Origin of the sequence: Paraburkholderia sp. (assembly GCF_047605525.1) — a bacterium.
Lineage (GTDB): Bacteria > Pseudomonadota > Gammaproteobacteria > Burkholderiales > Burkholderiaceae > Paraburkholderia.
In genome coordinates this window covers 57,672-114,609 of sequence record NZ_JASGFN010000020.1, presented here as the reverse complement: position 1 = coordinate 114,609, position 56,938 = coordinate 57,672, and the positions used below count along the sequence as shown (strand labels likewise).

Below are 56,938 nucleotides of genomic sequence, written 5' to 3'. Positions count from 1 at the left end.
TATTATTGCCGGCCGAATCGGAGACCAGATAACCCTCGTACAGATCCTGCTCATGGCTGAACTCGACGCCGGCCGTCAGCGTGTGGCGCATCCCGTACAGGTCAAATTTGCCCGTGGCTTCGGTCTGGTTGGCGATGCTGTTGGTCGCGTACTTACCACTTTTGGCTTCAAGCAGGATGTTGTTGGACGTGGCACTCTGCAGCTGCGGATTCGTGGCAATGTAGTCGAGCGTCGAGCGGCCAAACGTCGTCGTGTTGCGTAGCGACCAGGTGTCGTTGAAACGGTGCTCCACCTTTACTTCGCCAGTATCGTTCTGACTTCGCCGGTAATCGCGCGTGTTCAGCCCGAAGAAGCGCCCACGATCGATACTGACCGGCGTGCCGCTTGAGCGAAACGGCACGCTGAAATCGGGCATGTCGTAGGTGTTGAGATGGTAATAACTGACGGTAACGGTGGTCGGAGTATTGAGGCCGAACACCACCGAAGGCGCGACGCCCCAACGCTTGCTGTAGACGTCGGTGCGGCCCGCCTGATCTGACCAGTGCCCCATCGCATTCAGGCGTACCGCCGTCGTATCGTTGAGCTTCTGGTTGGCGTCGATAGTCGCCCGACGGTAGCTGTCGGTGCCCAGACCGATACTGCCATTGATGAAGTTGTCGTTGACGGGCGTCTTGGTCGTGATGTCGATGCTGCCGCCAACAGATCCGCGCCCGGCATAGACCGAGTCAGGGCCTTTCACGACGCTGATGTTTTCGATGTCGAAAGTCTCGCGGTTCTGCAAACCCGAATCGCGCATCCCATCGACGAAGATCGAGTTGCGCGACTCGAACCCGCGGATGACCGGGCGATCGGCTGAAGGATTAGCCGCTGCGTCGCCACCGAGGAAGGTGATTCCAGGCACGGTACGCAGCGCATCGGTAAACGTCGTGATGTTCTGTTCCTTTAGCACTTCCTGTGGAATCACCGTCACGGAGCGCGGCGTATCGAGCAGCGGCGCCGTGAACTTGTACGACTGAAGTCGTCGTGTCTGCATGTCGGATTGAGCCGTCGATGTGACCTTGACGGGCGGCAGCATCGCTGCGTCCTGAGTAGACTGTGCTGCCGTCGCCGGCTGCGAACCGGACGCAGCATCCGCGCCAGCCGGCTCCGCTTGAACTTCGCCAAACGCCAGAACGCAAAATCCCGAGCAATAGAGGGCCACTACGGAGGCGAGCTTACGCTTCCGCATCGTGAGCGAAGTCATCATTGGTAGGTACGGTAGTGAGTACTGAGTCCCAAGCTGCCTTTGCATCGCACAGGCGCTCGGCGTTTATAACATCGCAAATGATACGCGTTCTCATTTGCGTTTAGAATGGTAATAAATCTGTTACTGTTTGTAAAGGATGGTCAGCAAAAATTCTGAAGTCCGGCTGAACTGTCCTGGGATGACGAGAATGGGTTGAGGAGTGCTTTGATGAAGCAACTCTGGATGGAGTCACATGGAATGAACGGCGCCATCCCCGGAGGTTAGGGCCCGCGACATGGAAAGCGGACTTTCACGGGGCCAACAGCGGCAAAGTGCCGAAATCGGAAGTTTACGATTTGACGGCGAGACGAAACGTCGGTCCATGCCAGTCGGCATCGACAGTCGGGCCACGCTGTTCACAGGGAAGAGACCCTAACGGAGCGGATGGCATGGACGGGTCGTGAATCCGCTACAGGGGACCAATACGCGGGCGCAATCTGGGGAAAAGGGTAATCCATAAAACATCGCCTTGGACGATTACGCGATGATCTCCATTGCTCCTTCGTGCTCGGTTGGCGATGTAATAGGAAGCGCTGACAGGCATGTTTCAAGGCATAACCTGTCCACCATTCACCTCGACAATCTGCCCCGTGATATAGCTGCTCATTTGTTCGCTGGCTAGAAACAGGAACGCTCCTACGCACTCATCTGCCGTGCCGATCCGCCCCATCGGTATCGCATTGGCAAAGTTCCGGAGAATCTCCGAGCTGGAATGCCCGGTATGAAATGCCGTGTCGATCACCCCAGGTGCGACCGCATTCACACGGATGTGATCCTTGACCAGTTCTTTCGCCATCGTGCGTGTGATCGTAGACACAAAGGCCTTACACGCGGCATAAATGGCCGCCCCCGGCGAGCGAAATGTGTTCTGTCCGTACGCCTCGCAATGCATCAAATTCGCTTCGCATCGCATGAAAATCGTCAAGCGTGCGCCGGACGTGCATGAGCAGCCGTTCTCCCGCCGGCGTCAGTTTCAGTCCGCCCGGAAGCCGTTCGAATAACTCGACCGACAGTTCGTCCTCCAGATTCCGGATCTGGCGGTTAATCGCACTGGGAGCTACGAAGAGGTACTGGGCCGCCTTGCGCATCGAACCGCATTTCGCAACCTCACAAAAATACTTCAGGACAGCGCGGTTGCCCATTCGCCACTGCGCATGCTGCTACGTCTATCCCGGAAATGCGCCACTCGCCGCGGCGTTACACTGGGATTTTCACTCCATTGTCGGGTAACGGGCGATGCGGCCGGCCGATCGTGCAGGTGCTGTTCTTTCGGTGAGCGCAACACATTTTTATGCGGATGCGACGATACGCGGCGAACTGCGGCCTGACGCACACGAGCAGTTTGTCGTGATCGAAATGTCGGATGGCGCGGGTACCACGGGTGTGGCACATCTGTCCGCTCCGGGAGAGGTGACGCTTGTTGTCGAAGCCTGGCGGACGTTGTCCCGAGAAGCGATGCCGGTTGGCCCCGGTTTCCCCACAGCGCATTGACAGTGCCAATGCGCGTGTCGCCAGAATGACTGGATCAGCATGTCCGCCTGAACGGTGATGTGATGGAAACTCGCAGGCGTCCGGCTCGTTGCAGAAAATGTTGCCTTGCGCGGACTGACGATCGATGCCGGACATCTAGCCATGTAGCGAGCCAGTGGACGCGGCATATGCAATGTTATATTGTTTCGAAATTGCATTTGCCACCCTCGGGAAAGGAAGAAAAATGAAAGGAATCGGTCTCACGTCCGCAGGCCTGTCGCCACGCGAAACAAGCAGAACTGCTGTCACCGGAGCGCGCAGCCGGATCCTGCCTGCGATGATCGCGATGCTGGCCCTGACCGTGCATGGGGTCAATGCGAGCGCCGCATCACCGGGCGTGATCAAGGCCATCGGCGTGGAGAACGAGTATGCCGACGTGATCTCGCAGATCGGTGGCAAGTATGTCCAGGTGACGGCGATCGAGACGGATCCGAACACCGATCCGCACACGTTCGAGGTCAATCCGAAGGTCGCTGGCGAGATTGCGGCGGCCGATCTCGTGGTCAAGAACGGCATCGGTTACGACGCGTGGGCGGACAAGATCATCGCGGCCGCACCGAACAGCAACCGCAAGGTAATTGACGTCCAGCACCTGCTCGGTCTGCCTGACAACACGCCAAACCCGCACCTGTGGTACGACCCGAAGACGATGCCGGCGGTCGCAAAACAGGTGGCAGCGGATCTTTCCGCATTGAATCCCGCGGAGGCGAGCTACTTCCAGGCAAACGAGAAGAAGTTCGATGCATCGCTCAAACCCTGGCTTGAGGCGATCGCCGCATTCAAGGCCCACCATCCGGGTACGCCTCTCGCGGTCACGGAGCCCGTCGCGGATTACATGCTGGAGGCGGCAGGCGCGGACATCCAGACACCGTACAGCATGCAGGCGGCGATCATGAACGGCACCGACCCGTCGCCGCAGGACGTGACGAAGCAGAATGCGCTGTTCACGGACCACAAGGTGAAGGTGTTCGTCTACAACCAGCAGGTCACTGACGCGCTCACGCAGTCGTTCCTTGCGCTGGCGAAGAAGAACGGCATCCCGGTGGTGGGCGTCTACGAGACCATGCCGACGCCGGGCTTCACGTACCAGTCGTGGATGGTGGCGGAAGTCAACGCGCTGGACAGGGCAGTGACAGGCAAGGTTTCGACCGAAGTGCTGCGCGCGGGGAAGTAGTGCAATGTGTCACGGGAGTGAGGTGCTGGGCGTCGAGGGGGTAAGTGTCTCGTTCCCGGGGCATACCGTTCTGCACGAGGTAGGCTTCACTGTGCAGGCGGGCCAGTTCTGCGGTCTGATCGGCTCGAACGGATCGGGCAAGACGACGCTGCTGCGTACGATCCTCGGATTCCAGAAGCCCGATGCGGGCCGTATCCGCGTCAACGGAGCAAGCGGCCCGGCCTCCATCGGCTATGTGCCGCAGAAGATCCTGCTGGATCCGTACCTGCCCCTGCGAGCCCGCGATCTGGTTTCGCTCGGACTGGACGGGTGCCGCCTCGGCCTGCCGTTTCCTTCGAGGAAGCGGTGGGCGGCGGTCGACGCCATGCTCAACGCAGTAGAGGCGGAGCCTTTCGCCGACCAGCGCATCGGTGACCTGTCGGGCGGCCAGCAGCAACGGGTGCTCATTGCGCACGCGCTGATCCGCAGGCCCAGCCTGCTGCTGCTCGATGAGCCGCTTGCGAATCTCGATGTGCGCAGCGTCGCCGGTATCGTCGCGCTGCTGCACCGGCTGTGCGTCGAGCAGGGGATTGCCGTACTGCTGTCGGCCCACGACATGAATCCGCTGCTGCCGGTGATGGACCGCATCGTGTATCTCGCCAACGGGCACGCCGCGAGCGGTTCGACGGAAGCGGTCGTGCGCAGCGAAGTGCTGGGCAGGCTGTACGGCTACCACATCGACGTCATCCGCGTGCACGGTCGCGTGCTGGTCATTGCCGCCGGCAGTCCGGATGACAGCAGGCCATTGCACTCGCACGACCCAATGCATGTCGCGCGGGTTCCGTGATGGTTATGAACATTCCACTCGAAGCGATCGTCGGGCCGGGTTTCCTGACCAGCGAGCCGGTGCATACGGCGATGGTGGTCGGAGGCGGCGCAGCACTCGTGTCCGCCGTCATCGGCGTCTTTACGGTGATGCGTGGACAGTCCTTCGCCGGACACGCGTTGGCCGACGTGAGCAGCGCGGGTGGCGCGGCATCGTTCCTCCTCGGCATCAATCCGCTGCTGGGTTTTCTGGTGATGGCGGTGCTTGCGGCCGTCGGCATGGAGATGATCCGCATCCGTCGTGCGCGGGAGCGCGACCTCGTGACCGGAGTCGTGCTCGGTGCGGGCCTGGGACTGGCCGCGCTCTTCCTCTATCTCGACGTCACGTCGCATAGCACGACGGGCGCCGCCATCACGGTCATGTTCGGCTCGATGTTCGCGATTCCCGCGTCGATCGTTCCGCCCGCGCTTGCTGTCGGCGCCGGTTCGCTCATCCTGATTGCCGCGCTCTACCGTCCGCTGCTGCTCAGCTCCCTTGACCCCGAGCTTGCAGCGGTCCAGGGGGTACGCGTTCGCCTCGTGGGACTGCTGCATCTGCTCGCGCTGGCGCTCGCGGTTTCGCTCTCCGCCATCACGGTGGGCGCCATCCTGTCGACGGCGCTCCTGATCGGGCCGGCCGCGATCGCGCTGCGCATCGCGAAGCGGCCAGCGCGGGCAGTCCTGCTGTCCGCGCTGATTGGCGTGCTCGTGACCTGGACCGGGATTCTTCTTGCCTGGGACAGCTACTACTGGACGCCGGGACATGGCTGGCCCGTGAGTTTCTTCGTGGTCACGCTCATCTTCGCGCTGTATGTCGCCGCGGGCTGGTGGCCGCGCAGCCCGGTACGCACACGCGACGTTGACGTTACGCTGGCCGCCCCCGAACGAGGGGGGCTTTGACGATGTTTGCAACTTTCATGGTCAACACCTGGCTCGTTGCGACGATCGTGGCCGTGATCGCGGGCCTGGTGGGTTTCTTTGTAGTGGTCCGGGGCGCCTCCTTCGCGGCTCATGCGTTGCCGCTCGGCACGTTTCCGGGAGCGGCCGCGGCGAGCCTGCTGGGCGTGAATCCGCTCGCCGGACTGGTCGTCGCCGCCGCCGCCGGGGTAGTCGGAATCAGTTGGCTCGGACGTCGTGGCCGTCATGAAGTGGCGACGGCGCTGTGTCTCGTGATGCTGCTAGGCCTGGGCGCGCTGTTTCTGAGCATGACGACGGAATATTCGCAGGCGGTCTACGCGCTGCTCTTCGGCGAAGTGCTCGGGGTGAGCGACAGCGATCTCGTGTCGGTCGCGATCATCAGCGCCGCGTGCATGCTGCTCATCGCGCTGCTGTTTCGCCCGCTGCTGCTCGGGTCCGTGTCCGCGGAACTGCTCGAGGCGCAGCGGGTGTCGAGCCGGCACGTGGAGTTCGCGTTTCTCGCCATCCTGGCACTTGCCACGGCCATGGTGTTGCCGGTAGTGGGCGCGCTGCTGGTTTTCAGCCTGATGGTCGGCCCCGCCTGTGCCGCACGTTCGCTGAGCAGTCGGCCTGGGCCGGCGGTGTTCCTCTCGGTCGTGTTTTCGCTCCTGACCGTATGGGCTGCCATTGCGCTGTCGTATGTCTCGGACTGGCCCGTCGGATTTTTTGTGGGCACTATCGGGGCACTGCTGTACAGCCTCGGCTGGGCGTGGAGGCGGCCGCGAAAGCAACGCCCGGCTGTCCATGCTGCTGTTCGATAGCAGTATTTTCTATGTTCCCCGAAGATGTCGCGCAGATTTACGGATCATGGGTTCAGCGCGACAGTGCATGCGAAGACTGATGGTCGCCATGACAGTCGTTCTCCATTGTCTGAAGGCGTGGATCGCCTGACCTATGGGACACGTGGTTGAAGAAACTCGTGGTCAGCAGGGCCTGGACCCTGCTCCTTACGTGGAGACGAGGCTTGCGCTGGCCCGGGTGCGCTGCGAACAGCGTGGAGTCCGGCTCACGCCGCTGCGCGCCGCGGTGCTGGAGGTTCTTCTGCGGCAGGAGAAGTTTGTCACGGCGTACGAACTGGTGGACAGGTTGCGCAAGCGCAACCAGGTCGTGCCTCCCATGACGGTCTACCGTGTACTCGACTTCCTGATTGCACAGGGCCTCGTCCACCGTCTCGATACCGTGAACGGATATATCCCGGTGCGTGACGTCCCGGACAGCGGGCGTTATATGGTCACCATCTGTACGCGGTGCGCAAAGGTCCGCGAGGTCGACACAACGGTCCTCGGTATCCAGTTGGACGAGGAACTGGCCCGCGCCGGTCTGACACGCGACAGCAGCGTCGTCGAGGTCCGGGTGATCTGCGACAGATGTCGCTCATGACGCGTTGCCCAATCATTCGACGTTGAAATGGACCCGGTGGCGTCCCGATCCAGATGCCGTTTGTACGCCTGAGCGCGTGATGCAGCTCTATGACGCTCACATTGAGTCGGTTTCATTCAGGACGTTCAGTGAGTCCAGAAGCAGGGTTGACCGCCTGATCCGCGTCGAGATTCCGCAAAAGGCTGCCGCCGTGAAGTGACGCAAGCGAGCTGCAGGTATATGAAGCTGCGGCTCATTAGAAGACTCGGTGGCCCTCCAGCCGTCATTTCCAGTACTGCAGAACCGCGTAGGCGGTACTCCTTTCCCCGTTATGAGATCGGGCCAGCCAGCAGAAGGTACTCGCACTGGTGGTCTGCATCAGGAAATCGGCGTTCCGTTGAGCACATTAAAGAGTTTGTGCCCGGTCACGCAACACGCGCTTAAGCCAGCGACAAAATTCGCGTGCGGCCTCCACATGCCTGCTTTGCGCATTCACATACGCGACATATGTAGCCCCTGATGCGACTTCTTCGTCATCGGCAAGGACTAGCGTACCGTTGTCGAGTTGATCCTGCACAATGATGCGCGGCACAATCAGCAGCCCCGCGCCTCCGATCGCTGCAGCTACTGCAAGAAAGAGATGGTCGTATACGGCGCCGACATGTAGCAGTTCCGTTGGGATGTCCTTCGCAACGGCCCATACAGGGATGGCGTCAGGCCTTGATCTGGCGGCAATCAGAGGCCAACGGTGCAAAGCGCGTGCACGATGAGTAGCCACCACCACGGGTGAGCCAACGCACACGAGTTGCTCCTGGATCAGTTCCCAGCTTTCTGTCCCGGGCAAGGTCAGATCCCGGGTGATCAATACATCAAATTCTTCCTGAGGCTGCGGAGGCGAGAGCGACGTGATCAGATCGACCTGCACTGGGTGGGTTGCACTGAATGCCCCTAGTGCCGGCACGACGACTGTCATGGCAAAGCTCGGCATTGATGTTCTGACCATAAGCCGATCGTGAGTATGTTGGCCTTGCACCAGTTGCTGGGTCGCCAGTTCGATGGTCGAAACCGCATCCCTCACTGCTTCGTAAAACTGAGATCCGGACGGAGTGAGCGAGACGTTTGGACCTTTGCGCTCGAACAGCGCTTGCGCAGCGACGGCCTCAAGCGTAGCGACATGCCTGCTGACGGCGCTTTGCGTAATCCCTAGCGCGGCCGCCGCGCGCGTGAAGTTTCCATACCTGCCCACCGTTGCGAAAACACGGATCGCCACCATTGGAATGCTGTTTTTCTTAACCATGAGTAAAAATCATTATAGACCGCAAGAAATCAGATAGTGAGGGGACACCGTCATGTTATCGTCATTTTTGAAAACATAGTATTAGCCGGTACTTTTTCCCAACGGCAAGGAGACAGCAAAATGTTGAAACGGGTGTTTTTAGTATGTGTGTTGCTCATGATACCGCTGGTTTGTGCGGAGGCCTTCGCGTCGGATGTGGTGCTCTATTCGTCCAATGATGTCCAGACAGTAAGTAGCGTTGTCGATCAGTTTGAGAAGCAGAACCCAGACATCCGGGTCTCGGTCGTGCGCGCAGGAACAGGCGCGCTCATGCAGCGCGTCAAGGCGGAAGCGGGCAACCCGTTGGGCGATATCTTCTGGTCCGGTGGTTTGTCAACGATCGGAGTTTTTGCTGACCAGTTGCAGCCGTACCACTCTCCGGAAGAAAGCGCCGTCCCCGCGCAGTACCGCGGCCCTAACGGACTGTGGTTGGGTACGAACACTCATGTGATCGTGTTAATGGCCAACACGCGGCAAGTCCCTGATGGTCAATTGCCGAAAGGCTGGGCCGATCTGGCCAGCTCGAAGTGGAAGGGCAAGATCGTTATTCCTGATCCGCAGTTCAGCAGCGCCTCCTATGTCGCTCTCTATGGCCTGAGGAAACTCCTTGGCGACGCAGTCTACGCACAGATTGTCCACAACTCGGTAATCGTGGGTACCACTTCTGCAGCGTACCAGGGCGTAGCCGACGGCGAATTTGCAGTGGCCGTGACTATGGAATATGCCGCCTACCAGTATGTGGCTGGCGGGCTCAAGGACGTCAAGCTGGTTTACCCAGTCGAAGGGACTTTCCTGTCACCCGAGGGGATGGCTCTGATCAAAGGTGGAAAGCACCCGACGGAAGCACGCAAACTCTATGACTTCCTCGCGTCGAAAGCCGTCCAGATTGAGATTTTCAAAAGCGCTTTTCGCCGCCCCCTGCGTACGGACATCGATGTAAGCACGCTGTCCAGTCTGCCCGCGCTCAAGAGCATCAAGGTTATCCCGTTGGACGACAACCAGATGGAAGCGGAACGTACTGCGTTCCTCACGCAATGGCGCCAGCTTGTGTCTTCCAATTAATACGACTGCGGGGCTAGAGATCAAAATGCAGGTTTCATTCGAAGGAATCGATCAAAGCTACGGCGGTCAAGCTCTGTTCCGCCAGCTCGATCTTGTTATCCCGAGTGGTCAGTTTTTTACGCTGCTCGGACCCTCGGGGTGCGGGAAAACGACTCTGCTGCGCATGCTTGCTGGATTCGTGCGGCCGGACCGCGGTCGCGTGCTGTTTGGTGAGAAGGACGTCACCGCTGTGCCGGTGCATCGTCGCAGTGTAGGCATCGTTTTCCAGGACTATGCACTGTTTCCCGACCGCTCCGTTCTTGCAAACGTTGCCTACGGCCTTCTGGCGCGTAGCGTTCCCAAAGCCGAGGCGGCTGATCGAGCCATTGCGATGCTCAAACGCGTGGGCCTTGAGGCATTCGTTGACCGTGCGCCTGCCGCGCTCTCCGGTGGCCAGCGTCAGCGTGTAGCAATGGCCCGCGCATTGGTCATCGAACCAAAACTACTTCTGCTCGACGAACCGCTCTCGGCACTGGATGTCAAGCTGCGGCTCGAATTGCGCGGCATGATTAGAGAACTGCAGATCGAAGCAGGAATTACCACCGTGTTCGTCACGCACGATCAGGAGGAAGCGCTGGCGATGTCCGATCAGATTGCGGTGATGGATCGAGGGCAAGTGGTGCAGATCGGTCCGCCACAGGAAATCTACACGAAACCCCGAACTGCCTTCGCAGCCGATTTCGTTGGCAACGCAAATCTTATTCCGATCGATCGAGAACTGTCAGCCAATGGAGACGGGTTGCGCCGGCTCGAAACGCCTGTCGGAATTTTGCTGACGAAAAGTGATGCACCCTGGACCTCAGGGGCATCGTTGGCCGTGCGCGGATCGGAGATTTCGGTGGCGGACCACGCTCCTCTCCAGGAGGGGGAACTGCCCGGCGTGATCGAGCACGTCGAATACCGGGGTAGCACGGTTGGCTACACGATACAAACCACCATTGGTCCGATCCGTGTGGACAGTTGGGCAGCCCAGCATGCACTCATACGCCGCCGCGGCGATGCCGTAGTGCTGAAACTGCCGCACACTGCGCATATCGTGGAGGGTCACGCATGTTAGGCACATTACGCCGCGACCCAATCTGGCTGGCGCTTGCAATCCTGTCCCTCGGAACGCTTGGCATTTTCCTCCTTTGGCCGCTGGGCACGATGCTCGGCAAATCGCTCATTGATTCCAACGGCTCTGTCAGTTTGAGGGGCTATATGCGATTTTTTTCGGACCACTCTTATCGCGAAGCTTTCTTCAATACGTTAATCTTGGGTTTCACCGTCACGGTTTGTTCGATGCTTGTCGGTGGGGGGCTCGCCGTTGTCGTGGCGCGGTGCAAATTCCCATTCGCCGGCATCGTCTCAGCGCTTCCGCTAATTACGCTGGTCGTTCCGGATGTGGTGGTCGCCGCGGCTTGGGTACTGGTCTTGGGTAGGCAGGGGTTCGTCAACGCACTACTTATGCCATTCGGCATCGAATTACCGTCCCTCTATTCCTGGTGGGGACTGGTGTTTGTGATGACGCTCAACAACTATGTCTACGCATTCGTGGCCGTACTCGTTGGGTTGAAATCCATGGACCGCAACCTCGAGGAAGCCGCACTAAGTCTGGGACGGCCTATGGGGCGCGTGATCCGAGGCATCACATTACCGATGTTACTGCCGTCGATTTTTGCTGGCGCGATGATCGTCTTCACTCATGTGATCGGTAGTTTTGGGGTGCCTGCCATTATCGGAGCTCGAACGCCGGTACTGGCAGTCAAGGCCTACAACGAATTTGTCAGCGAGATGGGCGGCAACGCCCAGATGCAGACAACGATGGCATCCCTTCTGGTTTTTTTGGGAGCGGGTGTCCTGTTGATCCAGAAGCTGGTCGTAGAACGTCGTCAATTCCAGATGGAGTCAGGGCGCGAGCCGATGGCTTTGCCGATCACGGGTTGGCGCGCGGGGGCAGCAACGTTTAGCGTGTTTCTCATCGTTGCACTATCGATGCTGCCCGCTGTCGTCGTGATCGTTACTGCCTTTACACCATCATTTGGACCCGTGTTGCGGTATGGCCATTTCACGCTGGACAACATGGAGCACGTACTATTTCGAGCTCCGGAGCCGCTGTACCACTCCCTGCTTCTCGCAACCGTTGCGACGATCGCAGGCACCTTGTTTGCGATCGCGACAGCCTATCTCATCGTCAAAAGGCGCTCGTCACTTACCCATACGCTGGATGTCCTGGTCACGTTGCCGCTGACCATCGCGGGCACGGTACTGGGCATTGCGTTGACGAACACCTTCGGTAGTGGATGGCTTGTCCTGACGGGAAGCTGGATCATCATGGCGCTTGCTTACTTTTTGCGTCGTGTACCCACCAGCGTACGTGCCGCAGTTGGTCCGCTTCACAATCTTAAAGATTCCATTGAAGAAGCATCAATGAGCCTTGGTGTGAGTCCGATCAGGAGTTTTTTCAAGGTTGTACTGCCAGTGATCGGTCCTTCGGTTGCTGCCGCGGCGGTATTGATGTGGGTTACCACCTTGTCGGAGTTGTCAGCCACTATCGTTCTGTACTTTGGCGGCATGAGCACAATGCCAATCGAAATCTTTCAACAGGTCGATAGCGACCGTCTGGCGCTCGCGTGCGCCTACAGTCTTCTTCTGCTACTGACCATCTTCATTCCTTTGGCCATCGCCAGATGGAAACTGCGCCTCAGAATAGGGACCATTGAATGACCACCACCGCACAAACGTTTCTGGCGCAGCGCGTACTAGGAGCCAAGCCCTCCGCAACGAAGGAGATGACCCGCCTTGCCAACCAGCTCAAGCGGCAAGGAAAAGATGTCATCGCGCTCAGCCAGGGCGAACCAGATTTTCCGACTCCGGAACACATACGCGAAGCTGCGAAGTCGGCCATCGATCGCAACGAGTCCCGCTATACCGATGTCGCGGGCACGCTCGGTCTGCGCGAAGCAGTCGTGCGCAAATTTCATCGCGACAACGGTTTAAATTACAGCCCTGACCAGATTCAAGTGGGTTGTGGGGCGAAACAGTTGCTCTATAACGCCTTGCAGGCGACGATCGATCCGGGCGACGAAGTCGTGATACCTACGCCGGCCTGGGTGTCATATCCTGAAATGGTGTTGCTCGCGGGAGGTCAACCAGTCATCGTGCGCTGTGGTGCATCCACCGGCTTCAAGATAACGCCTGCGCAGTTGGAAGAGGCTATTACGTCGAAAACGAAATGGTTGATGCTGAACTCGCCTTCCAATCCGAGTGGAGCGGTCTACAGCCGGGAGGAACTGAGGGCACTGGGCGAAGTGTTACTGCGGCATCCTCATGTATGGGTTATGGCCGATGATATCTATGAAAAAATTCGCTACGAGGAAGCGCCATTTGCAACGCCTGCCGCAGTTACTCCTGAATTGGCAACCCGAACACTCACGATTAACGGAGTGTCCAAAGCCTATGCAATGACGGGCTGGCGCGTAGGTTTTGGTGCAGGGCCACTGGAGTTGATCAAAGCGATGAATCTTGTGCAGTCACAGTCGACCTCCCACACCAGTTCGATCAGCCAGGCTGCCTCAATAGCGGCACTGGATGGCCCCATGGGTTTTCTCGATGACTTTGTCGGAAATTTTCGTCGGCGGCGCGACAACGTTGTTGGCACATTGCGGGCCATAGAAGGATTGACCTGTGACTTGCCTCCGGGTGCCTTCTACGCATTCCCCGGATGTCATGGTCTGCTGGGAAGCAGAGATCCGTCTGGAAGTCTGATCGCAACGGACACCGATCTTGCGATGTACATTCTGCGCACCGCAGGTGTCGCTGTCGTTCCGGGTACCGCGTTTGAACTTCCGGGTCATTTCCGCGTGTCTTATGCCGCCTCAGATGCAGATCTGCAAGAAGCCATGAATCGTATCGCGACTGCATGCTCGGAACTGCGATAGAAACCTCGAATGCCAATGCGGCACGTCACTTAAATACTGAGAATCTAAATGACCAAGAATCAAACTCTTCGTAGAGCCCTCGCTGATGGGAAGCTCTTTACCGCTATGGCAGCACACAACCCACTGGCCGCCAAGCTGGCCGAAGAGGCTGGCTTTGGCGGGATCTGGGGTAGCGGCTTTGAGTTATCAGCGAGTTATGCCGTGCCGGACGCCAACATTCTCTCTTCGGGGACTCATCTCGAGATGATGCGAGCCATAGCATCGGTCGTATCCATTCCCCTGATCGCCGATATCGATACAGGCTTCGGCAACGCAGTCAACGTCAGCTATGTCGTGCCGCAATACGAGGCTGCAGAGGCTTCCGCTATCGTCATCGAGGATAAGACGTTTCCGAAAGATACCAGCTTGCGGGCCGATGGGCGCCAGGAATTGGTACGTATCGAAGAATTCCAGGGGAAAGTCGCCGCAGCGGTCGACGTACGCCGCGATGAGGACTTCATGGTAATTGCCCGGACGGAAGCGCTCATAGCAGGCCAAGGGCAGGCGGAGGCAATCAAGCGTGCCCTGGCATATGAAGAGGCAGGAGCGGATGCGATCCTGATTCACTCCAAGCAGAAGACGCCTGACGAAGTCCTCTCATTTATCAAGGCCTGGACAGGCGCGGTGCCTCTGGTGCTGGTTCCCACCGCGTACCCGGAATTAACGGAAGCAGACATTGAAGCCTTGGGAAAGGTCGGCATTGTTATTTACGGCAATCATGCGGTGCGAGCTGCCGTAGGAGCGATGCGAAGTGTGTTCGCGCAGATTCGCAAGGAGGGCGGCATCCGCGAAGTTGACAAGACGCTGCCATCGGTAAAGGAAATTATCGATTTGCAGGATGATGAATACATGCGTGGTGTTGAGGCGAAGTTTCTGCGCTAGCCCTCGCCGCCGTCGTGATGTTGAGGGCAACTGGGACATCTAATACCACTAAGTCTGGGTGATCTAACTATGGCCGTTGACGTTTTTTCTTTCTTTGGGGCGGCGGTGTCGCCACGTTGATTTCGAGCGAAACGAACGTTCTTGACCCCTGCGAGAACCGATGTAAAGCGAACCAACAATGTTGGGCAGTGATTCCATGATTGTTGAAGCGCGGCTGGACAATTCGAATCTTCTCTGTTGCGAATGGGTCTTCCTTATGCATGTAGTCGACGGTGCGGTCACCGCCGGCGTTCGTACCCGGTACACGTGTCATTGGGCGTTTCGTATGTCGTTCGCAGCGTCCGTAGTCGAAGACATCGTGGAGGGGCGATGCAGTTCAAGCGAGCCTATGTCGAAGTGCTTGTGTGGACCATCTCACCTGTTCAAGGGTAGCGGGCTGTCTTATTCGGGGTGGCGCTCTGGCCGTGCGTCTCTGACCTGCAATTCCCATTTTGCTCCTGGTTTTGCCATATAGCAGCGACACGCAGGCGGTTTGCCGGAATAGCCATGAAATTCCGGCAGTTTTGCCACTGTCGCGCCATTTTCTGATCTCCTAGACTTGGATCCTGACACGATCGGGCGAGTCTCCACGCGGCAAACCAATTAAAGCATCGCAATCATCGGCCTGCCGCCTTGCGCGTCTAACCACATCACGGGCGCCGCGCTGAAGGTTGACGGCGACTCACATTGGGCTGAATCGCGAACAGGAGGCAATCAGAATGGTTCATCGTTTTCGCAGGACATCGACTATCAGATGCTGGCTCGCGGCGTGCGCGCTGGCCTTCGTCGGGTCGCCGACGTGGGCGGCACCGGATATGGGACTGATTGAGCCGGGACAGATCACGGTGGCATTCACCGCGTATTTCCCGCCGATTTCGTCGATCGATGCGAAGGGAAACTTTGTCGGCTTCGACGTGGACATCATGCGCGCGGTCGCCGAAGACCTCGGTCTCAAGATCAACTACGTGAACGTCAAGACCGATGGCCTGTTTCCGGGCATCAGCGCAAAGCGCTACGACGTCGGGATGGGCGCACTCGTCGATACAAAGAAGCGCGAACAGTCGGTCGATCTGGTCGACTATCTGCAGGTGGGATCAGGTTTCATCGTATCCACTGGCAATCCGAAGAAGGTGAAGACCCTCGACGATCTGTGCGGCCTCACCGTCGCGTCGACCACCGGTGACATTGGGACGATGTATGCGCATGACCAGACCGAAAAATGCGTCGCACAGGGCAAGCCCGGGGTGACGGTCCGCGAGTTCCCCGAAGGTGCGCAGGCAATGCTGCAGCTCTATAGTGGACGCGCCGACGTGATGATTCACGGCTACCCCCTGTCGGTGTATCTGGTGCAGCAGTCCGATGGCCGGCTCGAAGTCGCGGGAGAGCAGTTCAACGTCGCGCCAGAAGGCATGGCGATCTTCAAGGGCAATGTTGCGCTGCGCAATGCGCTGATGACTGGTCTCGATCACATCATCGCGAACGGCAAGTATGCGGCGATTCTCGCGAAGTATCACATCAGTGAAGCAGCGCTGCCGCATGCGAGCTACAACCAGCCGAGGAGATAGTGCGACAGGCGGGAGGATGCTTCAACTGGAGAGACGTGACCAGCGCGAAGAACTTCCGTTCAGCTAGATCTATAGGAGCAGGAACGATGACAAAGAGCAGAATTATTGTCGATATCGATCTCGACAAAGAAGGTAAACAATCCGGCTACGCACGTTTGCCGCATTCTGTAAATCGGTCGGCCTATGGATGGCTGCCCATTCCGCTGGTGAGCATTAAAAATGGAAGCGGTAGCCGTGTGCTTTTGTTGGCGGGAGCGCATGGTGACGAATACGAAGGTCAGGTCGCGCTTTCCCGAATAGCGCAGCAAATCGAAGCGCAGATGATAACGGGGCAGCTGATCATCATGCCGATGGCCAATTATCCAGCAGCCGCGGCTGGCACCAGAGTGTCTCCGATCGACGGCGGCAATCTCAACCGGCTATATCCGGGGCGCGCAGACGGGTCCCCGACTGAAAAGATCGCGGACTTCATCGAGACTGAATTGATGACAAGGGTAGATCTTGTGATCGATCTTCACAGCGGTGGGACATCCCTGAACTACCTGCCCTCTATTATGCTTCCCAGGAGGTTGTCGGTTGACGATGAACTGGAGGCGCTCGTACGCGCTTTCGGCGCACCGTACGGAATTCTGTTCGGCACCCCACCACGCAGTGGCAACGCGTCGGAGGCTGCCTCCCGCAATAAAATCGTGCGGATCAGCACCGAACTGGGTGGTGGCGGAGGCCTCAACCGGACATATCGGGAGCTTGGTGAGGACGGTGTCAAGAGGATGCTGGCGCAGTTGAACGTTATTTCCGGCGAAGGCCTACCCAAGCCCGGAGAGACCACAATACTGGAAGCTGAGCCCGCGGGATTTGTGTTCGCCTCGAAAAATGGCATATTTGAAAGCGCAATCCGTCTCGGCAATCGTGTAGAGAGAGGAGACGTCGCCGGTCACATTTATTTCCCGCACGAACCCTTACGGGAGCCCGAAGTGGTGTATTTCGACGCTTCGGGCACCGTGGTGTGCGAGCGATCAATCGCCATGTGCGAAGTGGGCGACTGCCTAATGCACTTGGGTCGCTGACTCCCATCAGAAGCAAGGCGTCTGGTTCGAACACGATGCTCTGCGCTCACGCGATCTTCGTGGTGAAGACGACGGTGGAAACCACGCAAGCATCCCCGGTCTCATTCGGTGACGCGGGCTCCAGCGCTCGGTGCATTGCTATCATCGGCTTACACACCGCGTCCCGACTCATCCCGCCTCGCCGCGACCGATCGGGAACGCATGACGCGCGGACTCGTCATCCTCGGTACGTCCGCGCCGGTCGAAGCGCGTGGCCAGTATCACCCAGCTGCGTATTTTCTCGATACCTGGAATCTCCGCGACTTCGTCGAGCAACGCGTCGAGATCTTCAACGCGCGGTACTTCGAGCTGGCATACGAGGTTGAAGTCGCCATCGATCGACTGGCACAGCTTGATTTCGGGCAGCGTGCGCAGCCGGTCGACCACATCTTTCATCTTGCTGTTCGATAGCGCGATCATCACCATCGCTTCGGTATAGCTGTCGAACGGATTGCGCGCGAGGATCGCCGAATAGCCGACGATCGTCCCATTGTTCTCGAGCCGCGCCATCCGCTCCTGGATCGTTGTGCGTGCCACACCCAGCATGCTGGCCAGCGCGGTGGTCGTCTCGCGGGCGTTCGCTTGCAGCAGCGCAATCAACTGCCGATCGATTGCGTCGTTTGCTCGGCTCATAGGATTCCTTGCTGGGTTCTAACACGACGGCTGGCCTGTTTATCAAGGCTGCTCGTCCGCGTGGCTCAAACTGAACAATCGAGCTCAGGCGACTCCCGGTCAAGATGGCAGGCCGCTCAATTGAACGAAACGACGGTTGAGGCTGGCAGTTCGCCGGATAACGCGGCGGTTCCGGCAAGTTTGCCACTTCAATCGGCCAGGCGATAGTCCTACAATTTTTTCCAGCCGATCGAGACTTTGTGTCGCGCTTCATTCGCCGGTCGAGCCAGCGGCAAGCCTTCAGGCGTGCCCGTTCAACCCGCCAAGGATGATCATCTATGTATAGTAGTGAAAACAAATTTCGCTGGGCCCGGCGTGCCGCCGAAATAGTCGCCACACCTCACCGGATACCCGGCGACATGATTCGTCTTGGTGGCGGGCTGGCGTTTCCCGGTGAATTGCCAAACATCGTCGAAGAGGCCGCGGCGGCGGCCGCGATGCGCAGTGAAGGGTTGCAATACGGGCCGCTGTACGGACTCGATGATCTGCGTGACGCTGTTGTCGATTATCTCGCGCATGATGGCGTGACGGCCGGGCGCGACAATATTCTAATCGTGAACGGCGCGAAGCATGGTCTCGATCTCGCGTGCCGTGTCTTCATCGAACCGGGCGATGCGATCATCGTATCAGGTCCGACCTATATGACTGCGCTGGCGATCATGAAGACCCACGAGGTCGAGTTCATCGTCGTCGCGCAGGATGCGCAGGGGATGAAAGTCGACGAGCTGGAGTCGATGCTGGACGCGCGCCGGCGTCGTGGCGCCGCGCCGCCGAAGCTGTTGTTCGACGTACCTGACTTCCACAATCCGACAGGTATCACGTTGAGTGAAGCACGCCGTCGCCGCATCGTCGAACTGGCAGTCGAATATGGCTTCCGCATTCTCGAAGACGATCCATACCGGCGCGTGCGTTTCGAAGGTACACCGGTCGCACCGATCAAAACGTTCGACACTGGCGATTATGTGATCGGGCTCGGCACGGTATCGAAGATACTCGCTCCCGGGCTGCGGATTGGCTGGGTCAATGCGAGCCCCGAGATCGTGGGCCGCATGGCCGCGCAGAAATGCGATCACGGCACTAACCCGTTCGTGCAGCGCATCGTCGCGCAGCTCTTCATGAACGGCAAGGTCGACGAGCATATCGATCGCGTGAAGCAAACGCTGCGCGTGCATCGCGACACAATGGTCGCCGCAGTGCGCGAGCATCTGCCGGGCAGCATGGTCGAGGTGCCGCAGGGAGGCTATTTTCTGTGGGTCCGATTGCCGGATGACGTTGATGCTGATGCACTGGTGCGGCGTGCGGGCGAATTGAACGTCGAGGTGAATCCGGGCGGGCTCAGCTTTGCGGGTCCGACGCCCGGACAGTTCATCCGTCTCGCGTACAGCTTCTGCAACCCGGAGGAGATCCGTACCGGTATCGCGCGTCTCGGCGAGGCCTATCGTTCGATGCGCGCCGCGCAGCACGCGGCTTGAAGCGGAGAACTACACGATGAACGTACTGATCGATCTGGGCAGTGATACAGCCACGCGTCCGTCGCGCGAGATGCTTGCCTATATGGTGGCCGCGCCAGTGGGCGACGAGCAGCGGGGCGAGGATCCGACCGTCAACGCGCTGCAGGAGCGCGTCGCGGATCTGCTCGGCCAGGAGGCGGCGCTTTTCTTGCCGTCCGCGACTATGGCCAATGAAATTGCATTGAAAGTGCAGACGCAGCCGGGCGACGAAGTGATCGTGGATCACGAGTCACACTATGTGACGTCGGAGGCGGGTGGGCCAGCCTTCCTGTCGTCGGTGATGCTCCATCATGTGAACGGCGAGCGTGGAATTTTCACTGCACAGCAGTTCATCGCGGGCGTGCGCCGCCATGCGATTCATGCGCCGCGTACGCGGCTGGTGTGTGTCGAGCAGACCACTAATCGAGGCGGCGGCGCGGTGTGGTCGTTAGCGCAGTTGCAGGCGATCGTGGATAAAGCACGGGAGCGCGATATCCGCACGCACATGGACGGCTCGCGTCTGCTGAATGCGGTGGTCGCGTCCGGTGTCGATGCCGCCGCGCAAGCGGGTCCGTTCGATTCGGTCACGCTGTGTCTGTCGAAAGGACTCGGCTGTCCCGTCGGCGCGCTGCTCGCAGGTAGTCGCGATTTTATCGAAGAAGCGCGGCGCTACAAGCATATCTTTGGCGGCGCAATGCGTCAGGCAGGAGTGCTTGCAGCCGCGGGTCTGTATGCGCTCGATCACCACGTCGAGCCCCTCGCGGAAGATCACGATCTCGCGAAGTCGCTTGCACGACGGCTTGACGGCATTGCCGGTATCGACGTCGATCTGCGTGCGATCGAAACCAACATTGTGTATTTCGATGTCGCACGCAGCGGCATGAGCGGCACGGAACTGGTCGAGCGTCTCGGCGCGCGCGGCGTACGAATGGGCGCGTGGCCCGGCGAGACCCGCGTGCGTGCGGTCACGCATCGTGACGTGTCGGCGCAGCAGATTGTCGAAGTGGCGGCGACGGTCGCTGACGTGATCTCGGCATATCGCTGCGAAGGCGTGGTAGATCCGACCACGCTACGGATCTGAACGCGCTCACGCGATTAAGTGTGTTTAGGCTCAATTGGTTTCATCAAAAGCTCATTGCTGATTTCTTCACGGAAACCCGATATGAAAGTGCGCTTCATCGATTGCGGCCCAAACATTCGCGACCATTGGCTCGCGATCAAGCCGTCGTACCCCGTGCCAGTGGACGTCAACACCGAGCAGTCGCCTACGGATCTCGCTGGGCTGCTCACCGGCTACGATGTGTGCATTACCGATCACACTCGCCTCGATGCGGCATTGCTCGAAGGGTGCAGCCCCACACTTAAGCACATCGTCTACTTCGGCACCGGCGCGGCGAGCGTCGTCGATCTGCCGGTCGCGGAGCGGCTCGGCATCCAGGTGCACACGATCCGCAATTACGGAGATCGCACCGTCGCTGAACATACGATCGCGCTCCTGATGGCAGCGGCGCGACAGATTGGTGCACAGCATGCGTCGTTGCGTGCGGGGCGCTGGCTGAAGCTGCCCGGCATCGAATTGAAGGGCAAGACGCTTGGCATCGTCGGCTTGGGCGCTATTGGGCGTGAGGTCGCGTCGATCGGGTCCGCGCTGGGGCTCGACGTGCTCGGATGGAGTCGCAAGGGTCAGGAAGGGCCGCACTGGCGCAGCGTACCCCTCGACACGCTGCTGGCCGAAGCAGACATCGTTACACTGCACCTCGCGTTGAACGAGCACACGCATCACTTCTTGAACACCGCCCGGTTCGCGCAGATGAAGCCCGGCGCGATGCTCGTCAATACCGCTCGCGGCGCACTCGTCGACGAACACGCATTGCTTGCCGCGTTGCGCAGTGGCGCGGTCGGCCATGCGGCGCTCGACGTGTTCGAGCACGAACCGCTTGCCGCCGACAGCGTCTGGGTCGATGCGCCGAACGTAACGCTTACTGCGCATTGCGGCTATTGGACCACCAGCGCAACGCGCAACCAGGTGCGCATGGTGCTCGACATCGTGTCGAAGATAAACGCGTGAACGCGCGCTTCGTCCCATCTCATTCGTGACGCGCGGAGAACTCATGCGGGTGATTGTCGTCGGAGGCGGTATTATCGGCCTCGCCACCGCGTTCTATCTGAACGCGCATGGCGTGTCAGTACAGTTGATCGAGCGGGAAGCCGATGTAGCCCGCATGACGAGCAAAGGCAATGCCGGCGTGATTTCTCCAGGCTGCGTGACACCGTGGGCCGCGCCCGGAATGCCGTTCAAGATCGTAAAGTATCTGTGGAAGCCACATTCGCCGCTGATCTATCGTCCACAATGGAATGGTCGACAGTGGATCTGGGTGCGCCGCTGGTTGCGAGAGTGCGCGGTTGAGCGATTCAATGTCAACAAGCAGCGGATGCAGCGCATCGCGTACTACAGCCAGCGGTGCCTCGCAGAGTTTCGCGGCCAGCATGAGGTTGGCTATTGGCGCAACCAGGGCTTTCTGCAAGTCTATCGCAGTGAGTTTGATGTCGAGATGGCGCAACCTGGCATCCGCGTACTGCAGGAAGCGGGCATCGCGCACCGCGTGCTGACCGGTGATGCGATCTTCGAGGTCGAGCCGTCACTGCGCTGGTCGACGGTGCGGCCGGCCGCGGCATTGCATTTACCGGATGACGAAACCGGTGACTGCGCGGTATTCGCGAGCCGGTTACGAGCAATCTGCGCGACCGCGGGCGTCGAGTTTCTGTTTGACACCGAGGTGTGCGTGCTCGATCGCGCCGGCGATGAGGTGAACGGCATTGTGGCGCGCCGCGCCAACGGCGTGGTCGAAACGCTCCACGGGGATGCGGTGATCGTTGCCGGCGGGGTCGACAGCGTAACCTTGCTCGCGCCGCTTGGCGTCGACGTGCCGCTGTATCCGGTGAAGGGCTATTCAGCGACCTTACCCGTCAAGGACGAAGCGAAGACGCTGCGTGCGGCGGTGATGGACGAGGCGCTGAAGGTTGGCATGACCCGGATGGGGCCTGTGGTGCGTGTGGCGGGCACGGCCGAACTCGGCGACTGCGCGCGCGCGTTGCGTGCAAAAGCGACTGCGACCCTCATCAAGACCGCGCGCGACTGGTTTCCTGAAGGTGTCGACTTTGATACGGATCCGCGCTTCTGGGTCGGCTTGCGGCCGATGACACCCGATGGTCCACCTATCCTCGGCGCAACGCCGTTCCGGCGGCTTTACGTGAACGTCGGCCATGGGTCGACTGGCTGGGCGATGGCGATGGGCTCCGGCCGCGTTGTCGCGGACGTCGTGACGGGTAGAACTCCCGCGATCGATTTGTCAGGCTTGACGCTGGAGCGCTACGCATGACGGATTTGTCCCGTTGCGCTGGTACTCTTGTCGGGCCTGTTCGATAAGCAAGCCGGTAATCGGCTACGGTAGCGGATCCGCTTCTGTAACAGGCGGTGTTTTCGGCAGAGCGCCGGATCGGTCCGGCAGAACAGCAGGAATTCCCCGCCATCCGGCAGTTCTCACGCTTTCGGCGCTTTTATCAGCGACCTACAATTTTTTCAATAAATGACGGCGAGGCCCTTTACGTCAAGGCGAGAAGCAAGGCAGATCACGAGTGCCACTGCTGAAGGTTGAAGGCGGACTCACATTGGGCTGAATCGCGAACAGGAGGCAATCAGAATGGTTCATCGTTTTCGCAGGACATCGACTATCAGATGCTGGCTCGCGGCGTGCGCGCTGGCCTTCGTCGGGTCGCCGACGTGGGCGGCACCGGATATGGGACTGATTGAGCCGGGACAGATCACGGTGGCATTCACCGCGTATTTCCCGCCGATTTCGTCGATCGATGCGAAGGGAAACTTTGTCGGCTTCGACGTGGACATCATGCGCGCGGTCGCCGAAGACCTCGGTCTCAAGATCAACTACGTGAACGTCAAGACCGATGGCCTGTTTCCGGGCATCAGCGCAAAGCGCTACGACGTCGGGATGGGCGCACTCGTCGATACAAAGAAGCGCGAACAGTCGGTCGATCTGGTCGACTATCTGCAGGTGGGATCAGGTTTCATCGTATCCACTGGCAATCCGAAGAAGGTGAAGACCCTCGACGATCTGTGCGGCCTCACCGTCGCGTCGACCACCGGTGACATTGGGACGATGTATGCGCATGACCAGACCGAAAAATGCGTCGCACAGGGCAAGCCCGGGGTGACGGTCCGCGAGTTCCCCGAAGGTGCGCAGGCAATGCTGCAGCTCTATAGTGGACGCGCCGACGTGATGATTCACGGCTACCCCCTGTCGGTGTATCTGGTGCAGCAGTCCGATGGCCGGCTCGAAGTCGCGGGAGAGCAGTTCAACGTCGCGCCAGAAGGCATGGCGATCTTCAAGGGCAATGTTGCGCTGCGCAATGCGCTGATGACTGGTCTCGATCACATCATCGCGAACGGCAAGTATGCGGCGATTCTCGCGAAGTATCACATCAGTGAAGCAGCGCTGCCGCATGCCACTTACAACCAGCCTTTGAGATAGCACGACACGCATCGGGGTGTTTCAACCGCGGACTTGATTCGGGAGTGCCATGAGTACCAAGCCCCATTTCGACATCGTGCTCCGGCGCAATCCGGGCCGATGGGTGTCGAGTGTCATTCTGCTATTGATCGCGCTTGCGCTGATCAACGAGGTTAGCCAGAACCGCGTCTTCCATTTCAGCACGGTTGCGCAATACATCATCGATCCGCGCATTCTCGCTGGAGTGTGTCTGACCATCTACATCACGTTCGCGTCGATGATCATCGGACTGTTTCTCGGCGCGATTGTTGCTGTGATGCGGCTGTCGAGCAACCCAGTGATGCGGGTGACGTCCGGTGGCTTTATCTGGGTGTTTCGCGGCACGCCGACGCTTGTCCAGCTGATTTTCTGGTTCAATATAGCGATCATCTTTCCCACCATTACGCTGAAGGTACCGGGCTTCGCGCCGTTCTTCAGTGTGCCGACCAATCACGTGATGACAGGCGTGCTCGCGGCATTGCTCGGCCTCGGTCTCAACGAGGGGGCATATATGGCGGAGATCGTGCGAGCCGGTATTCTAAGCGTCGACAGTGGGCAGCGCGAAGCAGCGAAGGCGCTTGGTCTCACGCCGCGACTGACTCTAATGCGCGTGATCTTGCCGCAAGCGCTTCGCGTGATCATTCCACCAACCGGCAATCAGTTTGTGTCGCTGCTGAAGGCTTCGTCGCTCGTGTCGGTGATCGCGGCGGGAGATCTGCTCACCGAAGCGACACGTATCTATAACGACAACTTTCGCATTCTCGAGCTGTTGGTGGTCGCGAGCTTCTGGTATCTGGTGCTGACGACACTCGCAACTGTCGCGCAACATTTCATCGAGAAGCGCGTATCGCGCGGTTTTGCCGCGTCGGCGCGCAAACGTCCGGGTAATCCGCCGAGGACGGATGCACTGGCGATGCCGCAGAGCAATCTTCCGCCATCAACTGAGGAAATCTGAATGAAGGCTTCTCCGCTCATCGACGCACAGGCGATCGACAAATTCTACGGTGCGGTGCAGGTGCTCAAAAACGTCAACCTGCAGGTCAGCGATGGGGAGGTCGCTTGTCTCATTGGTCCGTCGGGTGCGGGAAAGTCGACGCTACTTCGCTGCATCAATCGCCTCGAAGCGCCGGACGCTGGCATGGTGTTCATCGATGGAGAACCAGTCGGCTACCGGATGAAGGGCGGCCGCTATCACGAGTGCGATGAGAAGACGCTTGCACGACAACGCGCTCGGATGGGCATGGTATTTCAGCGCTTCAACCTCTTTCCCCATATGACGGCGATCGGGAACATCATCGAAGCGCCTGTTGCTTTGAAGCTGAAGAGTCGCAAGAAGGCGACCGAAGAGGCGTGCGAGCTACTGCGCATGGTTGGCCTCGAAGACAAGGGGCATCACTATCCATCGCAATTGTCGGGTGGACAGCAGCAACGCGTCGCAATCACGCGCGCGCTGGCGATGCAGCCGAAGGTGCTGCTGTTCGACGAGCCGACGTCCGCGCTCGATCCCGAGATGGTCGGCGAGGTGCTGGCGGTGATGAAGCGGCTCGCATCGCGCGGCATGACGATGATCGTCGTTACGCACGAAATGGGCTTTGCGCGGGAGGTGGCGGACAGCGTCCACTTCATGGTGGCGGGCGAGATCGTCGAAACGGGCAACGCGCGGGATGTGCTGTGCTCGCCGCAGGAGGCGCGTACACGCACTTTTTTAAGCCGCGTGACGGCGTCGACGGATTGACAAAGGTTTGTCGGGTAACCGTCAAATCTTGCCCTCGCGCTCGCGAAGCCCCGTTATGTCTTCATTGCGAGACGGAGTGCGTTTCGACGCATATATCCTTTCCCGGTCGAAACGATGCGGCTTTAACCAAGATCCTGGAACATAGTGTCATAGGCGGTACGGGAATGCGAAGGTCTGATCGGGGTTCGTACGACGCTATCCGGGCAGAGCCATGATGAAGTCTCCTGGAGAGAAGACGCGGGCATACGAAATCCGCGTCGCCGCGACACCCGAGACAGTAAGGAAATTCGTGTAGCAGGGCCACCGGGTAACGGTTCAGAGCGGCGCAGGCGCGAGCCAGCTATCTGGGATGCCTATACCGCCGCGGGGGCGGAATTGGTCGATGCGCCGACCGCGTTCGGCGCCGAAATTGTTCTGAAGGTTCAGTCACCGAGCGATCCGGAACTGCCGCTGCTCAATCGCGGCTCCGTACTGATCGGCATGCTCGATCCTTTCAATGCCGACAACGCTGATGACGGTATTCGCGCTCGAAGCCGCGCCGCGCACGAAACTGCCTGCCATCGACGGTATCGATCTGTTCGACAGCAAAGGTGCTGTGGTCGCAATCATTGAGAACAAGCCTGTTACGCAGGGGCTCATTGGCGGTGTATCACTATTTGCGGCAGCAGTTCAGCAAACTCGACGCAAAGGCTGCGGAAGATGGCCTCGCCATGTTTGCCTAGCATACGGTCGACGCATGCAATCGGCCCGGTGCGCATCCGAACGTCGATCGCCTGTGAGGCCTCACAGGGGGTGATGAAGCGTTGCGTATCGAAGTCGTTCCCGCCGTTGAAGGTGCAGCGACAAGCGGCAGCACCTGGTCTGTTGAATCGGAGGGTATTGTCCGGCAGGCGCTTGCGTTCCGTGCGCCGTTCGATCCACACGCAATGCGATCCGCATGTCCTCGATATTCTCCCGCGTGGTCAAGGCAAGGACCGAAGCGCGGCTCAAACCGCCGTGGGAGTGAGCGCGGATCTGCATCGCAAGTTGTCGAAGTCGGCGTATAGACGTATTGCTGATGCATTTTGCCGGATTGATGGCGGAAAACGGCGATTTTCTCTCTATCGTCCCAATTTCTGACGCAATAGACTTAATTGTAATTCAAGGAATACAAGAGTTTACAGGAATATGAAGAGGTTACGGAAAACACCAATTTAGATAATAAGGATACCAAAAGTGAATTGAATTTAGAAATTGGCATTTCATGCCAGAATTAAATACATGCGGAGGAGTTAAAAAATGAAGAGTGTCAAACTGGTTGGAGCTATAGTGCCGTTCATTGTGGCAGGTCTATCGGCCGTGGCGAACGCGCAGAATAGCATCACGCTCTACGGTCGCATTGACAATGGCATCGCCTTTGTAAACAACGCTAGCGGCACGAATGACCTCGTAACTCTGAGACACGGTTTGTCGAATTCGCGCTTCGGATTCAAAGGAGCGGAACAACTAGGCGGTGGCCTGACAGCGATATTCCAGCTTGAAAACGGTTTTAACGAGAGTACAGGTGCGCTCGGTAATGGAGGGCGTATATTCGGTCGCCAGGCATTCGTCGGATTGGCGGACCAGACTTGGGGCACAGTTACGATGGGACGACAGTACGACCCACTCGTCGATCTCATCCAGCCGATTACGGCGGACAACTTCTTCAGCAGCGTAACTGCAACTCCTGGTGACGTTGACAACTGGGACAACAGCTTGCGCGTCAATAATGCGGTTAAATATCTTTCTCCGACTTGGTCGGGCTTCACCGTAGAGGCAGTATACGGCTTGGGAGGGGTTTCTGGATCACTCGGACAGGGTGCCACCTACAGCGGCGCGGTTTCATACTCGCTCGGTAATATGTCACTCGCTGGTGGTTACTTTAGAGCGACCAACCCGAGTCCCAACACCGGAGCTAAGCGCAATATCAGCAGTGCGACCAACGCCTGGACGGGGTCGAGTGATCCTCTTTTCGATAGCGTCATAAATAACGGATATATTTCCGCTGCTTCAGTGTCAATTGCACGTGTCGGTGCACAATACGTGATCGGGCAGTTCATTCTGGCCGGTACTTATAGCAATTCGCAATACCGTAGCGACGGATTTTCCACTTTCACCGGTTCAGGGCGCTTCAATACTGGAGCCGGATCAATCACCTATCAGTGGTCGCCCGCGCTTTCGATCGGGGCCGGATACACCTATCTAAGTGCGAGTGGGAATGCATCGGCGACCTATAACCAGTACTTCGCAGGCGCAGTGTATTCGCTGTCGAAGCGCACATCGGTGTACGCCGTTGCCGGATACCAGCACGCCGGCGGTGAGCAGCTTGTGCAGAACAGCAACGGCAAAACTACGGTGCAACCGGCGCAGGCGTCGGTGGGCTCGTTCGGTTACGCTGGAACAAACAATCAGGCCATCGCAATCGTGGGCCTACGGACTGGTTTCTAACATTGACGCGCGGGCGGGTGGAGCCGCGCGTAATTCCTTCCGCACCGTGTCGCATCTGGAACGCCTGGGATGCGAATCGCGTCGCGTCCAGTGTCGGCATCCTCGCGAACCCGATCGCCCGCGACGCAGTTTAAGTGGGCAAGGAGTGAGACGAGTCAAAACGATAGGAGACACCTTCGCTTTGCCGAATATCCGCGACATTTTCGGCAGATTAGCCGCTACAAACGCTTCGACGGTAGCCCTACAATTTCTAGGCGAAGTGATGCTTTACCAGTGGGTGTGCGTTTGAAGGGAATCTGCTCCTGTCCGCATCTCCAGGGTCCATTTTGTTCAAGGACTGATAGCTATGAATAGCAGTACAGGTAAACATGGATGGGCACGGCGTGCGGGGGATGTGATTGCCGTTCCACATAAAGTGCCGAAAGATATGATTCGCCTGGGAGGGGGACTGGCGTTTCCGGGAGAGCCGCCCAATATCGTTGAGGAGGCAGCGGCCGCAGCTGCAATGCGCACAGAGGGTTTGCAGTACGGTCCTCTTTACGGGCTGAACGACTTGCGCGATGCGGTGGTCGGATATCTGGCACGGGACGGCGTTAGGGCCGAACGAGACAACATCCTGATCGTGAATGGCGCCAAGCATGGGCTAGATCTTGCGTGCTGTGTCTTCATCGAACCCGGCATGAAAGTCGAAGAACTGGAGAAAGCGTTGGCGCTGCGTCCAAGTCGACTCGAGCGAACTCGTTCAGCGCGCAGGTGACTTGAACGTCGAAGTAAATCCTGGACGTCTCAGCTTCGCCGGCCCTGTGCCTGGACGGTTTATACGCCTCGCGTACAGTTTTTGCGGTCCCGAAGAAATCCGTGCGGGCATTGCTCGCTTGGGTGAGGCCTATCGCGAGTTACACACGGCACACCACGGGGCCTGACAGGAGACGAAAACCATGAGTCGATTGATTGATCTGGGTAGTGATACTGCGACGCGCCCATCGGCTGAAATGCTGTCATTCATGGTCAATGCGCCTGTCGGTGACGATCAGCGCCAGGAGGATCCGACCGTCAACGCCTTGCAGGATCGCGTGGCAGATCTGCTAGGCCATGAAAAATCGCTCTTTCTGCCTTCAGCGACGATGGCCAATGAAATAGCGCTGAAAGTGCAGACGCAGCCGGGCGACGAGGTGATAGTCGAGCATCAGTCGCACTACGTGACTTCGGAGGCGGGTAGCCCGGGATTTCTCTCGTCGGTGATGCTGCACACGGTGGTGGGGCAGCGCGGCATTTTCACGGCAGAGCAGTTCATCGCGGGTGTGCGCCGTAAGGCGATCCATGCACCCAGAACACGTGCTGTATGTGTGGAACAGACCACCAACCGAGGTGGCGGTGCCGTCTGGTCTGTTGAGCAGTTGCAGGGCGTCGTAAATGCGGCCCGATCGCGGGACATTTACACGCATATGGACGGCTCACGATTGTTGAATGCGGTTGTCGCTTCGGGAATCGATGCAGCGACTCACGCACGCGAATTCGATTCGGTGACACTCTGTCTTTCCAAAGGGCTCGGCTGTCCGGTTGGCGCGCTGCTTGCCGGTAGCAGTGAGTTTATCCAAGAAGCGCAGCGCTACAAGCACATCTTTGGGGGCGCCATGCGTCAGGCAGGATTCGTCGCGGCAGCGGGCTTATACGCGCTCGAGCACAACGTCCTGCGACTTGCGCAGGACCACGACAATGCCCGGAGGCTGGCACAACTGCTCGACGAGATCCCTGGTGTTTCGGTCGATCTCGAAGCGGTCGAGACAAATATAGTGTTCTTCGACGTCAGACGCACCGGCATGGGCGGTAGTGAACTAATCAACCGACTCGCCCGGCGGGGCGTGAGAATGGGGGCGTGGCCCGGCGAAACGCAGGTGCGGGCGGTAACACACATGGATGTGTCGGGCGAGGAAATCGCTGAAGCGGCAGCGATTGTCGCGGAAGTTGTCCTGGCATACCGCAGAGAATGCATGGTTGATCCAAGCGCAGTGACGATGTAGTGCTATTTGGCCCAGTTTACTCGCGCAGATCGGCTGCCGCGCGATCTCTACTGAACATTGGACACCGTTCGACCTGTTGGGCGATGTCGATGAGCTTGGGTCGCATCCGTGGCCGATCTCGTAACAGACCACCGCTCGGAGATCGATCACAACGGTTTAATACTGGAGCGATACATATGAACCACCCTCTCAATGCTGATTTGCCCGACGGTCGGCAGTCCGAGAGTTCATCGCGCGGCGCGCGAGGCGTTGGTCTTGCGACGCTAACGCGCGATGGACGGGTATTGGATACCTGGTACCCCCTTCTCACTTTGACTTCTTCGGAGCGCAGCTCCGCGACGCGTGTACTGGACACTTCCGAGGCGCTGCGACTACTGGGTAACTATTGCGGCTTCGCAGGCGGTAACGACACAATCCGGCAAACAGAGGTTGTTGCAGTCGAAACCATCATAGATTCTTTGACGGCGCCCCCGCGTGACGCGCACGATGCTTATTTGCGGTTACATCTGTTGAGCCATCGTCTGGTGCTGCCGAACACGATAAATCTCGACGGACTTTTCGGCCTGCTCTCCAATGTCGGATGGACTTCGCTCGGCCCATGCTCCGTGGAGAGGCTCGACGATGCTCGTGGCGCGGCTCGCCGTGCAGGGCACTGGCTCTGCGTTACCAGTGTGGACAAAATTCCACGCATGACCGACTATGTGGTTCCGTCAGGAGTGCGCATCGCGGATGCTGACCGTGTCAGGCTTGGTGCCTACCTGGGCAGTGGGACTACAGTTATGCATGAGGGCTTTTGCAATTTTAATGCGGGTACTCTTGGCGCCTCAATGGTTGAAGGTCGAATCAGTGCTGGTGTCGTAGTGGGCGAGAACAGCGATATCGGTGGCGGGGCTTCTATCATGGGTACGTTGTCGGGCGGAGGGAAGGAGCGCATTACCGTGGGGCGTGACTGTCTGCTTGGTGCCAATTCCGGGATTGGCATCTCCCTTGGCGATCGGTGTGTTGTCGAGGCAGGTTGCTATGTGACGGCAGGCACGGTGCTCACTCTGAAAGACGGGACAAGCCTGAAGGCGGCGGCGTTGTCGGGTCAGGCAGACTGGCTCTTTCGCAGAAATTCGAGCACGGGGCGCGTTGAAGCGCTTGCACGCACAGGGAATTGGAGTGGCTTGAATGCTGCGTTACACCAGAACATCTAGTGTAGCAGCGAAGGCTAAGCGAACCCGGCTTGAGTTCGCATTTCGCCGGGACGTGTAACACGATGGAGGGCCAATCAGAGTGAAGAAGAGCGAGTCACTTGTGATCCGGGAGAACGTGCTGCTAGCGTTGGGCGACGCTTTGCCATTGGACGGTAAAAGTGCTGGCTTTATTAAAATCCCTTACTCATCCAATACATCGGCATACGGATTCATTCCTGTGCCGTTCGTAGTTGCCGGGCCATCCCGTGGCCCGCGCGTGCTGGTGATGGCGGGAACCTATGGTGACGAAACGGAATGCCAGATCGCGTTGGCGCGCCTGGCACGATCGCTGGATCCTGCAAAAATGCACGGGCAGGTAGTCATTCTCCCGATGGCCAACGAGCCCGCGGCTCAGGCCGGCCTGCGCAACTCTCCTATCGACAACGTGAGCTTGGGGCGCAGTTATCCTGGAGACGTATTCGGCAGCCCGACGGCGGTAATTGCACAGTACATTGAACGCTTCCTGATGCCGCAATGCGACCTTGTGGTTGATGCGCACAGCGGTGGTGACTCCTTGACCTACCTGCCTTGTGTATTGACCGTCGCACACAACGATATCGCCGAAATGAACAAGCGACTTGCGTTTGCTTTGGCGTTCCACGCCCCGTTGGTGCTCATCTCTTACAGCTTTGAAGAGCGCAACTCTTCGGGCGCTGCCAAGCGCGCCGGTACGGTCCGAACAGGCATCGAGATTAGCGGCCCAAAAACGATCGCAATGACCATCCAGTGCGTCGAAGAAGTATTGCGTTGGTCTGGAATTTTCGCATCAGATAGCCAACACATTGAAGACCGGTTGATTGATAGCGAAATTCTGGAGGTACATCCAGAGAGCGACTATATATATGCGCTATCGTCAGGAATGTTCGAACCAGCGATACAGTTGGGTGCGAGCGTCAAGGCTGGTGACTGTGCGGGCTTCATTCATGACGTTTCATGTCCGCTCGCTCCTCCGGACGAACTCAGCTTTACGTCATCCGGCAAGGTGGTCTGTTTACGCCCTCCAGGTCATGCCCGGCGCGGCGATTGTCTCATGCATCTGGCGACTGCGCTAAAACCTGAGACTGCCGAGCAGATTGCGGCATTGCCGCGCCCGTTTTGGGGCTTGGACGGAACCAATCCAGGCAAACAGAAGATCCGGCGGCGGTGATAGATCGTTCATATTCCGCATGCGTCGCTTTCGGGAGCGATGCGATGTGGAAAACGTAATTTTAAATTTTCATTACCTGGAATTGCTATGGATAATAGATTGCGTGTGGCGGTGGCGGGTGGTGCCGGTCGAATGAGCAGGATGCTAACAGGCGCCGTAAATAATGCGGGTGACATGGTTCTCGCGGGTGTGCTTTCCCGTCGGCCTTCACGGCCCGGTCTATCAACCGATATTGGGGAGGTACGCGACTCCGGTGGTTACGTTGAAAGTGATGTAGACGACATTCTAAAAGACGCTGACGTGCTGATTGATTTCACTCGACCAGAGGCTGTCAGTGCGCACCTGGCCGCGGCAGCGCGGCACAGAGTGGCTCTTGTGATCGGTACCACCGGGCTGTCCGATGCGCAGGTGGAAGAAATCCGGCGAACCGCCGCGGTCACTCCGATAGTGTTTGCCCCCTGCATGAGTGAAAGTGTGACCCACCTACTGTCGCTGTTGGAGCGAGCCGCTAGCATGTTCGGCGAGGGATATGATATTGAGATTGTGGAAGCGCATCATCGGAACAAGACAGACGCCCCGTCCGGTACCGCACTCGCCATGGGCGAGGCGATAGCCGCGGCGCAAGGCCGTTCTTTGGCGGAATGCGCGATATATGGACGTCAGGGAGAAACAGGGCCACGAGCGCGAGGAGCGATCGGCTTCGCTGCGGTGCGTGGTGGCGATATCGTTGGAGAACACACCGTGATGTTTCTCGGCCACGGTCATCGGATCGAGATTACGCATCGCGCGATGAGCCGGCAGGCGTATGTCGATGGTGCGCTGGAGGCGGCCCGTTTTTTGCGCGGTGGTCAGCATGGTCTCTTCGATATGAAGGACGTCGTTGGAATCCACTAAGGTGGTGGCAATTCGATGATGTGGTTCGGCAATCCACCGGGCAATGCACGATATTGGGCAGTCTGTTCGCTTCCCTCTTTCATATGCGCGATTTAGTATTTCCTATACTCCCGCCGCTAAAGCATTAAGTCAGTGGATTGGAAGAGAGATAACATGGAGACGCAATTGACCGGTCAGATAGAAAGAACTGTATTGATTTCAGGTGCTGCGTCGGGCATCGGTGCAGCAACCGCATTGCGAATTGCGCATCCGGGCACCCGTTTGTTGTTGCATACGGGTGGCCGCGGCAAGGCGCAACTAGCAGATGTGAAGGCGCGTTGTACAGCGGCCGGCGCCGAGTGCGTGACATTTGTGGGCGACTTTGGGGTGGCAGGCCAAGGGCAAGCGTGCGTCGAGTTGGCATTGTCCTCCTTCGGATCACTCGATCAGATTGTGCATGCTGCTGGGATCGTCAGGAAATCCCCGTTCGGTGAACTGACGACCGCTGAATTCAACCTCTGCATGTCCGTTATGCCGGGTGCCTTCCTGGAGATGATCACAGCAGCGCTACCCAGCCTGAGGACGTCGCCGATTGGGCGTGTGGTGGTGGTGAGTTCATTCATCGCCCACCGGATCGATGAATTTTCCTTGGCTCCCGCATCTGCTTCGGCTAAAGCCGCGATGGAGACTCTCGCACGTTGCCTCGCGCTGCAGCTAGCAAGTGACGGTACCACGGTTAATTGCGTCATTCCTGGCTACACCCAGAAGGACCCGGGCAAACTGGGTTCGCTTGATGAGGCTGGATGGAGGCGTGCGGCTGAGCGCACTCCAACCGGACGCTTGGGGGCTTCAACGGACGTTGCGGCGGCGATCGAGTTTCTTCTATCAGAAGAGGCCAGGCAGATTACAGGCACCTCGCTCACCGTTGACGGCGGTATCACACTGGGCTGACCTGTGATTGGAGCAAGACATTGAATCCGCGTCGAGTTCGAGACGTTCACCGGTTTAAGCGTATGCCCGTTGTGCCCTGGATCCGGCCATTACAGCATTGCTATTTGGATAGGAGGAGAGGAGTGCTGGCCCTGACAGATTGGTACACTCCTGTCTCGGTTTGGCTTCGGGTGTAACGGTTGTTGGAACGCCAGTACGTATGTGTCGCCATCAACAGTTGCTATTCGATCTTTGAATGATCGGCAACGTCCAGCCAATTGCTTTGAAAATGAGTATGACCTGCCAGTATCGATGACGGTATCTTTCTCCATAGGATATTGCGAGGCGACCAGCTTTGACGATTTCATGCAGTCAATGAAAGAAAATCTCGATGTCAGCCCCACCGAGGCACCGGGTGATCAAAAGTTTCGTTCGATGTTCGACAATGGCGCTAACATCCCTTGTCGCGGTATGTCATAGTGCGGGCATTGTTACCAGGATCGGAGGGTTAATGGCCACGCTAGAGAACATTCAAGCAAAGTGCTCGACTGGAGGCAGAAGCCGAAGCAATGCCCCCAAGTCGTACTACTTCCCGAATACGTCGATAACTACATTGATATCCCCGCACAGGCTACCTGAACGATAGAGCAAGTTCCACAAACAACGTGACACGGGCATTTGCGTCTCCATATCGATGTGCAATGGAAAGTGTCGTTGTGGTGTCCTCGTCGTCAAGCATACGGAACACAACGCCCGGTATCGAAATGGCACGTAGAGACGCCGGCACCAGGGCTACGCCCAGACCCGTCGCAATCAGGCCAATAAGAGTCGAAGCCTGCTGTGCTTCCTGCACGACCTTCGGTTGGAAGCCGCGTTGTGAGCACAACGATAGGGTTTGCTCGTGGATGACAACGCCGGCCTTCTGTGGATAGGCGATGAATGGCTCAGCGCGCAAATCGGCGAGGTGGACTTTCCGCGCCTTCGCGAAGCGATTATTTGATTGCACGGCCAGGAGCAACGGCTCCGTGTAGAGCGGCGCAATGGCGATGTTGGACGGGAGCGGCGCTTCGGGCGCGCGCAGTAATCCGACGTCCAGTTCGCGTTGTTCGAGCGCTTCCAGTTGTCGGGCAGACGAAAGCTCGATCAATGTGATCTTCACATTGGGCCGCTGCGTGCGGTAGGCGTGGATGAGTTTGGGGAACATGGGAGAGAGTGACGATGCGTTTGTAAACCCCACGCGCAACCGGCCGACATCTCCACTCACTGTTTCCCAAACTGACTCTTTGGCATGTTCGACGCGCGCCAGGATCGCTCGCGCGTCGTCGACGAGCGCGATACCCGCTTCGGTCAATGACACTTCCCGCCTCGTGCGATGAAACAGGCGCGCGCCGAGCTCCGCCTCGAGCGCCTGTATTCCGAGACTGAGGGGCGCTTGCGTGATGCCGAGGCGCTCGGCGCAACGCCGAAAGTGAAGCTCTTCCGCCAGGGCGACAAAGTATTCAAGATGACGGAAGTTCATTGATATGTTTTGTAAATCAATAAAATCGATTTAAAGAATAATACAAAACGCCGGCATGGACCATACTTTCGTCGACCGATAGAACTACCGGAGACGACATGAATGGAGCGGAACTGCTCGAACGCCTGCGTGGGGGCCACAACGTCGTGGCGCTAGGGATTCGAGCCTCGCGTACGCCCGAGATCGTGCGTTGGGCGAAAGCTGCTGGTTACGACACGATCTGGATCGACATGGAGCACAGCACCATGCCCGTCGATGCCGTGGCACAGATGTGTCTGTGTGCGCAGGATCTCGGACTGATGCCGTGGGTGCGCGTGCCTGAGCGCGACTACGGGACGATTAACCGCGTGCTCGACGGCGGGGCGCTTGGGATCATCGTCGCACGCATCGAAAGCGCTGAAGAGGCGCGGGTCGCCGTCACGGCTACGCGCTTTGCGCCGCTCGGCCAGCGCTCACAGATTCTCACGCTGCCGCACGTCGGCTATGCCCCGCTGCCTGTGCGTGAAATGAATGCCAAGGTGAATGCAGCGAGTGCGCTCAAGGTGCTCATCGAGAGCCGCGCGGGTGTGCAGGCCGCCGACGAAATCGCGGCGGTGGAAGGCGTGGATATCGTTGCGCTCGGCTGCAACGATCTTTCGGCAGATCTCGGCCACGCCGGCGAACCCACGCATCCCGAAGTCGTCGAGGCGTGCCGTCATGTACTCGCGGCCGCGCGTCGCCACGACAAGGTCGCGATCGTCGGTGGTATGCCCGAAGGGGAAACGCTTGCCGCGCTGCGCCGCGAAGGCGCAAAGTCGTTCCTCTTCGCGGGCATCGACACCGATCTATTTTTGGCCGCATTGCGGCAACGGGCTACACAGGCCCGTGCAATCAACTAATTCATCGAAGCAAAGAAAGTCATGGTTGCCACTACCGAAACTCCGCTTATCTCCACGCCGATGCGCGATTGCCAAACGCTCGAGCGCCCCGCGTTTGTCGTGCCCGACCTTGCCTGCGACGCGCACATGCACGTGTTCGGCCCGCTCGACCGCTACCCGTGCGTTGAGCGCCCGCATTACACGCTGCCCGACGGCAAGCTTGCTCACTATCTGCGGCTCATGGAGGTTCTGAAGCTCAAGCGCTTCGTGATCGTACAGCCGAGTTTTTACGGCACCGACAATCGCTGCATGATCGACGCGCTCGAAATGGCCGGTTCGAGCGCGCGCGGCGTCGTGATGATCGAGGAGGACACCGATGCGGCGACGCTGGATCGTTTCCACAAATCCGGCGTGCGCGCAGTGCGGCTCGACCTGTTCGCACGCTCGGCTCTGCCGACAGTCGAGATTCAGCAGTACATCGCGCGTATGGCGAAGCGCTGCGCTTCGCTCGGTTGGCATCTACAGTTCTACGCGCCGGGCTGGGTCGTGCGCAACCTGATTCCGTTTCTCGCGGATGTGCAGACCGATTTCGTGATCGACCATATGGGGTACATGCTCGAAGAGGATGGCCTCACGCAGGACGACTTCGCGCGTCTGCTCGACCTGCTGCGCAATGGCAACTGCTGGCTCAAGCTCAGCGCGCCGTATCGCATCGCGAAGCACCGCGGCTATGAAGCCGTCGCGCCGATGGCGAAGGGCATTATCGCGGCGGCTCCGCACAAGGTGATCTGGGGATCCGACTGGCCGCATATTCCCGATGGCTCACGCGATACGGGCGAACTGCTCAACCTGCTTGCGCAGTGGACCGATGATGCGGCCGTGCACCAGGCGATCCTCGCGGACAACCCGGCGCGCCTGTTCGACTTCTGAGGTGGCGGGAGAGAGGCAATCATGAACTATCAGCCAGATTCCGCCTTCGCGGGCCTGTTTCGCGCATTCACGTCGGACCCGGAGAGCATTGGTGCTCATTTGAGCGTGCAGATGGCCGAACTGGCTGCGCGCGACCCGCTCATCGTTTCGACTGGCTCCGACATCGCGCTGTTCCCGGGCGATGGCGCTCCACCGCAGATTGAGAGCTTCCGCAAATCCACGCGCGGTTTCATCGAATTGACCGCAGTCTCGCATCTGCCGCTCGCGCTTGCGTATCTGGCGCGTATGCGCGAGCTGGCGGACGACGATGGCAACGAGGCGCAGTGGCGTACCGATGCACGCCGATTGCTAGCTCACGTGCAAAAGACGCGCGAAGCCAACTCGCTGGCTCTTTGGCGCGACTACGTGAACGTTGCGAGCTTTGCGGGCTATGAGCAGAAGATTGTCGATCTCGTTGACTATACGTGCGGCGCCTCGCTGGACATGCTCGAGCGCGTGCTGAAGGACCCGGCGCAACTGAGCTTCGACACACTCAATGCGCAGTTCTTTGCGCCGCGTAAGGGCGAAGGCGTGAGCGTGCCGATGAATGACGTCATGTTCGCGACGTTCGGGCTTGCCTACCTCGATATCGTCTACCGCATCGACAACTGGCTGCGTGAACAGCAACTGGACTGGAGCCGGGCGATGGCACTGGTGAGTGGACAGTCTGGACGGCCGACTGCCGGTGTGACGTGGGCCTCGAACAATATGTGTTATCTGCTGTGGCGCGCGTCAGAGCAAGCGTTGCTGCCGGAGCGCGTACTTGTCGCGCCCCATGCGCCTTCGTTTTCGGTCGCGCAGTTGCCCGACGAGGCCGGGCTCGCGAAGCTCGAGCATGATTATCGGCTGCTATGGCTCAACACCCGCGCGAGTATCGACGTCGCCCGTAAGCTGTTTCCGAACCAGGCCGGCTATCGCTTCGAACCGCAGACGGCCGGCGCAATGCCGCCAATCACGGATCTGCGCGATCGCACGGCGACAACCGCGCGGCTGCGTCGCATCATGGAAGATCCGGCGCAACTGCTCTCCAATTGCGTGGCCGACTATATCGTCGACCAGTTGCATGCGAACGGCAACGCCCCCTCGCGAGTGCCAATACCGGGTTTCACCGATGTCGAATATCCCGCGGTCGGCAGCATGTGACTCGTCGCGTTTCGTCGCGGCAAGAAACTTCTCGATAACGATAGGGCGACGCCATGATCGTCGCCCGCAGGAGACGCAAACATGAACGCCCGTTCCACCGAGCACGCCGCGCTAATCACGCTCGTCTGTTTCGCCGTATCGATGATAGACGGCTTCGATACGTTGATGCTGTCATTCGTTGCCCCGCTGATTTCGCACGCGCTACAGATCGACCACGCGTCGCTTGGCCGTATTTTCGGCGCGGGCTTCATTGGCACGGTGGTCGGTTCGATTGCGGCGGGACCCGCCGCCGATCGCTTCGGTCGCAAGCCGATGTTGATTCTGGCGCTCGCCCTGACCGGGTTGCTCACGCTCGCTTGCGCGTTCGCGACCTCGGCGCCGCAACTCGCATTTCTGCGCTTTATCGGCGGCCTTGGGATGGGTGGCGCAATTCCGCCGGTCGCCGCAATCACCGCGGAATGCGCCACGCCGAGACAGCGTTCATCGCTCGTCATCCTTATGTTTATAGGATTCCCTCTCGGCGCGGTAGTGGGTGGCGCAATTTCGGCAGCGTTGATGACCAGTTTCGGCTGGCAGATCGTGTTCTGGATGGGTGGCGCGTTTGCACTTGCGATGCTTATTCCGGTGATCTGGCTGGTCCCAGCGCGTGAAGTCGCATCCGCGCCTCAGAGTGAGAGCCATGCGAAGTTGGGCGCAATTCTCGCGGAGGGTCGGGCGGCACCTGCATTCGCGCTTTGGTGCGGGGTCCTGGCGAGCATGATCGTCTCGGGATTCCTGGTCAGTTTCATTCCGACCATCCTGAACATCAACGGTGTGCCGCCTGCTCGAGCCGCGCTCGGCGCGGTCGTTCTCAATGTTGGAGCGATCGTGGGGGCACTGGCGCTGTCATGGGTTGTACGCCGACGAGAGCCGTTCCGCCCTGTCGCAGGATCATTCGTCGGCGGCGCGCTGTTGATCTGCGCACTCGGCCTGTTCATCGGTGTTGGAGACGCGCTGTTTGGCATGCTGTTCCTCGTCGGGGCTTTCCTTGTCGGTGGCCAATTGACATTCCCCGCGATTGCCAGTCGTCTGTTTCCGTCTGCGGTGCGCGCCTCCGGTGTGGGTTGGACGATGGCGATCGGTCGGTCTGGCTCGATCATCGGACCGGTGATTGGCGGTCTGATGCTTGCGCATCAGGTCGAGTTCAATAGATTGTTTATTTTCGCGGGGGTGCTGGCGTTGTTCGCGTCCGGCGGCGTTGCACTTGCGAGCTTCTGGGGGCGTGACGCGGAGCTGGGCGGCGAAGGTGAACATGACGCTGGCACTCCGCTCGCCGTTGCCGACGGGAAGAATTAGGCCGTAACACGATCCCAGGATGGCGGAAGTAGTAATTTCAGAATGGAGAAGACTTCAATGAGCGAACGCATCCTGACACCGATCCAGGGGCTCGAAACGACAGGTGCTCGTGCGCTGGCAACCTGGAAACTGGACGACGTCCGCTACCTTGCAGTGGTACAACTCGCGCGCGATATGCCCGGCGAACCGGCGTATATGAATGGTGGCGACAGCGATATCGAGGCACCACTCTTTCGCATGGAGGGTGAACGCTTTGTTCAATGTGGTGCGTTGCCGGTAAGTGGCGGCGAGGATGTCGAGTACTTCGAGATTGGTGCCCGGCGTTTCCTCGCCACTGCGGGGATCCGTAAAGGACGGGGCCCGTATGACCTCAACACGCAGGCCACACTGTACGAATGGCGCAATGGTGCATGGGAAGCACAGCAGCGCTTCGCCGTGTTCGCAGCCAAGCAGTGGCGCGCATTCGCGATCGGCGAAAGGCACTTTCTCGCGCTGGCGCAAGGGGTGACTGTGGATGGCGTAGACGCGACACACCCTCGCACTTCGAGGATCTTCGAGTGGAACGGCGAGCGCTTCGAACTCTTTCACACGATAGAAGGCCTGTGGGGTTACGACTGGAATTACTTCCAACATGGCGACATGCACCTTCTTGCGTATTCGGATCATGTGAGCGGCTCGTCGGTATTGCAGTGGAATGTCGAACAGTTTGTCACATTGCAACGCTTCGATGAAAAAGGCGGCCGCACTTTCCGCTTCTTCGAAGCGGACGGCGACTTATGGATGATCCATGTAAATCTGCTTACCCATACCACGCTTTACCGATTCGACGGCGCACGCTTTGTCGAAACGCAACGGTTGGGCGGGGCCGGTGGGCGCGAGCTTTGCCTCATTGAAAGCACGGGCGGACTTTATCTCGTGCGGGTCTGCTTTATCACTGGTACGCCTCAGGCGCCCGTCGTCGAACGCGAATCACAAGTGTTTCAATGGACAGGGAATGCCTTCTCGCTCGTTGAGACCTTCGAAACGAGTGGAGCAACGGCGGCCATCAGCTTTATGGAAGGTAATGCGCGCTATTTAGCTGTGGCTAACAGTTTGAGCGCTGAACAGCGCTTTGATGTGCCATCGACGTTGTATCGTTTCGACGTTTAGCGCGACGTATCGTGTCTTTGTACCGGGCCGCCTACGCTGGACCATTCCTGACCGAAAGCAGGACTTCCAGATCGAACCACGGGGCGCCTCGCTATCTGTCGTTCGTCGGAACGGAAATGTAGGTAATTACAAGGTTGCTCCGCCGCTTACCGGGAAGCTGAATACGTGAAACTGGCTGGCACTGTGCTTGCAGCCTATGCGTTCGTGCCCAGCACAATCGTGCTATCCCCAGTTGGCAAATCATTCGAATCGGACGTCACACGTTTATGTGATTTATGAAGGTTGAGAGGATTCACATAATGGTTGCTGAGGGACCGCTATTCGGAACGGATTCACACACCAACTGGAAGCTCACGATGAACTTTGGTATTGCTACGGTCATGAAGCCCTACCCAATGGCTGCGCTTGAAATAGAAGGTCGATACTGGCCATTTGACGTCTTGAAGCAGCACGGAATCGACCTGCCCGCGCTTGAGGTCAAGGCGCTTTTCTCCGACTGGTTTTCACATATCAGCTACCTCGCGCATATCGTTGAGCATTGCATCGGAGATCCGGTGCTTAACTCGCTCGGCCTGCCCGCGGAGGAAGTTACGCTCGGCGTGGCAATACAGTTTCCGAATAAGGTTATCGCGGTGGGCGCGAATTACGCCAGTCATCTGGCCGAGATGGGCTTGCCGGTTGCTCGCTGGGAACCGCTGCCGTTCTTTTTTAAACCTCCCACAACCACGATGGTGGGGCCAGGCAATACTGTCGTCATGCCGGCGAGAACGCGTCAGCTTGATTGGGAGATAGAACTCGCTGTTGTGATTGGCCGCCGTTTGAGCGATGCGAGCCGCGAGGATGCCATGCGAGCAATTGCGGGATATGCGGTGGGACTCGACATGACAGCGCGCGACTGGGTCCAGCAGCCCGATTCGCCGATCAAGGTGGACCTGATGCGCGGAAAATGTCAGGACACAATGTGCCCTTTCGGTCCGGTGATCCGGCCTGCACAGTTCATCAAGGATCCGCACCAGTTGCGCCTTCAGTTGTGGATTAATGAAACGCCCCGGCAGGATGCCAACACCAGCGAAATGCTCTACCGGATCGACGAGCAACTTAGCCTTATCAGTCAGTTCGTGACGCTCGAGCCCGGCGATGTCTTACTGACAGGCGCACCAGCTGGTTCGGGTGTTTCGTATGGAGCGTTCCTGCAGCCGGGTGACCGGATAAGAGCTTCCATCGAGCAGGTTGGCGTCCTGGACGTGGGGGTCACCTCGCCATCCGTAAAGGCATTTAATTAGACACAAAAACCGTTGTCGCAGGAGAGAAAAACTAAAAGACTCCCCGAGTGATGGTGGTATCGAAGATCTGTCAGTACGTCATAAAAATAATCTTGTTTGGAGACATTCGTGAAAAGACACCTCTCGCCAGCGCTCGTCTTGCCGGCGCTCCTCGTCGTATCGTCATTAGCCAAGGCGCAAGGCTCGGTCACGCTTTATGGTTTGATTGATACAGGGATTACCTACGTTTCAAATGCCGGCGGGAAGAGCGAAGTAGTGGCAAATGACGGGATCATTCAACCTAGTCGCTTCGGTTTTCGTGGAAGCGAGGATCTCGGAGGCGGTACACAGGCGATCTTCACCCTGGAGAACGGATTCTCCCTGAATACCGGTGCCTTTTCTCAAAGCGGCCTGATATTTGGGCGGCAGGCGTTTGTCGGCGTGACCAATTCCCGGTGGGGATCGCTTACGCTGGGTCGTCAGTATGACTTTGTGTGGGACTACATCACCTTGTTCTCGATGGGTTCGCGAATTGGCGCATACGGCTTTCATCCTGGCGACTACGATCACCTTGGTGGTTCACTGCGGATCAATAACGCCGTGAAGTACTCGGTGCAGCCGATTGGCGGGTTGAGTCTGGGTGTGTTGTATGCCTTCGGCGGGCAGCCTGCTAGCGCGAGCAACGGCCGCGCGGTTGCCGCGGGTGCGAGATACACGGGAGGGATATTCAGCATTGCGGCGGCATATAACAATGTACATGACATGCCGCTTAACCCTTCCGCGCAGATCGCAACATCGCTTGGACCGTCATTTCCACAAGGGCTGTTCGTCGCGAACAATCTGCAGAATATCGAACTGGCTGCCAGTGTGACGGTTGGCCCGTCTTCCACACGAGCGCTGTTCACCGATACCACAATAGACACCCCCAGTACCTCGGCGACAATGCGTTCCTACGAAGTAAGCGAGGTTTACCAGTTCACGCCGGCAATCGCGTTCAGCGCCGGCTACGCTTTCACGAGAATGTCCCCTGCAATATGGCGCAATGTGAGTGCGGTGCTTGACTATTCGTTGTCGAAACGCACCGATGTCTATCTCAGTGCGGCCTACCAGAACGCCAGTGGCGGTGCGCATGCTGCGTTCCTCACACTGCCGCCGTCGAGCAACGGTCACGACACCGCCGTGCGAATTGGCATGCGAACGTTTTTCTAGCATTCCGGCACGGAATATTACAAACCCTCAGGAAAAGTATGAGCTACTTTAGCAAGAGCAAGATATCACTCGGTATATTTATTGTTATGGTAACTTTCGGGGCCGTTGCTGACGTCGCTAGCGACGTAATGGCGTCCGCAACAACTACCGAAGTACGCTCGAAAACGGTGAAGGCAGCGGACCGTACATTACAGCGCAATGTACGGCGTGCGCTTGCGAGAACGAAGGGGCTAAATATCGCCAACCTGACGGTTCGTGCACGCGACGGCTGGGTAACGTTGGAGGGATCAGTTCCAGAACAATCCCAAAGCGACCTCGCCGCACAGGTCGCGGGCGGGATGGTTGGCGTGAAATCGTTGAAGAACGCCTTGATCGTACATCCGCTTCAATAGGATGTGAGGGATAGCGTATGGGGCGCGACACGTCGGCGTTGAGAACGTGCGGTCCGACGTCCGTCGGCGCTGGATCCGGGGCGTGACAATGGGCGCCTACTGTGCGAATTCCGAATTGTTGATCGCCTCTGCAATCGTGGATTCTTGCCACAAACCTGTTCACGATGACATCGCATTCCGCCCGGCATCGACTGTACGAGGACGCATTCGCCTTACTTGTGGGTACGCTGCTCGTCTCGACAGGCATCAATTTATACAGCCGGGTAGGGCTGCTCACGGGAGGCACCGCGGGACTAAGCTTTCTGATTCACTATCTGAGCGGACTGCCATTCGGACTGGTGTTCTTCATCGTCAATCTTCCGTTTTGCTACTTTTCCATGCGCCGAATGGATGTTCGTTTTAGACGTAAATCTCTGATTGCGTCGGCGCTGGTCGCGGGATTTTCGATGGCTCATCCGTACATGGTCCAGTACGAGAGGCTCAATCTTTTCTATTCTGCCATGCTAGGGGGCGTCCTCATGGGCACGGGTTTCGTCGTACTATTTCGCCATGACGCGAGTCTGGGAGGGGTCAACGTGGTCGCACTATTTCTGCAGGACCGGTATGGCATTCGTGCCGGTAAGTTGCAGATGGCCGTCGATAGTGCCGTTGTACTGGCCTCGCTATTTATCGTGAAGCCAATCGTGCTGCTAGCGTCTCTCGCAGGTGCCGTGACTCTGAATATGGTGATTGCGCTTAACCACCGGCCGGGCAGATATACCGGAGCATAAGCAAGCGGCTTTCCCACCGTGAGACGGAAGCAATTTTCCATGTTGGTTTCGATCTACGGTCGGCATTGTCAGTCGTATTGTCACAACATTGTGTGATCCGTAGTGCGCTTGCCCGTTAATCCGGTTCTCAACCAAAAGGAGTTCCCATGACGCGACCGTCCATTGGTGGTATTCATCACCTTAAATTTACGGTTTCCGACCTTGACAGTAGTCTGAAATTTTACGAGAGAGCGCTGGGCGCGCGGCGTTTGAGAGAACTAGACCACCGCCGACCCGACGGGGAGTTGTTCGCATACATTCTGGAAATCGATGGTCTAGGCGCCTACCTGGAAATCAGGCTGTTGCCCACATCTGCGAAAGCCGAAGCGGGACGGGACCATCTCACATTGACCGTCGATACACGCGATGAACTCGAAGCGTGGCGTCAGCACTTTGAGGATGTCTCTGTGCCGCATTCGCCTCTGCTGACGGGGATCGTCGGGTGGTTGCTGGTTGTCGAAGATCCCGACCACCGGCGGATTCGTTTTTATACTCGCGAAACCCACGCGTTTGGCGAGGGGGTGTCCTCCGATCCTTATTGGCTCGGCACCGAGCACGAGTCTCAAAAGGCATCGTGACCACGGACTCGTGCAGCATGCAGACGGTGCATTAAACGCTCTCTGGACATTTGCAGTTCAGCGCGATGAATTTTTCAGGCGGTTCTTATAATGGAAATTCGGCAACCGAATCGTATCGCCCATTTCTAACGGCGCGACCGGCGATCTGACATCGGTGTTCAGGACGCGTCGCCGGTGCCGACAAGGTTCGGAAGGACCGTCCGCATTGCAAACAGGGGAATCGCTGGCACCAACCTTATCACCGAAAGCCGGATACTCCGCTCGCAGTCGTTCTGACGGCCGCTAGCCGCGACGACACGACCTGGCTTCATGCATCTGTTCGATGTCATCCCATCGGTATTGCAACCGAAATTGCATGGCACGGCCAACCCCTGCCGTGCGGGTTGATGCGGGGTCGAACGTTCCAAAAGATAGTATGCTTGCATTGGTTCAGATCCCGCCGACCCACGTTCCGAGACCCATATTCCATCGCATGACAAAAAGAGACCCACTAATCAAGCACGGGCAATATGCACTTCCGCCGTCCTGGACTAAGCGTTATCACGAGACCTATCCGGACTTGCCTGTCGTGATTTTCGATGCCATTTACGCGTTGCGTCGGACGGCGCAACGCATGGACAACGCATTCGCTGCCTGGCTCGCGGACACGGGGTTGTCGCCGGCGAAGATGGGTGTGTTGATGTTGATCTGGGCGGCGGGTGACGAAGCGGTGAGTTTTTCGCAGCTCGGCAGCCAATTATCGGTGACACGCGCCACCGTCTCCGGCCTGATCGACGGTCTCGTGAAAGACGACTTCGTCGAACGTGTAGAGGATCCAGTTGATCGGCGAAATCTGCGCGTCCAGCTTAGCAAAAAGGGACGCGTACGTCTGAAGCGGATCATGGACGATCATTGCCGACGACTGTCTCATGCTTTTGGAAACATTGACGGTAGTGAACTCACCACGTTGACGGATTTGCTCAATCATCTCGCCGATCGCGCCGAGGCGACTACCGATACCGTGCGCTGAGGTGCGGCGACTACAGCTACTCGAATCGTCGCATTTGCGACAGTCGTCATGCTGTCTTCTGGGCCTGATTGAGTAAACGGCGCAATCAATCCGAGACTTTAGCCTTGGTGCTGAAATTTATGGTGTCATAGACGCACGATCGAAGAATTATTGCTAAATTGTTCGCAATGCATTGCGGAACGCGTCACCACTTGCCAGATCGTGAGTTCTATACTGCGCAAACAGTACTCAGTGAAGGTCTTTTGGAAACCGTCATGAACAAAGATGTTGCCGTCGGGTTCGCTTTGCTTTTGCTCTTATGCAGCAGCCCTGTCTTTGCACAAATGCCCTCCAGTTCAGAACCGGTCTCTTCTCCGGTTGTCCGACCAGGTGCGACAAGCCGCGCGGAGGTTCAAGCGGAATTGCTTTCCGCGGAGAGGGCAGGCGTGTTGCCGATGAACGACCAGAACTATCCGTCTGCTCAGCTCGCCTATGCACGCGGCGAGGACCTGCGTGCTCTCGTGGCTCCGCAAACGCTCGCTCGACAGTCTAAATAGCTCGTTGAGTCGATGCAGATTTCAACCGAAATAGTCGACAGCTAAATCAATAAAGCTGCGTACTTTTTGCGGGATAAATTGGCGGCTCGGGTAAACGAGGGCGATTTCGACCTCTCCGTTGACAATATGATATGCCGGTAGCAAACGAACCAGATTTCCGGCCATCAGATCATCCGCGACGAGACTCACCGGAAGCACGGCGACGCCCATGCCAGCAAGTGCCACCTGTTTAAGCATCATTGCATTGTTGACAGTAAAGGAAGGATCGAATGGTATTCGTTCTTCGGAGTGGTTGGCGAAGATCCAGTATTGCAGACCGGTTTCCCCGGGCGGGCAGAGCAGACGATGCTGCGCAAGATCTGCTGGCGCCATCGGCGTACCTGCTTCGGCAAGATAGCGCGGCGAGGCGACAGGAATTCTAGCCGTACGTATCAGCCTTCTTGCAATCAGTGATGACGAACTGATCATCCGGTCGACGACGATTCCCACATCAAAGCCAGCATCCAGCAAGTCCACGTGTTGCTCAGTAAGGGTCACCTTCAGAACCACGAGAGGGTATTTCGCCTGATACGCGGCGAAAAACGGTGCCAGCCGAAACAGCGAAAAGCTTCCTGACGCCACTATTCGCAAGTCACCAGCAATTTGTCGTGAGGTAGTGGTCACGCAGGACTCTATGTGCTCGATTTCCGCAAGTATTGAACGGCACCCTTGCGCATATTGAACTCCCGCTTCGGTGAGGGCTACCTTTCGAGTCGTGCGCTGAAGTAGACGGATGCCCAGGTGTGCTTCCAGATTAGCCACATGACGTGTCACTATCGAGGTGGAGAGATTGAGCTGTGTCGCTGCTTGCGCAAAGCTACCGGTCTTGGCGACGCGGTCGAACACGTTCATTGCCTGAAGAAGGTTGATCATTATCGTGAGGAACGGCGCCAGAGCTATCGAGACCGACCTCTCGCGATTTGAGATGCTATCCATGCCTTGCGTCGCTAGCGCAAATCAATTCGCTCGATCAGCGTGCCGCAAAGGCAGTGCGTATCCTGGGCACCTTTATGCGATCTCAGGATGAGACTCAACGCTCTTCCGAATTAGTAAGTGCCGGAATGTCAGCATAAAAAGCTCATTCTGTGAAGTGATACGCAGTTTTTCGTAAACACGTTTCCTATAGGTTAAAACGCTGTTGATCGAGATGCCTAAATTGAGCGCAATTGCCTCAGACGTGTAACCAGTTAAGATACCGATGCAAACAGTACGCTCACGAGCCGTGAGCACAGAGAACGCCTGCGTGCCCGCGAGAAGCCAGTCATCGCCTAGTCCTACGGGCCGCGTCGCCAGATGACTGTTCGGCGACGAAGTACCTTCCAGATTGCTCATCACATTTGCTCCTTGCCCCCGCGCCTCGCGTTGTATAGGGACACTGGTAGTTATCTTTCTGGTAACCGCTCCCTCGCCTTAAATTAGTAAGGCGCCTGACGATTAAAAGTATAGAACTGCCTTGTCGGGCGACGCAAGGCATGGAAAACCCTGTGGTCAAACCGCTATTTTGCGGGCTTCATTTCGTACGCAACCCCCCGCTGGAGATGTGCAGATCGTTGCACAGGGGTGGAGGAAAATTTGCTCACAACAACAGCAATCACGAGGGATGCGTTTTCAGCCTTTCGATCAACAAATCTAGCTGGGTAATGAGGGACGATTCGCGCGCTCAGGATGACTGTATGACGTCTACTACACATCGACAGTGAGATGGTGCGCGCCGCTTCTGTCACATAGTCATGTGATTTTAATCTGCATGGCGGTTGATAATAATTTATTCAATCAATTAGTCGAAGTTTAAGAAAGAGGAAGGAGTGGTCGTGCCGAGCAGGCTATCGAACCAGAACGTTTTGGAGAATCTCAATTGTTTGATCAATGGTATGACGATCTGAGCGTTGGTGATCGCAAGTCTTACCGCGGCGTGACGATGACTGAGGCCCACATCGTCAATTTTGCAGGCGTCACAGGAGACTGGAACCCAAAGCACGTCGATGCCGAGTTCGCCAGAAATACCCCGCTGGGACAGCGGGTGCCCCACGGTCTGCTCCTGCTTTCAAGTGCGCTGGCGCGAGCCCCAATTGATCCTGATCGGATTCTGCGCTTCCTGGGACTGGATGCCGTTCGCTTCATCACTCCGGCTTTCATTGGTGACACCATTCACCCGGTGTTGCAGGTTATAGCCAGGGAAGACGCGCCGTCCGGAGGCACGGTCAGATTCAGACTGGAAGTAGTGAGTCAGAAAGGAGAGGTATTGTTGACCGCCGAACTCAGCATGCTGTTCGCCTCGCGGCTTTCGCAATAGTGCCTCGCGTCGTGGCGCGGCGTGACCAGTAACATTCAACCTAAATTGGCGGTTATACAACATGGGTGTGATAGTACGAAATCTCGGGCGAAACGGACCGCTTACATCATCGTTTGGTCTCGGTTGCGTCGGCATGTCCGGCGCCTATGGACCAGCCTCGGAGGAAGAAAGCATTGCAACCATTCACGCCGCGCTTGACGCGGGAATTTCGCTGATCGATACCGGCGACTTTTACGGAATGGGGCACAACGAGTTATTGATTCGCCGCGCTTTGTCAGAGCGTAGACGCGAGGATGCTACGTTAAGCGTGAAGTTTGGCGCTCTCCGCGGGCCGTCGGGAGAATGGGGGCCAGTCGATACGCGTCCAGCGGCCGTTCGAAATTTCCTGGCTTATAGCCTGACACGACTGGGAACCGATTACGTTGACGTGTATCGACCGGCGCGCCTGGATCCCGCTGTTCCTATCGAAGAAACTGTGGATGCGATTGCCGATCAGGTGAAAGCGGGAAAAGTTCGGGCGATCGGACTTTCGGAGGTTAGCGCGGACACTATCCGTCGGGCTGCCGCAGTTCATCCGATCTGTGATGTTCAGGTCGAGTACTCGCTATTTTCGCGCGACATTGAGGACGAGATCCTGCCGACCTGTCGCGAACTCGGAATTGCTGTTACTGCATACGGTGTTCTATCGCGGGGGCTCATTAGTGGTGAGTGGACTCGGGAGCGCAGCGTATCCGTCCCCGCGCTTGGCAATGCGTTGCCTCGCTTCGCGCCTGAAAATATCGATCGGAATCTTGCATTAGTCGAAGCGCTTCGAACAGTCGCGGCGAATATGAACTGCACCATCGCACAGGTGGCGATCGCCTGGGTCGCCGCGCAAGGTGACGATATCGTTCCCTTAGTAGGCACCAAGCGCCGTGATCGCCTTGAAGAAGCCCTAAAGGCAGCCAGTATTCAGTTGTCGGAGGATGATCTTGCCTCTATCGAAGCGGCTATTCCCAAAGGCGCCGCTGTCGGTGATCGATATAGCGCCGCACTTATGCGGCAAATCGACGGTGGAGAAAATCACCGGCATAGATCGTAGGCAACGCATGAAATTCATTCGACCTTCAAAGGAAATCCAGAGATGCCGGCCTACATTATCCTGACCAGGGAAAGCACGTGGGATCCCGCAGAGCTGGCGGAGTATGCGCGTAAAGTGCCGGCGTCTCGCGACGGGCACACGATGACTCCGCGGGTTCGCTTTGGGCGTTTTGAAATGCTGGAAGGTGCGCCGATCGAGGGAGTCGTCGTATTCGAGTTCGCCACCTTCGATGAAGCGAAGGCCTGGTTCTATAGCCCTGCCTATCAGGACGCAGCCCGACACCGGCGGCTCGGGTCGGCCAATCGTGCTTTCATTGTCGAAGGCATATAGTGAAATCACGGTTCACTGATTGAATAATCTCTCACGGGTCTGAAACGAATCGAAGATACCCGATAACGTGCGTGGAGGGAAACACCCATGAGCGGCCAACAGACTACCGGGATCCCGGGTTTTCACGCGGTTCCAGTGGCCGATTCGAGTCCGCGTGGGGCTCGCGTCAAATTCCGCGAAGAAGATGAGTTTCACCAGTGCTGGTACCCGGTCGCGTTGTCGTCGGAAGTCGGCGAAAACGCGGTAATCGGTGCGCCGTTTCTCGATGGGCGCGTAGTCGTTTATCGAACCTCGGACGGTATGGCACATGTCAAAAGCGCGTATTGCCGTCACCTGGGTGCGGACCTTTCGATCGGACGCCTCGTCGGCGACCAATTGCAATGTCCGTTCCACTTCTGGCGCTATGGCACCAACGGCGCATGTACAGAGGTGCCGTCGGGTGATCGGCCTCCGCCCCGCGCAAAGCTGTTCAACTATCCGACCGCGGAATCGCTCGGCATCATCTGGGTATTCAACGGTGAGACGGCGCTTTATTCACCTCCGAGCTTCGAGTGCAGCGGGCAGGACCTGATCGTTGACGCATTTCGTAATCCGCGACCGATGCGAGTCGACAGTTCGATCGTGTTCTTGAATAGTTTCGATTTGCAGCACTTCCGCGTGGTGCATGACATGCCGATGGAAGTCGACCAGAACCACATCTGCAACGACGGACATACGCTGACTTACCAGGCTCGCGTCAATGTCCCGGAGTTCGGTGAGGTCGTTCAGTACCGCAAGCTGTGGGGCGTCAATACCGTGACTGTGAGCAGCGAAACTAATGGCCGTAGACAGTATCTATTGCACAGCCTTTGTCCGGTGTCGGCGGCCACGACGGAGGGCTTTCTGGTTGCGGCGACGCCCGTTGGCTCCACGACCGAAGATGTTGATCTGGCCAAGGCCTTGGTGGCGCGTTTACGCGAGTATTCGCTGCGCCTGATCAACGAAGACGCACCAATCTTCGAGACGGTGAGCTTCCGGCGGGACAACCTGACCGCTTCCGACCGTTTCCTGGCGTTTGGTATCCGCTATATCTGCAACTATCCGCGTGCCCATCCCGGGCGCGAGATGATTCGCTAGGACGGCGCGATTGACGCTCTCCTTGAAAGCATGAAGGAAATCGCGGCCGCATTCCTGGAACTGGATCACCAAAGCGGCGACAGCGATGCATATCGGCACGGGTAAAGGATAACGAATGCGTGTATTTCTCGACGAACTGCGCGTTGCCTGGCGCGATCTGGTCGGTGCGATGATTGGTCTCGGCCTGGGGATCGGGGCCTATAACCCTGTATCCAGCTTTTTCTTTCGGGCATTGGAGCACGAATTCGGCTGGTCCAAGGCGGCCGCCGCCGTATCGTTGGTCGCCTTTCCGCTGACTGCGGTGGCACTGCCCTTCGCCGGCGTGCTGCTCGATCGCTTCGGCGTGCGCAAGGTGGCCATGCTGTCGGCCATCTGTATGTCGGGTTGCTACATCTGGCTCTCCGCGATGACCGGGAGGCTGTGGATGTTTTATGCCGCGTTTCTCATGCTGAACATACTGGGCTGTGCAACCGGGCCGGTTAGCTACACACGCAGTGTTTCGGCCCGCTTCGTACGTTCGCGTGGCACTGCGCTGGCATTCTCGCTGGTCGGCATCGGTCTGATCGCGATGATCTTGCCGCCGATGCTGGCGACCATCTTCAGTCGCTGGGGCTGGCGGGGCGGATACCGCTTCTTCGCAGTAGCAGTGATGGTAGGGGGTCTAATTGCGTTCGCATTGAGCCGTGGCTCGGCCGAAGGCGCACAGACAGCCACTTCGGAGACCGGCGACAGTCTGGCCGCGGCAGCAGCCAAACGCCCGTTCTGGATTCTCGGCATCGCGATTTTCGCGTTGAGTGTTGCATCCCTCGGCTTTGTTGCGCAATTCCAATCGATTGTGATTGAGAAAGGGGTGGCGCCGCGCTTGACGCCACTGTTGTTGTCCGCGCTCTCCGGTTCAGTGTTCCTGAGCCGGCTGGTGACCGGATGGGCGCTTGATTTCTTTCGAGCCGAGCGCGTGGCGGCCACGGCGCTCTGCCTGGCCGCGCTTGGCATGCTGCTGTGGTTGCTCGGTAGCGCCACCATCGAGGTTGCGCTGGTCGCGGTCCTGTTGATCGGACTGAGCGTCGGTGCCGAACTCGACTTTATGTCGTTCTTCTGTGCCCGCCTGTTCGGACTGAAGCACTACGGTGCGGTGTACGGTGGCCTCGCTACGTTTTTTTACACAGGTATTGCGGTAGGTGGCATCGCCTTTGCGTCGATCCACGACAAGTTGGGGCACTATACGGTCGCGATTGGCATGTCGGTCGTGCTGTTCGTTTTTTCCGCGATCCTGTTCCTGGTCCTTGGCTTTCCGCTGCGCGGCGAGAGATCCAAAAAATATCTTTCCAGCACGGAAGGTCCGCCGCCCGTCCTGTGAAGAGCATGGCCCACAATTCATATGAGCTTTGATCGGAGTTGCCATCCTCGCGATCGCTTTTCGCGTTCCAATCCCATTCTCTTGCTTCCATGACAAATCCCGCTATCGCCGGAATTCATCACCTCAAGTTCAACGTCGCGGATCTGGATCGCAGCCTTGACTTCTATTCGACTGTGCTGGCCGCGAAGCGCCTGGTCGAGTTGGATCATCGTGACAAAGACGGCGAAGTATTCGCCTACGTATTGAGTGTCGAAAACCTTGGCACCTACCTCGAATTGCGCAAATCCCCCGAACGAGCGAAACGCGAGTCGGGGCTCGATCCGGTGACGTTCTCGGTGCGAACCCATCAGGATCTGCTGGTCTGGGAAGCCCATCTGACGGCGCTCGGAGTTCACCATTCAGGCATTCTCACGGGCGTTATTGGTTGGTTGCTGGTGGCAGAAGATCCCGACGGCAGGCATCTCCGCTTCTATACGTTGGAGACCCATCCATTTACCGTGGATTTCTCGACCGATGCCTACTGGCTAGGAAGTTGATGTGTAGTTCTCAGGGGCACGAGGTAGCAATCAGTTGCCTGCGATGCTCCCGCGCACCTCCCCGCTCGATGCTGGTCACCAGGAATACAGGCACGCGCGCTTTTAGGAGAAGAAGTCGATGAATGATCTGATTCAGGTCAGCACTCATGGTGCGGTGGCGGCACTGCAACTGAATTGTCTTCCGACAAATGCCATCGCCAGGGAGATGATGGATCAGCTGATCCACGCGTGCGCCAGGATTGCCGCCGACAAGTCGATTTGCGCGGTGATCGTTTGGGGCGGTCCGATGCAATTCGCAGGCGGTTCCGATCTGAAGCAGATGCGCCAGCTATCACTGGACTGCGCGTTCGAGCGATCGCGCAGCGGTCAAGCGGCATTTTCTTCGATTGCGCAAATCGACAAACCGGTCGTCGCGGCGATAGCCGGCATGGCAATTGGTGGAGGGCTTGAGCTGACGCTGTGGGCCGACTATCGGATAGCCACCGAATCCGCGGTGATGGGGCTCCCCGAAGTAACGCACGGGCGTATGCCTGGCGCCGGCGGTACGCAGCGGTTGCCGCGCCTGATCGGCATGTCGCGCGCGCTGGACCTGATCTTCTCGGGGCGCCTTATCCACGCCGACGAAGCAAAGTACCTGGGGTTGGTAAATGAAGTGGTTCCGGATGACATGCTGTTTAGCGCTGCGCTTGCATGGGCAGAACAATTTACAGCCCTCTCGCCGTTAGCCGTGTCTACGGCGCGACGCGCGGTGGAAGCATCGTCGCTGCCATTGGAAGAAGGACTGGCAGTGGAAAGCAGGCTCTATGCGGATCTGTACGTGAGCGACGCGTCATCTGCACAATTGACGGCATTTCATATGCAGAATCCGTCGACGTAAGGGGGCTTTCAAAAAGACTCGTTGAGCCGCTCGTGGGTGGCGCTAACTATTTCGCGGTGAAATAGCTCTTGATCGCACCAGTGAACGCGGTACGGCTATGCTTGACGCGTTCGAGCAGTCCCACGTGACGCCGTACGTCGACGCCATCCAGCGACCTGACGCTGATTGCGCGATCGTTGTCGAAATCGACGTTCGCGAGTTTAGGAACAATCGAAATGCCGAAGCCCTGACGCACCAGCGCGACGATTGCTTCGACGGAGTTCAGTTCCATGGCCTCGTTGACTTCGACCTTGCATTGATCGAGCACGTTCTGCACGAGATGGCCGGTCCATGTACTGCGGTCAAAGCGCATGAACGGCGCATTGCGGAGGATTTCATCCTGCTCCGGCGGCAAATCGAAGTGCGGGGCGGTCGGCATGATGAGAATCATCGGTTCGGAATACAGCGGTGTCCAAAGAAGCGTGGATGCCAATGGGTGCGGTGACTGGGTGACGACCGCCGCATCCAGCTCGCCGACTTCGACCTGATGCGCGAAATCGCTGGACATGCCCGCGAGCAGATGCACATCCAGGCGAGGATGCTGCCGACGTATCGACCACAACGCGTCCGCGAACGCACCCATGAGCGCGGAGACGAGTGCGCCTATCACGACCGTTCCCGACATTTCGCCGCCGCCGGCGGCGACCGCGAGAAGCTCGTAACGGCGAACGATTTCCTCGATTTCGGGAATGAGGGCGCGGCCAACCGGATTGAGCACCGCGGCTCTCGCATTGCGGTCAAAAAGCTGAACGTTGAGATCGCTTTCGAGTGTCCGGATTTGAAGGCCGATTGCAGCAGCAGTGAGGCCAACCTTGTTGCCGGCGGCGGCAAAGGTGCCACATCGAGCGACCGAGAGAAATATTTTTAAGGTGCGAATGGATGGCATTGTTCGCGTTTGCGCAGAAGACCTGCTCGATTCGATACCCAAAATAATACGCAACCTAAAGTATTTCCTGGTCTCAGGAAAACCATTACTGCATTTATCTTTAGCAAGCCGCGCGCGACAATCGAGGCAACAATACGGCCGAAATTTCAGGAACGGTGCCGTAAGCGCATTGCCCACATCTCCCCACAACACTGAAAGTCGCACCGAGGCCTTCATCAATGACAGCCTGGTTAAATGCGCACATCGCTGCGTGCGCCATCGGAATCGGTGTCAGTTCGATCGCAATCGCGGGAGGCGTCGTGGCGATCGCGTATCTGGTGTACGGGCTGACCGGTTTTGGTTCGTCCATCGTTGCCATACCATTGCTGACGCAACTGGTTCCCCTGCGCACGGCAACACCGGTGATGCTGGTACTGGACCTCGTCGCCGGGATGCTCGTGGGCATGCGCAATCTTCAGTCCGTTCAGACACAGGAGCTGAAGAGGCTCGGGCCATGGCTGTGCATCGGGCTTCTGCTGGGCGTCAGCGTACTGGTGTATGTGCCGGAAAAGCCGCTCGAGCTCCTTCTCGGCGTATGCCTGCTGATCTATTCGCTCTGGCGGGTCGCTTCCCGCGGCGAGTTTCGCGAGATAGGCGGGCGCTGGGCTCCTCCATTGGGCTTCTTTGGGGGATGCCTGACCGCAGTGTTTGGTACCGGCGGACCCGTCTATACGATTTATCTGACCGGTCGTCTGCGCGATCCCGACCAGCGGCGCGCAACGATCAGCACACTCATTACCGTAACGGCTGTCGCGCGGCTCATTCTCTTCACGGCTTCCGGACTCTATAAAAACCCTGCTGTTCTGCCGCTCGCCAGCTTTCTGTTGCCTTGTGGCGCGGTGGGGTTGTTCTCGGGGGCGCGGCTGCGCAGCGCCATTTCGGCGCCGCGTGTGCTGACGCTGCTCTGGATCGTCCTTATCGTCGCGGCAGTCAATTTGATCGTTCGTTCCGCGCCTGCCTTGTTCGGTTAGGGCGGTGGCGCCTGCCGATTCGCATCCGGTTCGACTCAAACAGGGAGTAGACAATGATTCACGCGGTATTGCATGAGCGCGAAGACACGGTTGGCGTTGCCGTGGTGGAAGGCATTGACGCGGGGGTGATGTTGCATGCCTGGATCATGGATGACGACGAGGTGGTTACGGTCGTCGCCCAGCAGGACATTCCGATTGGTCACAAGGTGGCGCTCAAGGACATGGCCGTGGGCGACACCGTCTACAAGTACGGCATCGACATCGGCAAGGTCGTGGCCCCTATCCGGACGGGGGAACATGCTCACGTTCACAACATCCGGACGAAGCGCTGGTAAGG

At 58.1% G+C, this 56,938-nt stretch carries 55 protein-coding genes and 3 pseudogenes (1 of these 58 running past the window's edge); 49 read left to right on the top strand and 9 right to left on the bottom strand.

Going from position 1 to position 56,938, the window contains the following annotated elements:
• From QM685_RS26180 to QM685_RS26170, 3 genes and pseudogenes are all read right to left on the bottom strand, one after another.
• Window positions 1-1,246: the 5' portion of a TonB-dependent receptor gene (locus tag QM685_RS26180; RefSeq protein WP_415120890.1), read on the bottom strand. Its footprint begins 1,013 nt before the window's first position; the window shows 1,246 of its 2,259 coding nt (coding positions 1-1,246); its start codon is at window positions 1,244-1,246; the stop codon falls past the left edge of the window.
• A 586-nt stretch (window positions 1,247-1,832) separates the two neighbouring features.
• Window positions 1,833-2,138 (bottom strand): annotated as a pseudogene (locus QM685_RS26175) (SDR family NAD(P)-dependent oxidoreductase); the annotation flags it as partial.
• Window positions 2,110-2,427, bottom strand: coding sequence for a LysR family transcriptional regulator (locus QM685_RS26170; protein ID WP_415120888.1), 318 nt, complete (start codon window positions 2,425-2,427; stop codon window positions 2,110-2,112). The gene QM685_RS26170 and the pseudogene QM685_RS26175, both read right to left, overlap by 29 nt.
• Window positions 2,428-2,999: 572 nt before the next feature.
• Between QM685_RS26170 and QM685_RS26165 the strand changes: the two genes are divergently transcribed.
• The 5 genes from QM685_RS26165 (at window position 3,000) to QM685_RS26145 (ending at window position 7,169) form a co-directional block, all read left to right on the top strand.
• On the top strand, window positions 3,000-3,989 hold the full coding sequence (locus QM685_RS26165) for a metal ABC transporter solute-binding protein, Zn/Mn family (protein WP_415120886.1): 990 nt from the start codon (window positions 3,000-3,002) through the stop codon (window positions 3,987-3,989).
• Window positions 3,990-4,011: 22 nt separating this feature from the next.
• The gene (locus QM685_RS26160) at window positions 4,012-4,815 is read left to right on the top strand and encodes a metal ABC transporter ATP-binding protein (RefSeq protein WP_415120884.1); all 804 of its coding nucleotides are present in this window, start codon (window positions 4,012-4,014) and stop codon (window positions 4,813-4,815) included.
• Between the two features lie 5 nt (window positions 4,816-4,820).
• Complete coding sequence (locus QM685_RS26155; protein ID WP_415120882.1) at window positions 4,821-5,732, top strand: metal ABC transporter permease; 912 nt, start codon at window positions 4,821-4,823, stop codon at window positions 5,730-5,732.
• 2 nt (window positions 5,733-5,734) lie between these two features.
• The gene (locus QM685_RS26150) at window positions 5,735-6,550 is read left to right on the top strand and encodes a metal ABC transporter permease (RefSeq protein WP_415120880.1); all 816 of its coding nucleotides are present in this window, start codon (window positions 5,735-5,737) and stop codon (window positions 6,548-6,550) included.
• 133 nt (window positions 6,551-6,683) lie between these two features.
• On the top strand, window positions 6,684-7,169 hold the full coding sequence (locus tag QM685_RS26145; protein ID WP_415120878.1) for a Fur family transcriptional regulator: 486 nt from the start codon (window positions 6,684-6,686) through the stop codon (window positions 7,167-7,169).
• A 385-nt stretch (window positions 7,170-7,554) separates the two neighbouring features.
• On the opposite strand, the gene QM685_RS26140 is transcribed toward QM685_RS26145, so the two are convergent.
• The gene (locus QM685_RS26140; RefSeq protein WP_415120876.1) at window positions 7,555-8,445 is read right to left on the bottom strand and encodes a LysR family transcriptional regulator; all 891 of its coding nucleotides are present in this window, start codon (window positions 8,443-8,445) and stop codon (window positions 7,555-7,557) included.
• Window positions 8,446-8,565: 120 nt separating this feature from the next.
• On the opposite strand from QM685_RS26140, the gene QM685_RS26135 reads away from it, so the two are divergent.
• From QM685_RS26135 to QM685_RS26105, 7 genes are all read left to right on the top strand, one after another.
• Window positions 8,566-9,546 (top strand): ABC transporter substrate-binding protein, encoded by a 981-nt coding sequence (locus tag QM685_RS26135; RefSeq protein ID WP_415120874.1) that lies wholly within the window; start codon window positions 8,566-8,568, stop codon window positions 9,544-9,546.
• Window positions 9,547-9,571: 25 nt separating this feature from the next.
• Window positions 9,572-10,642: an ABC transporter ATP-binding protein gene (locus tag QM685_RS26130; RefSeq protein ID WP_415120872.1), complete on the top strand. Its 1,071-nt coding sequence runs from the start codon at window positions 9,572-9,574 to the stop codon at window positions 10,640-10,642.
• The gene (locus QM685_RS26125; RefSeq protein ID WP_415120870.1) at window positions 10,636-12,291 is read left to right on the top strand and encodes an ABC transporter permease; all 1,656 of its coding nucleotides are present in this window, start codon (window positions 10,636-10,638) and stop codon (window positions 12,289-12,291) included. The genes QM685_RS26130 and QM685_RS26125 overlap by 7 nt, the downstream gene beginning before the upstream one ends.
• On the top strand, window positions 12,288-13,505 hold the full coding sequence (locus QM685_RS26120; protein ID WP_415120868.1) for a pyridoxal phosphate-dependent aminotransferase: 1,218 nt from the start codon (window positions 12,288-12,290) through the stop codon (window positions 13,503-13,505). The genes QM685_RS26125 and QM685_RS26120 overlap by 4 nt, the downstream gene beginning before the upstream one ends.
• Before the next feature lie 48 nt (window positions 13,506-13,553).
• On the top strand, window positions 13,554-14,426 hold the full coding sequence (locus QM685_RS26115; protein ID WP_415120866.1) for a phosphonopyruvate hydrolase: 873 nt from the start codon (window positions 13,554-13,556) through the stop codon (window positions 14,424-14,426).
• Between the two features lie 854 nt (window positions 14,427-15,280).
• Window positions 15,281-16,030, top strand: a complete 750-nt coding sequence (locus QM685_RS26110) for an ABC transporter substrate-binding protein (protein ID WP_415120864.1) — start codon at window positions 15,281-15,283, stop codon at window positions 16,028-16,030.
• 86 nt (window positions 16,031-16,116) lie between these two features.
• Window positions 16,117-17,097 carry a succinylglutamate desuccinylase/aspartoacylase family protein gene (locus QM685_RS26105; protein ID WP_415120863.1) on the top strand — a complete coding sequence of 327 codons (981 nt, stop codon included), beginning with the start codon at window positions 16,117-16,119 and terminating at the stop codon, window positions 17,095-17,097.
• A 168-nt stretch (window positions 17,098-17,265) separates the two neighbouring features.
• On the opposite strand, the gene QM685_RS26100 is transcribed toward QM685_RS26105, so the two are convergent.
• On the bottom strand, window positions 17,266-17,769 hold the full coding sequence (locus QM685_RS26100; RefSeq protein ID WP_415120861.1) for an Lrp/AsnC family transcriptional regulator: 504 nt from the start codon (window positions 17,767-17,769) through the stop codon (window positions 17,266-17,268).
• 398 nt (window positions 17,770-18,167) lie between these two features.
• Here QM685_RS26100 and QM685_RS26095 point away from each other — a divergent pair, with 398 nt between their 5' ends.
• From QM685_RS26095 to QM685_RS26020, 16 genes and pseudogenes are all read left to right on the top strand, one after another.
• Window positions 18,168-19,280 (top strand): PLP-dependent aminotransferase family protein, encoded by a 1,113-nt coding sequence (locus tag QM685_RS26095; RefSeq protein ID WP_415120859.1) that lies wholly within the window; start codon window positions 18,168-18,170, stop codon window positions 19,278-19,280.
• Between the two features lie 16 nt (window positions 19,281-19,296).
• Window positions 19,297-20,379: a threonine aldolase family protein gene (locus QM685_RS26090; protein ID WP_415120857.1), complete on the top strand. Its 1,083-nt coding sequence runs from the start codon at window positions 19,297-19,299 to the stop codon at window positions 20,377-20,379.
• A gap of 81 nt (window positions 20,380-20,460) precedes the next feature.
• On the top strand, window positions 20,461-21,366 hold the full coding sequence (locus QM685_RS26085) for a 2-hydroxyacid dehydrogenase (protein ID WP_415120855.1): 906 nt from the start codon (window positions 20,461-20,463) through the stop codon (window positions 21,364-21,366).
• 43 nt (window positions 21,367-21,409) lie between these two features.
• Window positions 21,410-22,678, top strand: a complete 1,269-nt coding sequence (locus QM685_RS26080; protein ID WP_415120853.1) for a D-amino acid dehydrogenase — start codon at window positions 21,410-21,412, stop codon at window positions 22,676-22,678.
• Window positions 22,679-23,095: 417 nt separating this feature from the next.
• The gene (locus QM685_RS26075) at window positions 23,096-23,845 is read left to right on the top strand and encodes an ABC transporter substrate-binding protein (RefSeq protein WP_415120851.1); all 750 of its coding nucleotides are present in this window, start codon (window positions 23,096-23,098) and stop codon (window positions 23,843-23,845) included.
• 49 nt (window positions 23,846-23,894) lie between these two features.
• Window positions 23,895-24,818 carry an amino acid ABC transporter permease gene (locus tag QM685_RS26070; RefSeq protein WP_415120849.1) on the top strand — a complete coding sequence of 308 codons (924 nt, stop codon included), beginning with the start codon at window positions 23,895-23,897 and terminating at the stop codon, window positions 24,816-24,818.
• Window positions 24,819-25,598 carry an amino acid ABC transporter ATP-binding protein gene (locus QM685_RS26065; protein ID WP_415120847.1) on the top strand — a complete coding sequence of 260 codons (780 nt, stop codon included), beginning with the start codon at window positions 24,819-24,821 and terminating at the stop codon, window positions 25,596-25,598.
• A 211-nt stretch (window positions 25,599-25,809) separates the two neighbouring features.
• Window positions 25,810-26,145 (top strand): annotated as a pseudogene (locus QM685_RS26060) (NAD(P)(+) transhydrogenase (Re/Si-specific) subunit alpha); the annotation flags it as partial.
• Window positions 26,146-26,148: 3 nt separating this feature from the next.
• Window positions 26,149-26,377: pseudogene (locus QM685_RS26055) on the top strand (DUF2322 family protein).
• Between the two features lie 499 nt (window positions 26,378-26,876).
• Window positions 26,877-28,064, top strand: coding sequence for a porin (locus tag QM685_RS26050; protein ID WP_415120845.1), 1,188 nt, complete (start codon window positions 26,877-26,879; stop codon window positions 28,062-28,064).
• 346 nt (window positions 28,065-28,410) lie between these two features.
• Window positions 28,411-28,821, top strand: coding sequence for an aminotransferase class I/II-fold pyridoxal phosphate-dependent enzyme (locus QM685_RS26045; protein ID WP_415120843.1), 411 nt, complete (start codon window positions 28,411-28,413; stop codon window positions 28,819-28,821).
• A gap of 181 nt (window positions 28,822-29,002) precedes the next feature.
• The gene (locus QM685_RS26040) at window positions 29,003-30,085 is read left to right on the top strand and encodes a threonine aldolase family protein (RefSeq protein ID WP_415120841.1); all 1,083 of its coding nucleotides are present in this window, start codon (window positions 29,003-29,005) and stop codon (window positions 30,083-30,085) included.
• A 176-nt stretch (window positions 30,086-30,261) separates the two neighbouring features.
• On the top strand, window positions 30,262-31,281 hold the full coding sequence (dapD, locus tag QM685_RS26035) for a 2,3,4,5-tetrahydropyridine-2,6-dicarboxylate N-succinyltransferase (RefSeq protein ID WP_415120839.1): 1,020 nt from the start codon (window positions 30,262-30,264) through the stop codon (window positions 31,279-31,281).
• Between the two features lie 79 nt (window positions 31,282-31,360).
• Complete coding sequence (locus QM685_RS26030; RefSeq protein WP_415120837.1) at window positions 31,361-32,467, top strand: succinylglutamate desuccinylase/aspartoacylase family protein; 1,107 nt, start codon at window positions 31,361-31,363, stop codon at window positions 32,465-32,467.
• 99 nt (window positions 32,468-32,566) lie between these two features.
• The gene (gene dapB, locus QM685_RS26025) at window positions 32,567-33,361 is read left to right on the top strand and encodes a 4-hydroxy-tetrahydrodipicolinate reductase (RefSeq protein ID WP_415120968.1); all 795 of its coding nucleotides are present in this window, start codon (window positions 32,567-32,569) and stop codon (window positions 33,359-33,361) included.
• Window positions 33,362-33,514: 153 nt separating this feature from the next.
• Window positions 33,515-34,291, top strand: a complete 777-nt coding sequence (locus tag QM685_RS26020; RefSeq protein WP_415120835.1) for an SDR family NAD(P)-dependent oxidoreductase — start codon at window positions 33,515-33,517, stop codon at window positions 34,289-34,291.
• A gap of 610 nt (window positions 34,292-34,901) precedes the next feature.
• On the opposite strand, the gene QM685_RS26015 is transcribed toward QM685_RS26020, so the two are convergent.
• Window positions 34,902-35,789, bottom strand: a complete 888-nt coding sequence (locus tag QM685_RS26015; RefSeq protein ID WP_415120833.1) for a LysR family transcriptional regulator — start codon at window positions 35,787-35,789, stop codon at window positions 34,902-34,904.
• A 98-nt stretch (window positions 35,790-35,887) separates the two neighbouring features.
• On the opposite strand from QM685_RS26015, the gene QM685_RS26010 reads away from it, so the two are divergent.
• The 12 genes from QM685_RS26010 to QM685_RS25955 all read left to right on the top strand — a co-directional run bounded on the left by QM685_RS26010 (window position 35,888) and on the right by QM685_RS25955 (window position 47,037).
• Entirely contained in the window at window positions 35,888-36,667 is a 780-nt protein-coding gene (locus QM685_RS26010) for an HpcH/HpaI aldolase family protein (RefSeq protein ID WP_415120831.1), read from the top strand.
• 21 nt (window positions 36,668-36,688) lie between these two features.
• Window positions 36,689-37,576, top strand: coding sequence for an amidohydrolase family protein (locus QM685_RS26005; protein WP_415120829.1), 888 nt, complete (start codon window positions 36,689-36,691; stop codon window positions 37,574-37,576).
• Between the two features lie 21 nt (window positions 37,577-37,597).
• Entirely contained in the window at window positions 37,598-38,758 is a 1,161-nt protein-coding gene (locus QM685_RS26000) for a DUF5624 domain-containing protein (protein WP_415120827.1), read from the top strand.
• A gap of 81 nt (window positions 38,759-38,839) precedes the next feature.
• Complete coding sequence (locus QM685_RS25995; protein ID WP_415120825.1) at window positions 38,840-40,093, top strand: MFS transporter; 1,254 nt, start codon at window positions 38,840-38,842, stop codon at window positions 40,091-40,093.
• 57 nt (window positions 40,094-40,150) lie between these two features.
• Window positions 40,151-41,242 carry a hypothetical protein gene (locus QM685_RS25990; RefSeq protein ID WP_415120823.1) on the top strand — a complete coding sequence of 364 codons (1,092 nt, stop codon included), beginning with the start codon at window positions 40,151-40,153 and terminating at the stop codon, window positions 41,240-41,242.
• A gap of 356 nt (window positions 41,243-41,598) precedes the next feature.
• A complete protein-coding gene (locus tag QM685_RS25985) occupies window positions 41,599-42,525 on the top strand; it encodes a fumarylacetoacetate hydrolase family protein (protein ID WP_415120821.1) in 927 nt (308 codons plus the stop codon).
• A gap of 108 nt (window positions 42,526-42,633) precedes the next feature.
• A complete protein-coding gene (locus QM685_RS25980; protein WP_415120819.1) occupies window positions 42,634-43,713 on the top strand; it encodes a porin in 1,080 nt (359 codons plus the stop codon).
• A 38-nt stretch (window positions 43,714-43,751) separates the two neighbouring features.
• Complete coding sequence (locus QM685_RS25975; protein ID WP_415120817.1) at window positions 43,752-44,105, top strand: BON domain-containing protein; 354 nt, start codon at window positions 43,752-43,754, stop codon at window positions 44,103-44,105.
• A gap of 164 nt (window positions 44,106-44,269) precedes the next feature.
• Window positions 44,270-44,875, top strand: a complete 606-nt coding sequence (locus QM685_RS25970) for a YitT family protein (protein WP_415120815.1) — start codon at window positions 44,270-44,272, stop codon at window positions 44,873-44,875.
• Window positions 44,876-45,021: 146 nt separating this feature from the next.
• Entirely contained in the window at window positions 45,022-45,492 is a 471-nt protein-coding gene (locus QM685_RS25965; RefSeq protein WP_415120813.1) for a VOC family protein, read from the top strand.
• 355 nt (window positions 45,493-45,847) lie between these two features.
• Entirely contained in the window at window positions 45,848-46,501 is a 654-nt protein-coding gene (locus QM685_RS25960) for a MarR family winged helix-turn-helix transcriptional regulator (protein ID WP_415120811.1), read from the top strand.
• A gap of 254 nt (window positions 46,502-46,755) precedes the next feature.
• Entirely contained in the window at window positions 46,756-47,037 is a 282-nt protein-coding gene (locus tag QM685_RS25955) for a DUF4148 domain-containing protein (RefSeq protein ID WP_415120809.1), read from the top strand.
• 21 nt (window positions 47,038-47,058) lie between these two features.
• Here the strand turns inward: QM685_RS25955 and QM685_RS25950 are convergent, their stop codons facing one another.
• Window positions 47,059-48,012, bottom strand: a complete 954-nt coding sequence (locus QM685_RS25950; RefSeq protein WP_415120807.1) for a LysR family transcriptional regulator — start codon at window positions 48,010-48,012, stop codon at window positions 47,059-47,061.
• 72 nt (window positions 48,013-48,084) lie between these two features.
• A complete protein-coding gene (locus tag QM685_RS25945; protein ID WP_415120805.1) occupies window positions 48,085-48,408 on the bottom strand; it encodes a helix-turn-helix transcriptional regulator in 324 nt (107 codons plus the stop codon).
• 523 nt (window positions 48,409-48,931) lie between these two features.
• Between QM685_RS25945 and QM685_RS25940 the strand changes: the two genes are divergently transcribed.
• The 7 genes from QM685_RS25940 (at window position 48,932) to QM685_RS25910 (ending at window position 54,666) form a co-directional block, all read left to right on the top strand.
• On the top strand, window positions 48,932-49,369 hold the full coding sequence (locus tag QM685_RS25940; protein WP_415120803.1) for a MaoC/PaaZ C-terminal domain-containing protein: 438 nt from the start codon (window positions 48,932-48,934) through the stop codon (window positions 49,367-49,369).
• Between the two features lie 67 nt (window positions 49,370-49,436).
• Window positions 49,437-50,450 carry an aldo/keto reductase gene (locus QM685_RS25935; protein ID WP_415120966.1) on the top strand — a complete coding sequence of 338 codons (1,014 nt, stop codon included), beginning with the start codon at window positions 49,437-49,439 and terminating at the stop codon, window positions 50,448-50,450.
• 42 nt (window positions 50,451-50,492) lie between these two features.
• Window positions 50,493-50,780 (top strand): DUF1330 domain-containing protein, encoded by a 288-nt coding sequence (locus tag QM685_RS25930; protein WP_415120801.1) that lies wholly within the window; start codon window positions 50,493-50,495, stop codon window positions 50,778-50,780.
• 87 nt (window positions 50,781-50,867) lie between these two features.
• On the top strand, window positions 50,868-51,896 hold the full coding sequence (locus tag QM685_RS25925; protein ID WP_415120799.1) for a Rieske 2Fe-2S domain-containing protein: 1,029 nt from the start codon (window positions 50,868-50,870) through the stop codon (window positions 51,894-51,896).
• 115 nt (window positions 51,897-52,011) lie between these two features.
• Window positions 52,012-53,253, top strand: a complete 1,242-nt coding sequence (locus QM685_RS25920; protein ID WP_415120797.1) for an MFS transporter — start codon at window positions 52,012-52,014, stop codon at window positions 53,251-53,253.
• Between the two features lie 89 nt (window positions 53,254-53,342).
• Window positions 53,343-53,789 carry a VOC family protein gene (locus QM685_RS25915; RefSeq protein ID WP_415120795.1) on the top strand — a complete coding sequence of 149 codons (447 nt, stop codon included), beginning with the start codon at window positions 53,343-53,345 and terminating at the stop codon, window positions 53,787-53,789.
• A gap of 118 nt (window positions 53,790-53,907) precedes the next feature.
• Window positions 53,908-54,666 (top strand): enoyl-CoA hydratase/isomerase family protein, encoded by a 759-nt coding sequence (locus QM685_RS25910; RefSeq protein WP_415120793.1) that lies wholly within the window; start codon window positions 53,908-53,910, stop codon window positions 54,664-54,666.
• A 46-nt stretch (window positions 54,667-54,712) separates the two neighbouring features.
• Here QM685_RS25910 and QM685_RS25905 read toward each other — a convergent pair whose 3' ends face one another.
• The gene (locus QM685_RS25905) at window positions 54,713-55,807 is read right to left on the bottom strand and encodes a LysR family transcriptional regulator (RefSeq protein ID WP_415120791.1); all 1,095 of its coding nucleotides are present in this window, start codon (window positions 55,805-55,807) and stop codon (window positions 54,713-54,715) included.
• A 2-nt stretch (window positions 55,808-55,809) separates the two neighbouring features.
• Between QM685_RS25905 and QM685_RS25900 the strand changes: the two genes are divergently transcribed.
• Window positions 55,810-56,601 carry a sulfite exporter TauE/SafE family protein gene (locus QM685_RS25900; protein ID WP_415120789.1) on the top strand — a complete coding sequence of 264 codons (792 nt, stop codon included), beginning with the start codon at window positions 55,810-55,812 and terminating at the stop codon, window positions 56,599-56,601.
• 53 nt (window positions 56,602-56,654) lie between these two features.
• Window positions 56,655-56,936 (top strand): UxaA family hydrolase, encoded by a 282-nt coding sequence (locus tag QM685_RS25895; RefSeq protein WP_415120787.1) that lies wholly within the window; start codon window positions 56,655-56,657, stop codon window positions 56,934-56,936.
• Window positions 56,937-56,938: the final 2 nt, after the last annotated feature.

What these genes read in the sequence shown, in the direction of transcription:
- QM685_RS26170 (WP_415120888.1), bottom strand. Translation starts at nt 2,427, where the DNA reads ATGGGCAACCGCGCTGTCCTGAAGTATTTTTGTGAGGTTGCGAAATGC.
- QM685_RS26165 (WP_415120886.1), top strand. Translation starts at nt 3,000, where the DNA reads ATGAAAGGAATCGGTCTCACGTCCGCAGGCCTGTCGCCACGCGAAACA.
- QM685_RS26155 (WP_415120882.1), top strand. Translation starts at nt 4,821, where the DNA reads ATGAACATTCCACTCGAAGCGATCGTCGGGCCGGGTTTCCTGACCAGC.
- QM685_RS26150 (WP_415120880.1), top strand. Translation starts at nt 5,735, where the DNA reads ATGTTTGCAACTTTCATGGTCAACACCTGGCTCGTTGCGACGATCGTG.
- QM685_RS26145 (WP_415120878.1), top strand. Translation starts at nt 6,684, where the DNA reads ATGGGACACGTGGTTGAAGAAACTCGTGGTCAGCAGGGCCTGGACCCT.
- QM685_RS26140 (WP_415120876.1), bottom strand. Translation starts at nt 8,445, where the DNA reads ATGGTTAAGAAAAACAGCATTCCAATGGTGGCGATCCGTGTTTTCGCA.
- QM685_RS26135 (WP_415120874.1), top strand. Translation starts at nt 8,566, where the DNA reads ATGTTGAAACGGGTGTTTTTAGTATGTGTGTTGCTCATGATACCGCTG.
- QM685_RS26130 (WP_415120872.1), top strand. Translation starts at nt 9,572, where the DNA reads ATGCAGGTTTCATTCGAAGGAATCGATCAAAGCTACGGCGGTCAAGCT.
- QM685_RS26125 (WP_415120870.1), top strand. Translation starts at nt 10,636, where the DNA reads ATGTTAGGCACATTACGCCGCGACCCAATCTGGCTGGCGCTTGCAATC.
- QM685_RS26120 (WP_415120868.1), top strand. Translation starts at nt 12,288, where the DNA reads ATGACCACCACCGCACAAACGTTTCTGGCGCAGCGCGTACTAGGAGCC.
- QM685_RS26115 (WP_415120866.1), top strand. Translation starts at nt 13,554, where the DNA reads ATGACCAAGAATCAAACTCTTCGTAGAGCCCTCGCTGATGGGAAGCTC.
- QM685_RS26110 (WP_415120864.1), top strand. Translation starts at nt 15,281, where the DNA reads ATGGGACTGATTGAGCCGGGACAGATCACGGTGGCATTCACCGCGTAT.
- QM685_RS26105 (WP_415120863.1), top strand. Translation starts at nt 16,117, where the DNA reads ATGACAAAGAGCAGAATTATTGTCGATATCGATCTCGACAAAGAAGGT.
- QM685_RS26100 (WP_415120861.1), bottom strand. Translation starts at nt 17,769, where the DNA reads ATGAGCCGAGCAAACGACGCAATCGATCGGCAGTTGATTGCGCTGCTG.
- QM685_RS26095 (WP_415120859.1), top strand. Translation starts at nt 18,168, where the DNA reads ATGATTCGTCTTGGTGGCGGGCTGGCGTTTCCCGGTGAATTGCCAAAC.
- QM685_RS26090 (WP_415120857.1), top strand. Translation starts at nt 19,297, where the DNA reads ATGAACGTACTGATCGATCTGGGCAGTGATACAGCCACGCGTCCGTCG.
- QM685_RS26085 (WP_415120855.1), top strand. Translation starts at nt 20,461, where the DNA reads ATGAAAGTGCGCTTCATCGATTGCGGCCCAAACATTCGCGACCATTGG.
- QM685_RS26080 (WP_415120853.1), top strand. Translation starts at nt 21,410, where the DNA reads ATGCGGGTGATTGTCGTCGGAGGCGGTATTATCGGCCTCGCCACCGCG.
- QM685_RS26075 (WP_415120851.1), top strand. Translation starts at nt 23,096, where the DNA reads ATGGGACTGATTGAGCCGGGACAGATCACGGTGGCATTCACCGCGTAT.
- QM685_RS26070 (WP_415120849.1), top strand. Translation starts at nt 23,895, where the DNA reads ATGAGTACCAAGCCCCATTTCGACATCGTGCTCCGGCGCAATCCGGGC.
- QM685_RS26065 (WP_415120847.1), top strand. Translation starts at nt 24,819, where the DNA reads ATGAAGGCTTCTCCGCTCATCGACGCACAGGCGATCGACAAATTCTAC.
- QM685_RS26050 (WP_415120845.1), top strand. Translation starts at nt 26,877, where the DNA reads ATGAAGAGTGTCAAACTGGTTGGAGCTATAGTGCCGTTCATTGTGGCA.
- QM685_RS26045 (WP_415120843.1), top strand. Translation starts at nt 28,411, where the DNA reads ATGAATAGCAGTACAGGTAAACATGGATGGGCACGGCGTGCGGGGGAT.
- QM685_RS26040 (WP_415120841.1), top strand. Translation starts at nt 29,003, where the DNA reads ATGAGTCGATTGATTGATCTGGGTAGTGATACTGCGACGCGCCCATCG.
- dapD (WP_415120839.1), top strand. Translation starts at nt 30,262, where the DNA reads ATGAACCACCCTCTCAATGCTGATTTGCCCGACGGTCGGCAGTCCGAG.
- QM685_RS26020 (WP_415120835.1), top strand. Translation starts at nt 33,515, where the DNA reads ATGGAGACGCAATTGACCGGTCAGATAGAAAGAACTGTATTGATTTCA.
- QM685_RS26015 (WP_415120833.1), bottom strand. Translation starts at nt 35,789, where the DNA reads ATGAACTTCCGTCATCTTGAATACTTTGTCGCCCTGGCGGAAGAGCTT.
- QM685_RS26010 (WP_415120831.1), top strand. Translation starts at nt 35,888, where the DNA reads ATGAATGGAGCGGAACTGCTCGAACGCCTGCGTGGGGGCCACAACGTC.
- QM685_RS26005 (WP_415120829.1), top strand. Translation starts at nt 36,689, where the DNA reads ATGGTTGCCACTACCGAAACTCCGCTTATCTCCACGCCGATGCGCGAT.
- QM685_RS26000 (WP_415120827.1), top strand. Translation starts at nt 37,598, where the DNA reads ATGAACTATCAGCCAGATTCCGCCTTCGCGGGCCTGTTTCGCGCATTC.
- QM685_RS25995 (WP_415120825.1), top strand. Translation starts at nt 38,840, where the DNA reads ATGAACGCCCGTTCCACCGAGCACGCCGCGCTAATCACGCTCGTCTGT.
- QM685_RS25990 (WP_415120823.1), top strand. Translation starts at nt 40,151, where the DNA reads ATGAGCGAACGCATCCTGACACCGATCCAGGGGCTCGAAACGACAGGT.
- QM685_RS25985 (WP_415120821.1), top strand. Translation starts at nt 41,599, where the DNA reads ATGAACTTTGGTATTGCTACGGTCATGAAGCCCTACCCAATGGCTGCG.
- QM685_RS25975 (WP_415120817.1), top strand. Translation starts at nt 43,752, where the DNA reads ATGAGCTACTTTAGCAAGAGCAAGATATCACTCGGTATATTTATTGTT.
- QM685_RS25970 (WP_415120815.1), top strand. Translation starts at nt 44,270, where the DNA reads ATGACATCGCATTCCGCCCGGCATCGACTGTACGAGGACGCATTCGCC.
- QM685_RS25965 (WP_415120813.1), top strand. Translation starts at nt 45,022, where the DNA reads ATGACGCGACCGTCCATTGGTGGTATTCATCACCTTAAATTTACGGTT.
- QM685_RS25960 (WP_415120811.1), top strand. Translation starts at nt 45,848, where the DNA reads ATGGCACGGCCAACCCCTGCCGTGCGGGTTGATGCGGGGTCGAACGTT.
- QM685_RS25955 (WP_415120809.1), top strand. Translation starts at nt 46,756, where the DNA reads ATGAACAAAGATGTTGCCGTCGGGTTCGCTTTGCTTTTGCTCTTATGC.
- QM685_RS25950 (WP_415120807.1), bottom strand. Translation starts at nt 48,012, where the DNA reads ATGGATAGCATCTCAAATCGCGAGAGGTCGGTCTCGATAGCTCTGGCG.
- QM685_RS25945 (WP_415120805.1), bottom strand. Translation starts at nt 48,408, where the DNA reads ATGAGCAATCTGGAAGGTACTTCGTCGCCGAACAGTCATCTGGCGACG.
- QM685_RS25930 (WP_415120801.1), top strand. Translation starts at nt 50,493, where the DNA reads ATGCCGGCCTACATTATCCTGACCAGGGAAAGCACGTGGGATCCCGCA.
- QM685_RS25925 (WP_415120799.1), top strand. Translation starts at nt 50,868, where the DNA reads ATGAGCGGCCAACAGACTACCGGGATCCCGGGTTTTCACGCGGTTCCA.
- QM685_RS25920 (WP_415120797.1), top strand. Translation starts at nt 52,012, where the DNA reads ATGCGTGTATTTCTCGACGAACTGCGCGTTGCCTGGCGCGATCTGGTC.
- QM685_RS25915 (WP_415120795.1), top strand. Translation starts at nt 53,343, where the DNA reads ATGACAAATCCCGCTATCGCCGGAATTCATCACCTCAAGTTCAACGTC.
- QM685_RS25910 (WP_415120793.1), top strand. Translation starts at nt 53,908, where the DNA reads ATGAATGATCTGATTCAGGTCAGCACTCATGGTGCGGTGGCGGCACTG.
- QM685_RS25905 (WP_415120791.1), bottom strand. Translation starts at nt 55,807, where the DNA reads ATGAAGGCCTCGGTGCGACTTTCAGTGTTGTGGGGAGATGTGGGCAAT.
- QM685_RS25900 (WP_415120789.1), top strand. Translation starts at nt 55,810, where the DNA reads ATGACAGCCTGGTTAAATGCGCACATCGCTGCGTGCGCCATCGGAATC.
- QM685_RS25895 (WP_415120787.1), top strand. Translation starts at nt 56,655, where the DNA reads ATGATTCACGCGGTATTGCATGAGCGCGAAGACACGGTTGGCGTTGCC.